Below are 57,671 nucleotides of genomic sequence, written 5' to 3' on the forward strand. Positions count from 1 at the left end.
AAATTGGCTCAGCAATCAATGCCTCACGAGTTGCATCTAAATAAGTAACGAACTCACGTAAACCTCCTTCAGAATAAAACTCCTCCGACTGCGCTATACCATTTTCATCTAAGTCACGTAAATCTGTCAATTCAACACGTATACCAGCATTCAAGAAAGATAATTCTCTCAAACGAGCAGCTACAGTTTCATATTTGTATTCAGTTACCGTAAAAATCGTATCATCTGGCTTAAATAATACCGAAGTACCTGTTCTATCTGTAACACCTACTTCTTTTACTGGGTACTGAGGTACACCAATTTTATATTCTTGTTGGAAAATTTTTCCCTCACGATGAACAGTTACTTTTAAATCTGTTGACAAAGCATTCACACAGGACACACCCACACCATGCAAACCTCCAGAAACCTTATAAGTATCTTTGTCAAATTTACCACCCGCGTGTAAAACAGTCATTACAACCTCCAAAGCAGAACGCTTTTCCTTGGTATGCATACCTGTTGGAATACCTCTACCATTATCTTCAACCAAAATTGAATTATCGGTATTGATGGTAACTTTGATTTTATCACAATGTCCAGCTAATGCCTCATCTATTGAGTTATCAACAACCTCCCAAATCAAATGGTGCAAACCTTTAATTCCCGTATCACCAATATACATGGATGGTCTCTTACGAACCGCTTCTAAACCTTCTAATACCTGAATATTATCCGCACCATAATTGGCTTTGTTTTCTGCGGCCGAATCTTGAATTTCTGACATAAACCCGATTTAACTATTTATTAACAAGGCATAAAACCTTGTCATTTAAGATTTTAAATTATAATTTTAAAAATACATATTTTTCCCCGAAAAATGAAGATTTTTCTCGTGAAAAAACAATTAAATTTTTAGTGTTTAAAATGACGAATTCCAGTCATCACCATGGCAATCCCGTTTTGGTTGCAATAATCAACTGAGTCTTTGTCTTTTATGGATCCACCAGGCTGTGTTACCGCTGTAATTCCTGCTTTTCCTGCAATTTCAACGCAGTCTGGGAAAGGGAAAAATGCATCGGAAGCCATTACAGATCCATTCAAATCAAATCCAAATTCAGCAGCTTTTTCAATAGCTTGCTTTAAAGCATCAACACGAGAAGTTTGACCTACCCCAGATGCTAACAATTGCCCTTCTTTTGCCAACACAATTGTATTGGATTTAGTATGCTTGCATATCTTTAAGGCAAATGCTAAGGCTTTCAATTCTTGCTCAGTTGGCGCTTTTTCTGTTACAGTTTTAAAATCTGCAACCTCTTCCATCACCAAATCCTTATCTTGCTCCAACACACCGTTCAATAAAGTTTTGAACATGTTCTTCGAAAACTCTTGTGGTTTTCTTTGCAACAAAATTCTATTTTTCTTCGATTTCAATATCTCCAAAGCCTCATCTGAGTATGATGGAGCAATTAAAATTTCACAAAACAATGAATTAATTTCTTCTGCGGCCGCCTTATCTACTTCACCATTACATGCCAACACTCCTCCAAAAGCTGAAACTGGGTCACAAGAAAGTGCTTTTTGATAAGCTTCTTTTACTGAACTTCCAGTTGCTACTCCACAAGCATTGGTATGCTTAATAATCACAAAAGCCGTTTCTTTAAACTCATCCAATAAAGCCAAACAAGCATCAACGTCTACTAAATTGTTATACGACAACTCCTTACCGTTTAATTTTGTAAATAAGGCATCGATATCTCCATAAAACGTAGCGGTTTGGTGCGGATTTTCACCGTATCTCAAGGTTTGAGATGGCAAATGATCAAACTTATGCAAATTATTACTTTCTCCTGCAAAATAGGATTGAATAGCTGAATCATATCCCGAGGAAACAGCAAACGCCTTTCCTGCAAAATTTCTTCTCTGCTCTAAATTGGTTGATGCACCTTGTGCTGCGAAAATATCCAAAACTTCTCCATACTGCGAACGCGAAGAAACGATTAAAACATCATTGAAATTCTTGGCAGCCCCACGAATCAAAGAAATACCACCAATGTCAATTTTTTCGATAATATCTTCATCAGATGCACCAGAAGCAACTGTCTCTTCAAACGGATACAAATCTACCATCACTAAATCCAATGCAGGAATTTCAAATTGATTGGCAACCTCCACATCAGATGCTAAATCTCTGCGATACAAAATTCCACCAAAAACCTTTGGATGTAAAGTCTTAACACGTCCTCCAAAAATAGAAGGATAGCCCGTTAAATCTTCTACAGGAATAACAGGAATACCCATTTCTTCGATAAATTGCTGCGTACCACCAGTTGAATAAAGTACAACTCCCTCCTCGTGCAACTTCGAAATAATTGGCGCTAAACCATCTTTATAATAAACAGAAATTAAGGCAGATTGAATTTTTTTGAACGACATTTTGCTTTGATTAAAATGAAACCACAAAGGTACAAATTATTCAAAAAACTGCCCAATTTTTACATGCCCTTCTTACGATATTCTTGATATCTTTTTAATGCCTCCAAATAATAGTAATCCGCATAAATTAATGGAACATCTATTTCTGAATTCAAACTTTTAGCACCCACACAATGCTTGATCAAAAAGTTATTGTTTTCACCTAAAGCAGCGCGATACGCAGGACTTGACAATGACTCCAACATCGTGATTCCATCTTTAATATACTGCTTACCTTTTTCGCCACCCGTTTGTTTACCTAATTCAAATAAAGCAGAACTTACAATAGCACCGGCTGATGCATCTCTTTCCTCATTTGGAATATTCGGCGCATAAAAATCCCAATATGGAATTTTATCTTTTGGTAAATTCGGATGATTCAAATAATAATCGGTAATCTTCTGTGCAAAATCTAAGTATTTTTTATCCTTAGTCTCACGGTACATCATCACATAACCATAAATAGCCCAGGCATGCCCTCGCGACCATTGCGACTCATCCACATAACCTTGGTGCTGTTTCTTGGCTAACACCTCTCCATTAGGTCCATAACAAATCACATGATAACTTGAAAAATCTGGCCTGAAGTGATTTTTAATAGTATTATCAGCATGTTTAATAGCGATATCGTAAAATGATTTATCTCCAGTTTCTCTTGCTGCCCAAAACAATAACTCCAAATTCATCATATTATCGATGATAACCGGATACTTATATCCACCTTTAAAACTGTTCCAAGATTTTATCAAACCAATCTTAGGATCAAAACGTGTTGCCAATGATTTGGCCGATTGAATCAAAACAGCTTTGTATTTAGGATCTTTTGCCAAACGCAAACCGTTACCAAACGAACAATACATCATGAATCCCAAGTCGTGAGTTCCCGTATTGTATTTTTCCTTTTCCACCGCTGCCGACCATAAACGAGCAGCCTTCTCCCATTTCGGATTTTTAGTTTGTTCAAACAAATACCATAATCCACCTGGAAAAAACCCCGAACACCACCAAGATGAAGGCAAATTTCTGTACGTTCCGTCTTGCTTCGCAGAATGAACCGTTGTACTCGTATCCGGATGATCCTTCAACATCTGCTCATATTGCTTTTCTGCCAAAGCATATTGGGCCTTTATATCTATCTTTTGGGCGAAAAGTGAAGTTGAAATTAAAAATGCGAAGAGGAAGGAAATGGGTTTCATGAATGAATTGTTAATTGTTAATTGTTAATTAATCTTTAAAGTTAAAATCTTAAAAAAACTACTAAAAAAATCAAAAAAATTATATTTAATTTTATTTCTAAAATATTCAAATTAACAATTAACAATTAACAATTAACAATTAACAATTAACAATTAACAATTAACTTGGAACCCCAACTCCAACAACCGCCTAATATCAAATTTATTAAAATTCTGCATATCAATCTGTAAAGGCTGAACAGGACGAATAGAACGAATTTTCACCGGATTCACTTTGGTTTCATTCATCATTTTAGCTGCTTGTAAATCGGCATTCAAAATTTCATTCACCGCAATATCCATCACACGATCTACCAAGGCCAACAAATCTCCTGTATCAAAATTACCGCCTTCAATTTGTTCAGGATGACAAGATATTGCCACAATTTCAGTTGCACCATCTTCTATGGCTTTACAAATAGGAGAAACATTTCGCAAACCTCCATCTAAATAATTTTGGTTCATATTATTTCCAATATTAACCACAGGCATCAAAATAGGCACGGCACAGGAAGCCATCAAAAAACTAAAAAATGAATCTACACTTGGGTCCACATATTTAATACCTCCATCTATAATATTTACAGCGCCAACTTTCAAGGCAATTGGACTTGCGTGTAAATTTCGCATTTGCAAGGAGTCCTCTACTAAATTTCGCAAAGGTGAGGTATCCACAAGTCCCTTAAATTTTTTAACAAGTGCAGTATATCCTAATTCAAAAATACTCCAAGGAACAAATAAACTACCCGGATGAGTGATCCGCATTTCCCAAAAATCCCATAAATCTTTACCCGCTTGCGCGTAATCAATAGGACTCTCCTCCACCGCCTGCATCCCAAATTGATTGACCAAGTAAGAGGCATTCAGACTCCCAGCAGAAATCCCATAGATAGCATCTGGCTGAAAACCTGATTCAAACAAAGTCCGAATGACTCCTGCCTGATAGGCTCCTTTTACAGCCCCTCCAGCTAAAACTAAAACCTTACTCATAGCAAATGGTTTATTATTTATTAAAACTAAGTAAATTTATGTAAATTACATCACAAAAATTTTCCAGGCCTAAATGTCAGTTTCCATTCAAAAAATTCAAGCTCCGATTTCAGAACCCATGAAATCTTTTGAAGGGAAATTCAAACAATTTATGAAAACAAAGGTGATGCTTCTCGATAGCATCATGAATTATATTGTTAAAAGAAAAGGTAAACAAATCCGACCGATGTTTGTCTTTCTATCGGCAGGAATGTTTGGTGAAATCAACGAAAAAACGCACCGTGGTGCTGCATTAATAGAATTACTTCATACGGCCACTTTAGTTCATGATGATGTGGTAGATGATGCTAATTACCGTAGAGGATTTTTCTCCATAAATGCCATTTGGAAAAATAAAATAGCCGTTTTGGTGGGGGATTATTTACTTTCAAAAGGACTTCTACTTTCTGTTGAACATAAGGATTTTGAAATGTTAGAATCTGTTTCTATCGCAGTTCGTGAAATCGCAGAAGGAGAATTACTTCAAATTGAAAAAGCTAGAAAGTTAGATATAACAGAAGAAATCTATTTCGAAGTTATTCGAAAAAAAACTGCCACCCTTATTGCAGCCTGTTGTGCTGTAGGTGCGCAATCTTGTCAGGCTGTAGAAGATTTAGTAGAGAAAGCTCGACTTTTCGGTGAAAAGGTTGGCATAGCCTTTCAAATCAAAGATGATTTATTTGACTATGGAGATGCCGAAATTGGTAAACCCCTAGGGATCGACATCAAAGAAAAGAAAATGACTTTGCCATTGATTCATGCCCTACAACAAACCGATAGAAAAACACGTAAGCATATTATTTTGACCATCAAACACGAATCGGAGAATCCAGTAAAGGTTCGTGAAGTAATTGATTTTGTCAAATCTACAGGAGGATTACAATACGCCACCGAAAAAATGCATCAAATTGCAAACGAAGCAAGGGAAATCCTTTCGAACTTCCCTCCTTCTGAATATCGCACTTCACTAAATGATTTGATTACTTATACGATTGAGAGAAACAAATAAATTATGAGTTATGAGTTATGAATTATGGCAAATAAACTCATAATTCATAACTCATAATTCATAACTCATAATTCATAATTCTAACGTGGTCCCCCAAATCCACCACCAAAGCCGCCACCGCCACCGCGATTTCCTCCACCTGGTCCCATCATTTGCATTGGCTGTTGTTGAACAGGTTGAGCATCTCCACCATCTTTGGTATCGTCGTTGCTAACAGATTTCTTTCTCTTCTGTGGACCAAAGCTCATCTTTCCAAAACGGTAGGTGAAGTTTACTCGAATATTTGCATTGCGCATAATATTGGTACTTACCTGAGAGATTGTATTAGATTTCGTTTCATTTCTAATCGTCATTCCATTCGTCAAGAAATTCTCTAAGCCCAAGCCAAAGCTTCCTTTTTTGTTTTTCAAATCTTTACGGAAGCTCATGTTATACATTCCAAATCCTCCTTGAGAACCTTGTAATTGAATTTGATTTGGTCTGTAAAAAGAGAACAACTGCATTCCCCAACCATTTCCAATGGTATAATTTGCAAAAACTCTAAAGTTTGAAGTTATACCTTCATTTTTTGCATTTAAGGCTGGATCAGGATTATTGTTTGACAAATACATATAAGAAATATCTGCTCCACCTCCCAACATGAATTTATTTGACAAGTTGATGTTTGCATTGAAGTTAAATCCATACGCATCCTCACTACCAATATTCACAGATTTCGTTTTCACTGTATCACCCGAAACAGTACGAATTTGATTAATAGCACCCGTTGTACTTCTTACAAATATTGCTGTGGACAAATAGGATTGTTTGATAAATCTACTATAATTAACTTCATAATTGCTGGTATATTCTGGAGCCAAATTTGGATTACCCATTGAAATATTCAATGGATTGGTAGCATTCACGTTTGGATTCAAGTTTTGAATACCTGGTCTTTGGATACGGCGATTGTAACTAAATCTCCAAGTACCTTTTTTCATGCTCTTTGAAAAATTTAAACTTGGAACAAAAACACCATAAGGCGGAATCGTTAAATTTTGACCTTCTTTTTTCAAGAAACTTGCTGTGATATCCGTATGCTCATAACGACCACCAATCTTTATACTCCACTTATTTTTTGTAGAAAGCGTAAAATTAGCGTAAGATCCCCAAATATTTTGCGTATAATCAAAAACGTTAGAAGGCAAGGTTGCTAAATTTACTTGAGCATAACCAGATTCCGAATTTCCACTTGGATTGATAAATGACTTGTAATCCGAGGTCACATTTCTTCCAATAGCCTTTGCACCAAATTCAAGCAACTGCATTTTAGTAATTGGAGTTTGGTAATCCATTTGAAAGGTCATCTCTTCATTATAGGAGGTATTCTGATTTTTAATGGAGTTCATAATTTCACTCATTGATGAGTTTGGATTCAGCACATCGTTATAAAAATCATTGGTACGATTGTTTTTAGAATACATCGACAATACACTAAATTCTTTTTGTGGTTTTTCAAACGTATGTGTGTAATCAAAATTCACATCAATATTATTCGATTGATCCAATGAATTTGTATTTCTTAAACTTGTTGGGACCCCATTTCTAACTTGTTTTAATCCATCTTGCCAGTTATTTCCATTTCTTAAACCCATTCGAATATTGGAGGTAATGGAATTATATTTGTTAATATCCCAATCAAATCCTAATTGGTAGTTTCCAAACATTGCTTGTCTTCTGGAATCGGCAGTTTGCACATTGGTTGTTTGTGTACCATTGGCAGCAGTGGTAATTTGAGTACTTTCAAAACTACCTTTTACATTGTATTCCGAACGACCAAATCCACCTAAGGAAAGTCCCCAAGTTTTGTTTCTAAAATTACCATTCAAGCCTAAATTCGACCCTCTAACACCAACTGATTGGTCGATATTCATCGTCAAACCTTGTAAGGTATTCTTTTTAGTTACGATATTAATGATACCTGCGGAGCCTTCAGCATCATACTTAGCAGATGGAGAAGTAATTACTTCAACCGTTTTAATCATATCTGCTGGGATTTGCTTTAAAGCATCGGTAATAGAAGATGCCATAATCGTTGAAGGTTTGTTATTAATCAAAACCTTCACATTAGATGAACCACGCAAAGATGGATTTCCATCCATATCTACAGAAAGCATCGGTACTTTTTTCAACACATCTGTAGCATCACCACCTTTATTGGTTGCATCACGCTCTGCATTGTAAACGGTACGATCAACTTTTTCTTCAATAAAAGTTTTTTGACCTTCTACCACAACCTCTTGCAACATTTTTTCGGTTGGTTTCATTTTAATTACACCCAACTCTTGGTCATCATTTTTATCCTTGATATCCAAAGCAAAAGTTTTGCTTTCATACCCTAAAAATGAAATGACTAATTTATAGGAACCAGAGGCTACCTTTGGAATTGAAAATTTACCTACAGCATCTGCCATTGTTCCATCCACTGGTTTATTGGTGGACTTACTAATCAAGGCAACCGATGCAAAATCCACTGGCTTGTTGGTTGTTGAATCTAACAAGACACCGGTAATTTTTGCAGAACCTTTAGGAGCTGTTTGTTGTGCTCCAGGTCCCTGTGCATAAGTTATAATTGTACTACTTAGGAGGATGAATAAAAGGGCTAACTTTTTCATTTGTTTTTTGGTAAAATTAAAAGGTATTAAAACCGAATATAAAATTGCATACATTTAAATAAGTATTTGTGTTTTTGCGACCAATCCACCTATTTTGTAGGTAAATTAAATCCTTACTCTTGATTTCTCTTCAAACAGATCGACTCAAACTTATCCCATTAGACCATTCTATGTTAAAGATTTGGTCAAAGGAAGGCAGATCTAGTTTAGAAAAAGCCTTACAACTAAACTCCAATCCATTTGATTTAGAAAAGTTTTATGAGGAAGAAATGCAAGAAGCATTAGTTAATTTTTGGCTTCCACAAACCCACAAATATCCACTTGACTTTTGCTGGTATACAAATTGGGAAATAATTCTCAAAGACAAGTCCTGCTCTATTGGGGGAATTGGATTTTCCGGATTACCCAACAACGATGGTTTTACTGAAATTGGCTATGTAATTGATCAAAAATTCAGAAATCTAGGATATGCCAATGAAGCAATAGAAGCAATTATCGATTGGGCAAATCAGGATGTAGATTTAAAAGGAATTATTGCGGAGACCCCTCAAAACAATTTAGCATCTCAAAAGGTTTTACAAAAAAATGGATTTTTGAAAACAGGTGAGAAAAGTATTTTCATCAAGGAATCCATACCACTTTTTACTTGGCAATTAGACATAAAAAAATAGGCTCCCGAAGGAGCCTATTTCTTAAATCAATTGCTTGGAATTAGTTTTTATCCCAGAACAATTTAGTAGTAACTACGTCACCACCGATAGCCGAAGCTGCAGCTGTGTAGTTAGCACCATTCAAAGTTTGCTCATTTAAAGGATATGAGAAACGAGTTGGGAATCCAGACTTAGCACCAACTGGAGCAGTAATCTTTGGATAATCCAAACGACGTAATTCAGTCCATCCTTCGTATGGACGATTGTATAAAGCGATCCATTTTTGAGTACCGATTTTTTGCTTCCAATCACCAGCAGCAGTTGCATAAGCCACATCAGTTTGAGCTAAATAAGTATCAGCATCTGCAGCAGCACCACCCCAATATGTAATTGAAGATTTAACTGCATTGTTGTAGTGAGTCTCAGCCGAACCAGCAACATTCCAACCTCTTTCTTTTGCTTCAGCACGTAAGAATTCAGTTTCAGTATAATCTGCTAATACGTATGGAGCTTCTGGCAAAATAACTTTAGCACCTGCACGAGAGAAATCAACGAATGTATTAGTTTTTCCTACAATACCACCAGCATAGTTACCAGCGTTATTTTTAGAGAAGAATGCCGAAGTACGTGGGTCATTCCAACCTAATAACTTGTCCATCAAATCTTTTGCTGCGATATAATCCTGACGACCGCCAGTAACGATATCAACATACAATGGATTTTGGTTTGGAGAAGCTGTCAAGTAAGCGAACAATCCGTTATCAGCAGCTGCAGAAATTGCACCTGCATCAGAAGCTTCAACAGCAGCTTTAGCAGTAGAAGCATCTACATCAGCTAAAACCATACCTAACTTCATACGTAAAGTATTTGCAAACTTAATCCATTTAGCAACAGATCCTTTGTAAACTAAATCTTCACCTGAAGCATAACCAGCAGATGCGGTAGATAATTTAGAAATATCTGCATTCAAACGATTTAATAAATCTTTTGAAACAGTAGCAGCATCATCATACTTAGGGAATAAATTCGTAGAATTTAATGCCTCAGAATATGGAACGTTACCAAAAGTGTTAACTAAAACACTGTAAGTATAAACTGCCATAATATCGTTAATAGCTAATTTGTTAGCTTGCTCACCAGCCGACAAAGATTTGTCAGCAGCGATTAAACGAGAAGACTCATTCAAGTCAGCTAAAACGTCACGATACATAGTTGTCCACCAGCCTTGAGGAATAGCACGAGTTGAGAAATCGTATTGTGCCTCATCTTGGTAAACAGCCATTGCCCAATGCGAAACCGTAAAACGGAATACGTTGGTATTAACCGAAGCAGATGCCAATGATCCAGCTAAAGTTTTAACCGCATTGGAAAACAAAGTCGGTGCAGGCACAGCTGCAGGCTTTTTTGTCTCAATATTTAATTGAGAGATATCTTCAGTACAGGATGCGAAAATCAACATCGCTGGTACAATTGCTAATAATATCTTTTTCATTTTTTCTATTGGGTTAAAAATTAGAAAGTTAACTTAACATTAAATCCGATAGATCTTGTAGTTGGGTATGCACCTGATTGGTTACCTTGGATATTACCCGCAGATAAGTTCTCCTCTGGATCAGCATATGGTACATACTTCTTGATGATCCATAAGTTTCTTCCGAATACAGATAAATCAACTCCTTTGATTCCACCTAATTTACTTACAATGTTTCTTGGTAATGTATAGGTTAAATTAGCCTCTCTTAATTTCACAAAACTTGCATCGTATACGAAAGCAGCTGCCGGATTTTGAGCATAACCAAAAGTACCATAGTTGTTCTCTACACGAATTGTATTTTTAGAACCATCAGCTAAAACACCTGGCATGATTACACCACCACCAGCAGAAACTGCATCACGAGAAGGATTTCCTAAATCGTTCAACGCTGCTGACTCTGGGTAAACACCCGTTGCTTGACCGTAGTATTGGTCTAATGAGAATACGTTACCACCTTGTTTCACATCGATCAAAGCAGACAATGACAAGTTTTTATACTTAAATGTATTAGTTAAACCACCAATCCAATTTGGATTCATGTTACCAATTACGTTTGTAGTAGTAGTAGTGATGCTATAACGACCGTTAGATTTAACCAATCTTTCTCCATTAACAGTGTTCCAAGTTTTTCCTTGGATCGTACCGTAAGGTTGTCCAACAGTTGCGTTGAAAGAAACACCACCTTGGAAAGTAGCAATTTGTAAGTTCTGAGAACCATTGTATAAGCTAACAACCAATGAAGTATTCTTAGTCCAGTTTGCATTGATAGACCAAGAGAAGTCACCAACTTTAACTGGAGTAGCGTATAAGCTAACTTCAAAACCTTTGTTTTGGATTTCACCTGCATTCACATAAGAAGAAGAGAAACCAGTTGCTGTAGAAACTGCAGCAGCTAAGATTTGATCTAATGTACGAGAATCGTAGTAAGTGAAGTCAAATCCTAAACGATTTTGCATAAATGCCATTTCTAAACCTACTTCTTTAGACTGAGTTTGCTCAGGCTTCAAAGTTGGATTGTTTTGAGTTGAAGGAACTGAGAACAAGATTGTTGAACCAAACGGAGACGGTTGGTCATAAACGTTCTTAATAGATCCCCAAGGAGCATCGTTACCTACAGTTGCATAGTTTGCACGTAACTTACCAGAAGTTAACCAAGGTAAATCTTGGATATGGTGAGAGAACAACCATGAAGCAGAACCAGAATAATAGTTATATGTATTATTTTCAACTGGTAATGTAGATGACTTATCACGACGGAAAGTTCCATCCAATGTTAAGAATCCTTTGTAAGTTAAAGTAGCACCACCGAATAAACCAAATACTTCACGAGGAGCATAAGCTTCAGATGGAGCAGCTACCGTTCCTTTAGAGTTTGCAACAGAATACAAACCTGGAACAATTAAACCACCGTTTGTTGCAGCAAAGATTGAACGAACATAAGATTTACGTAAGTTCAAACCAGCTAATGCTTTAACATTTAAATCTTCAGTTACATTCTTATCGAAGTTAGCGATTAAATCGTAGTTAGTTTCGTTAAATGCACGATCGTAACGAGAATAACCAGCTACTGCTTGAGAACCATAAGCAGTACGCTCCTCTTGGAACTCATTATAAGTATCTAATGTAATACGACCCAAAACATCTAAATAAGAAGTTGGCTTGTAGGTTAAGAATGCATTTCCGAAAATACGAGAACGAGTATCTGTCTCATAGTTTTGGTAACGAGTCCAATAGTAGTTATCTGTATAGATTGGCTTCAAACCTGCAGCAGATGAAGGATCAGCCCAGTTCCAAGTAATGTTTTGGTTGTTTCTGAAATAAGCATCCTTTTGAGATTGAATATCAACGTTAGTTTGATACCACTGACGGAAGTTTTGGTTTACGTTACCTCCAGAATATCCTGAACCGTAACGACCTTTACCATCAACAATTGAGAAGTTAGCAGTAGCAGAAGCTGTTAACTTTGGAGAAATAGCATAAGTACCGCTCAAATTAACTGTATTTTTAGCAACCTCTGAATTTGGTAAAGTACCTCTTTCAACGTTACGAGTATAACCTAACTTAAACGTTCCTTTGTCATTTGCACCATCTAACATAATATTTGTATTGTTAGAAATTGCAGTCTCATAAAATGTAACTGGAGTATTTTTAGCAGCAGCCCATGGACTAGTTTTTCCATATAATGGACCTGCTGGATCCCATGACTCCCAAGTATAAACTGGACGGTTGTCAAATTTAACACCATAAGAAGCATCTTCAGATGTTGGAACAACGTAATCGTTAGTGCCGTCACCATTTGCATCAAAATACAAGAAACCATCTTTTTGGTATGGATCAGAATAACCCGCACCATATTGGTTTTGGTAAGAAGCAAAAGTTGATTTGTCAATTGTACCTACAGTTAAACCTGCATTAACAGTTAAGCCTAAACCTCTTTTAGCTTTCTTAGTAGTAATCATGATAACACCATTAGATGCACGAGAACCATAAAGAGCTGTTGCAGCAGCACCTTTTAATACAGTCATGTTATCGATATCATCTGGGTTAATATCCGCAGCTGCGTTACCGTAATCGTAACCTCCACGACCAGTTACCTGGTTAGAAGAGTTCTTATTAGAGTTATCAACTGGAACACCATCCACTACGAATAATGCTTGGTTGTTACCTAATAATGATTTGTTACCACGAATCACAACGTTTGTAGAACCACCAATTGCATTACCTTGAGTAATTTGCAAACCTGCAACTTTACCTGATAAAGATTGCATTGCATTACCTGTACGTACGCGATTGATTTCATCACTCTTGATAGACGTCGCCGCATAAGGCAAAGTGTTTTTAGTTCTTGTCAAACCTAATGCAGTAACAACTACCTCATCTAATTCAGATGCTTCAGCTTTCAACACAACATTAATTGTTGATTGACTTCCTACATTAATTGTTTGTGACTTGTATCCAACAAAGCTGAACTGCAAGGCAGCTCCATCAGAAACTTGAATTTTGTAGGATCCATCTGCAGTAGTTGCAACACCGCGAGAGGAACCTTTCACTGTAACAGATACACCTGGAATGGATGAACCATCTTCCGAGGACGTTACTTTTCCAGAAACTTGTCTGGTTTGGGCAATCATTGTTGAAACCGAAACGAACAACAACACCCACATAAGTAAGAGTTTTCTCATGTTATTTAGTTTTTGATTGATAAAAATATTTAAACTGACGTGCAAGTTAATTAATAATTTCTTAACATCGACGATAAATTGAATTAATTTAAGGACAAACAGACAAATCAGGACAACAAAAATCCAATATTTACAACAAAAAAAGGGGCTCACATTCCTGTAAGCCCCTTTTAAGATTTATCAAAAAATTGATATTATTTAGGATTTTTTGTCGCTGCACTTCCTGATTCTGCAGGATTATTAGCCAATTCATTGTCTGGAACATCCCAATAATCTAAATAACCATATTTAATAGTTGACTTTTTAGAAATGTAAGAACCATCCTTTGAAATAACCACTGCATCTGTGCGGCCATTGTCTAAAACACCCCAACGACGAGCATCATAGAACGATAATCCACGGAAGGCTAATGCCACGCGACGTTCTCTACGCAATTGCTCTTTAACTTCAGCAGCATCTGTTGAAGCTAATGGATCTAATCCAGCACCCTGGTAAGCACGAACATTGTTGATACTTGCCACTGCACCAGCTACATCACCTTTCCAAAGCTTAGCTTCAGCTTTCATCAATTCATTTTCCTCATATGAAGAAGCCAAATATAAAATTCCAGCACCAGCAGTTCTATTAGAATAAGCCATAACGCCTGGCAAACCTGCACCTTTATCAATAATAGCCCAACGGGTATTAAATACGTTTCCACGGTCAGCATTACCAATCCAAGTATTGTATTGTTTAAAGTTATTCGCTAAACGCTTATCACCTGGATAAAATTCTTGGATTAAACGCTCAGAAATTTTAAACGTACCTCCTGATGCATTTGAACCCACGGCACGAGCCGCAACATTATAATTGGATGCAGAGAAAATATCACCATTTGCATTAGTAGTACCCGCCATCACTGGGTCACTTTCTTTTACACCATTATTAACTAAAGTCAAAACAGCATCCCATTGAGAAGATGACATTGTCGCCGTAGTGGTATTTACCAAAATATTTCTTGCCTTCATGGTATTGATCAAACGCAACCATTGGTCTTTGGTTGGAGCAGCTCCAAAAGAATTATCTTGAAAGAAATCTGGAATTAAAGCTCCTATTACCTCTCCAAATCCTGAAGTAGCACCTGAAGCAGTAATTGCAGCAGCAGCTTTGTCAAAATTAGAATTAGATTCGGTAATAATTGCATCCTTAGAAACATATTTACCATTGGTAACCGAAGCCTTATCAACAATTAAACCTGCATAATACATAGAACCTATGCGAGCATAGGCAATTCCTTTCCAGAAATAAGCCCAAGCCTTAACTGCATTTTTCTTTGCAGCAGCATCTCCAGAGAATGTTGTTTTATCAACTGCCTCAAGAACTGTATTACAAGCATTATTCAATTGGTAAGCATAAGCCCACTCATGAAATCCTGGGTTACCTCCTTGTTGTGAATTTGTATTAATTGCACGCAACAAAGTTTTTTGTAATGGAGGGTTATTTGGATTTGGCTGAGACGCTCCATTATCTAAAGTAACTACATCTGGACAAGACAAGTTATTGATATATGTGTTAGCAGCTTCTGCACCTACCACATCTCCCATTAATTCATGGAATCCTACAACTCCATTATAATTTGCACCTACCACACCATCGTAATATTTATTACCAGCCGAGGTGAAACCATTTTTATAAATAGAACCCTGTGCCAAAGCAATGATACCCGCCTCCGATGCCGCTGTAGCAGGAGTAGGTTGATTTGGATTTTGGATATCTAATTGATCCTTACAGGACATTACCGATCCGGCTAAAAGCAGAATGGAAAGCGCTGTTATTTTTGTATTTTTCATAATGTCAAAATTTTAAATAATAACTAAATCTATTCTGTTGTATTAAAAACCGATGTTTAATTGTACTTGGTATGTACGTGTATTTGGCATTGTGTTGTGGTCTACACCCCTATCCCAAGCCGAATTGTTTGAACCAGATGAAATTTCTGGATCCATACCTGTATATTTAGTTAAGGTAACCAAGTTTCTACCTGAAGCTACTAATTGTAACTTTCTAAATCCTTTGATTCCAAATGCTTTAACTAAATCAACACCTACTGATAAGTTTCTCAAACGTGCAAAAGAAGCATCTTCATAGAAGTAGTTCTTTGTTCCATTTCTTGAAACCTCAGCATATACACCACGATAGAAAGCAGACCATGCTCCTGTCTCACCATTAATGGTAATTGGTTGTTGATAATCTGAGTGAATACCATCACGATACATCCATTCTTTTGTTTGGTTGTATAAGTGTGAACCTTGAACCCAATCAACTTGTAAATTGAAAGTTAAATATCCTTTGTAAGTCAAATCATTGATAAATGACATATTAAACGCAGGATTTGGATCTCCGAAGCTGTACATTTTAGATGAGAAGTAAGGAGCTTTTGTCGACTTCTTAACTACCCAACCATTAGATGCAACTTCATATAAAGAACGGTTAGCCTCAGGAATTGCCACTGAACCATCAGGTAAAACAGCATCCAACGAGTGGATTCCCATGAAACCATACAACTGTCCAATTTTTTCTCCACCGCGTAATACATAACCAGATGAACCCGCAGAAGATAATACAACCACCTCAGCACCACCACGTACAGAAGTAATTTCTGAAGTTTGCTTACCAAAGTTTGTTGTAAAATTCCACTGCCAATCTGAATCTTTAAACACTTGAGTATTCAAGCTTAACTGAATACCATGTGATGCTAAAGAGAAAGCATTATCCTTCACAGTACCAATACCAGTAGAAGGTGCAGCATCTACGTTGTAGATTGCATTGTCAGTAGAACGCTTCCAATAAGAACCTGAAATGTTCATGTTGTTAAACCATGCAGAATTCTTACCTAAATTTAAACCAATATCAGTACCAATTTCTAATTCTTTAGAAATTTCTACGTTCAAATTAGGATTAGATTGAGATAATGGGAAATAAAATGCATTTCCACCTCCAATTACACCTGTATTTAAGGTAATGTAACGGTCAAATGGTTTTGGCTGAATACCCGCCTCACCATAAGCTGCTCTCAATTTGAAATCTTCAACTGTCTTACCTAAATTAGAATTTTTGAAGAAATCTAATTCCGATAAACGTAAATAAGCATCTCCACGAGGGAAAGACTGTGGAGTAGATGCCGCACCGAAAGCAGAAGAGTAGTCTGTACGTAAACCTCCAGAAATACCACCAATGTTACCATAATCAAAACGATGATTCACTAAATAACCATAAGTAATAAATGGCTCTCTGTAATCACGTGCAACTTTTGTTTCAGCAGCCTGAGAAGTATTAAATGGAGAATAATTAGGTAAACCAATACCATAAGAAACATAAGAAGTAATTTCTCTGTTACGGTAATCAACTGCAACTTGAGTTGTAGTCTTTAATGGAATATTTAAACCGAAATCTTCTTTGAAGTCAGTTTTGATGAAAGCAGACCCTAACATGTTTTGCAAAGTACTTGTGTACTCATAGCGGTTCAATTCACCTGTTGCATCATTTCCATTGAAATTTGAATACCAGTATTGTTGATCCATGATATTCTTGTTACCTGTCTGGTTCAAATACGTATAGATAGTATTGTCAGTTTGGTGATTGATACCATATTTTGCATCAAAACTTAAGAATTTGTTAACTTCCCAGTTTAAGTTTAAACTTTGCATGATGTCGATACGCTTTGTATCTGTCTTAGTATAATAGTTAACCGCATTTGGGTTGTAACCATTCACACCTACAGCATCTCCAAAATAACCAGGATAGTTTCCATCAGTATCTTTGAACTCATAGTCAGCAAATGGACGAGAGTTAAATACTGAATAGATAATTGAACGACCTGTATTGTCATTGATATCGCTCTTTGTGTAAACCAATTGAGTTACAGAACGTAATTTCAAACCTTTGGCTAATTCAAAACCTAAGTTAGCAGTCATATTTGTTCTATTCTGCGCACCCACATTTTTGAATGGACCTGGGTTGTGTGCATTTGATAAAGAGAATGAATAATCTGATTTATCCGCACCACCAGAAATGTTTAAAGAGTTTAAAACGTTTGTTACAGGAACAAAAAACATATTAAAGTGATCAAAATATTTCAAATTTTGGTTGTAAGGCTTATTAATTTGAACAGTAGGATCTGTACTGTTGAAAATCACGTTTTCAGCATACGAACCATACTCTGGATCTAATGTCAAAGGCTTTCCAGAACCACCAATTACCTCATTATTTGAATTTGTAGCGAAACCGTGCATATTAGCTTTCTTCAATCCACCAATGTTCAATGGAGTGGAATTACTCACTGAAGAAGAAAAATCAACATTTACTTTTCCAGCTTTTCCTTTTTTAGAGAATAATTGAATAACACCGTTTGCACCTTGTGCACCATAAATAGTTGCCGCAGCAGCACCTTGCACGACCTCAACTCTTTCAACTGAGTTCAAATCCAATGCTCCGATATCCGTAGCTCCAATTTCAACTCCGTCTAATAAAATCATAGGCTTCGTATCACGGTTAATCGTATTGATACCACGTAAAACAATGTTTACAGGTTGGCCTGGCATACCATTTGCTGATGTAATTTGCGCACCTGCAATTTTACCCACCAAAGCCTGATCAATTGATGCAGTTGGCACAGAAGGTAAATTTTTAGCAGTAATGGCCTGTACATCAATAGCAGTCTGGCGCTTATCGATCGCGGCACCTGTACCAGTTACCACAACTTCTGCTAATTGACGCGTGTCAGTTGTTAAAGAAACATTAATTACAGATTGACTTCCAACATTAACAGATTTTGAATCCATTCCGATAAAGGTAAAAGTCAAAGTCTCTGAACCAGTTAAATTCAACGAATAATTTCCGTTAACATCTGTTTGGGTTCCTCGAGAAGTACCTTTAATAGCAACAGTTACTCCTGGCAGACCTGAGCCATCCTCGGCAGAGGTCACTTTTCCCGTAACCTTTTTAATCTGAACTTGTGCATATGCACTTGTAATAGACATAAAAAGTAACAAGAAAAAAATGGGTAAAGATTTTTTCATGTAAACTAATTGGGTTTAAAATTGATTAAAATAATTTGTTGATACTGAATCAATGCACAATTATAAAAAATATAAATTTATTTATAAAATAAAATTTTAAGATTTTTTAACATTTTGCCTATTGACATTGTAAAATACAAAAAAAAGCCAATAAAATTTGGCTTTTTCTAAGATTTTCAAAATAATAATAACTGATTATTGTACTATTACAAGTATTAAAATAACATTTTCTCTAAAACCAATACTCCAATCAATCCTACTACAGAAACAATACTCTCCATAGTGGACCAGGTTTTAATAGTTTCACCAACTGTCAAGTTAAAATATTCTTTAAATAGCCAGAATCCGGAATCATTAATATGCGAAAACATTAAACTACCTGCACCTATACTTAATACCATTAAATTTGGATCAATATTGGCAGTTTCAATTATTGGATAAATCATACCCGCTGCCGTTAATCCTGCAATTGTTGCAGACCCAACACTTACTCGAATAATGGCTGCCATCAACCATCCTAATACTAATGGAGGAAATGGGAGAGTTTGTAATTTCATGGCAATCTCTTTACTCACCCCAGAAACCAATAATATTTCCTTCAAGGCGCCTGCTCCTGCAATAATTAATAAGATCATACCTACTTCTTTAACAGAATCGGTATAAATATTCATTACTTTTTCCATATTGCGCGTTTTAGAAATCCCAATGGCGAAGGTCGCTATAATGATAGCAAACAACATAACAATCGAAGGATCCGCAACAAACTTTATGATTGGAAATAAGGGATCTTCCTTTCCAATTTGAAATTCAAAAATGGTTGTAATAATTAATAAAACTACTGGAGATAATGCTGCCACAAAACTTGCAGCTACTGAAGGCAATTTACTTTCATCCATTTTCTCTAATTTGAACATGTCTGAATCTTTCACCAAAAAGTTTTTGAAACGTGTCGCAAAAACTGGACCAGCCAATATAATAGCTGGAATTGCAATAATGGTACCATATAATAAGGTAGTACCCATGTTTGCATTAAATTGTCCCACCAAGGCGGCTGGACTCGGATGCGGAGGTAAAAACCCATGTGCCACCGACATAGAAGCCATCATGGGAATCCCCGTAAAAATTGGATTAATCTTGTATTGATTTGCGATTGTGAAAATTAGTGGAACCATCAACACAAATCCCACATTATAAAACAAGGGAATGCCTATGACAAAACCTGTCACCATCAATCCCCATGCCAAATTCTTTTGTCCAAATAATTTGATTAAAAAACTTGATATCTGTTGAGCTGCCCCAGTTTGAGCCACCAACTTTCCTAACATGGCCCCCAGAATAATCACAGCGACTAAAGACCCTAAGGTATCCCCCATCCCCTTCTGAACCGCTTTTGCTAAATCAATGATGGGAATATTTAATAAATACCCCGCCAATAAACTAACTAATAAAAAGGCTATAAATGGATTAATCTTTACATAAGTCACCAAAACGACTAATAAAAGAATACAGGCAATAACGATTAGGATGGACATTATTTAATTATGAATTATGAATTGTAAATTATTTATGAAATTTATGAATTTTTATATAATTTCAAAACTCAATCTATCCTTTTAATTCATAACTCATAATTCACAATTCATAATTCACAATTAATCAAAACTCCCCATAGGTATCTTCCAAATACTTTTGCATCACCAAAATATCTTCTTTGGAAGTCAAATCAGGTACGTTTTCTGCCATTGGAATTGTATAAAAACCTCTTCCCTCGCCTTCCCCGTATAAGAACACAGCTGTAGGAAGTTCTTTTTCATTACGAACAGGGTGGAATGGAGTTTTCGCTAAGTATGGTAAAAATACAGAGGCCTCAAATACAAAAATGTTCATACTTACGCCTAAAGTACCTTGGATGGCTTGCAATTCGGCTGCCTGTTCGGCAGTTGGTTTTTCAATAATATCTAATAAATAGCCGTTTTTATCGGTTTTGATCAGAGCAAAGGCAGAAATACGTTCTGCTGGATACAATAAACTATCACGATTATATGCAATCAAAGCTTCTGATTCTGGAGAGTTCCATAAAGCATTTAACGCCTTCACAGAATATAAATTATCAGAATTACAAACGATTAATCGACCTGTTTGCCAAGATTTTTGTTGACTTAGTGCCTGAAAAACAGCGTCAGCAGTTCCTGCAGGTTTTTCTCGATCGGCAGGGATGTGCTGACGAGAAAAAAAGATTTTTAATCCCCAACATTTATCACCTTTCATCAATTCTTCACAATATTCTTGAGTAACTGAATCCGTTGGATGTAAAAGCAACAAAACCTCTTCAATACCTGCCAAATGCGCATTGTATAATTGGTAGTCGATCAAGGTTTTTCCATTTTTACCTACCTGAATCATTCCTTTGGTAACAGAATTTGCTTGTGCCAATAATTTGGGATCTAAATCTGATCCTTCGGCTAATGCTTTTTTCATTCTACTTGCCATTCCTCCGGCAAGAATTAATAATCGTTTTGTCATATCTTAATAAAATAAACTTTCTTTTTCTACTTTTGTTCCTTCATCAACCCGGATGATATAGGCTTTTCCTCCTTCATTTTCAATTGCCGCAACAACTGCCTCTGGATTTTGCGGGGCATACGCAAACATACAACCTCCTCCACCGGAGCCATTAATTTTTGCACCCAATGCACCTGCCTCAAGAGATGCTGCAATCATCCGATCTATTTTTGCTGTAGATATTTGTTTGTGTTCGCGTAGATTTTTTTGATGATCGTTTAATAATCTCCCTAAATGGTCATCAGACCATTCTGTTTTACCTTCAAACATTTCTTTTGCTTCTAATAAAATATCTCTATCTGAAATATTAGCTTCAATTAATTCTAATTCATCTGCTGTCAAAACATCTTTAAATGGTTCCAAATCATTAATCGCGCAAGTTTCTAAATCAAAAAACTGATTTTTTAGCCTAATTTTCTCTAAACCTTTCAAGGTTCCAAATTTTACCCTTGCCAATATTCCCAATGTATCTTTAGCTTGCTGGGAATCCCCAAGGACAAATGTCCCTAAGGGTACTTGATAGGTTTGAATTTGAATTTCAGGTTTACTAGCTAAATAAATCACATTTCCCACTGCCGTAGAATATTGATCCATCATTCCGCCGGGCTCTGTAAATTCTAAAACTTCTGCCTCGTAACTCAATTCTCCAATTTCCTTTTGCGAGTAATTTAGGTCAAACATTTCGCAAAGAAATTTCAACCAAGAAACATTTAAAGCAGAAGAACTTGATGTCCCCGAATTAATTGGAATATTTCCACGAACCTCCAATTCTAAACCTCGATTAATTGAATGACCACGTCTATTCAACACATTCAAAACACTTTTGAAATAATCCCTTTCCTTTTCATAAACTAAAGGGAATTCCAATTCAAATTCAATAGTTAAAGAAATATCTGGTAAAGAAATCACTACCTTTTTATCAGGCCTGAAATCACCCTTAATTTGAACTCTTTTGGAAATCGCGGCTGCAATCACTGGTAGCCCCAAATAATCTTGATGCTCTCCAAACAAACAAATTCGGCCGGGGGTGGAAACGATCATTTGAATTATGAATTATGAATTATGAATTATGAATTTTAAAATAACTTTAATAAAAATCTAAATTTATAATTCATAATTCATAATTCATAACTTTCGTAGGTATTCCAACTTATAACTCCACGTACTTGCAATATTAAAAGCTTTAGACTTTGCTTCTTCTGCTTTAGGGCCTTCAAATAAGGAATCGATTGTTTCTTTAAACATTTCAAGCCATCTGTCGAAATGCGCTGGAGTTAAGGGTGTTTTTTCATTGACACGAAAATGCGGTTGCATCGGAGCTCCGCGATAATTCGAACCATCCAACAACAACATTTCCCAAAAATCATACATTTTGGGTAAATGTTTGGCAAAATCTACTTGTTCAACTTCTAAGAAAATATGCCCTACCAAGTCATCTGGCTTCATATTACCATAAAAGGCATTTACAAATTCAATGATATCCTCGCGGGTTTCTATGTCGTGTTTCATTTTTAAAATCCCGGAGCTTTCGCACCGGGTTATACAAGTAAAGTCCTTCAGACTTTGTTTCCTTTTTCACTTTTCACCTTTCACTTTTCACTTTTACCTTTTACCTTTTCACTTTTTGGTTTTCAATTTTTCCACTGTCAATAATCCAATTTTTGCACCTTGTTTGGCACCATTATCTAATGCTGGCCAAAAGTGAATTCCTCCATATAATCGAGAGATTGATGCTTCATCGGATGCTTGAATAAAGGATGTGAATTTTCTTGGAGGTAAACCATACGGAATTTCAGTTGAATCTGAAAATGCTACTTTATCTCCATACAATTTTGTTAACACCTCTGCAGCTGCCCGTGAGATAGTACTATGACCTGATGAATACTCAGGAAATGGTGGAGTTTGCAATACAGGTAACCATGCCTTATCAATACTTGCATTTATAACTGTTTCCGGACGAATAGTCACATACTTGTATTTCTCATTCCAACAAGCAATAAATCCATCAAATATTGCTATCGAAGATAAAGCTAAAGCCTCTGCAACCTGAATATGAGTTTTTTTTAATTGTCGGGCCACTTGAGCTGTGATTCCCAACCAATGTCCTCCGGGCGACATCTTTTTCGTTGCAAACATTGCATGTCCTGTAATATTCATCTTAAACGGATTACAATCCCAAAAATTGGCAATATTTCTTTGTTCTTCAGTTAAATTTTTCACCGTTTCATAGGTACGCATTAATTCTTTGTGGTATGCCGAACCAGCTTTCAAATCAAATGCTGGTGGAGCAGGCATTGGAAATTGGGAAACTGTATCCATCACAATTGGGCGAATGGTGTTCCAATAGGGCTCAACAGCATCTAAATATGCTGGTGGAGTTGGTGCCCATTTTCCTGTTTCGTTCGTTACCGTATAACGCAATCCACGAGTTTGCTTGTAGTGATCCTTTCCTGCAAATTTCAGAACGGATGCTGCAACAGAATCGCCAAATGCTATTGAACGTTCATAGACATCATCTGGTATTCCTGTTTTCTTGTAATCCTCTTCTAATTTTTTTTCAAATTCATCATATAATTCTTGAGCAAAAGTCAGTTTTTTACCTACCGACAAAAAGGCCCTAGTAGATGCCAAAGGAAAACAATATTCCTGCCCTTTTTCTGGTTGTGCCACATTTGAGAAGCCTTTGATTTGTCCTGTCAAGGAACGATAGGTAGAATCTCCATGCACCGCTGCCTCATAAGCAGCTAAACTGGCATACATATAAATACGCGAAGAAACAGGAGGAGCGAAAATATCGTGGATGATACTTTCGGTAAGCATTACTTCTGAACGAATTAAAAATTCAGGATTGGCAGCTGCCATTTGATAATCTTTATTCCCCTTTGAACAGGAAAACAAAATGCTTGATGCTATAAATGCAATAACTATATTTTTCATTGATAAAATATTATATAATTTACAAATTTACATAATAAAGCTCAAGTAAAAAATGACTTGCATCAAGAGTAGAATCCATAAAAAATTTTAAAATTTTCATTCTTTTTTTGTTATTATTGCAAGAATTATCAGTTTCAATGAACTTAAACATCCAAAAACAAGGAGCCTACCGATTTATTGACGAAGGAGAAGGAGAGACTTTAATGATGCTCCATGGCCTTTTTGGCGCCTTAAGTAACTGGGAAGGGGTCATTGAAAATTTCAAATCCAACTACCGAGTTCTTATTCCTTTAATGCCCATTCATGATATGCCAATCAAAGAGGCAGGTTGTGAGGGCCTAACGGTTTTCATAGAAGGGTTTGTCAAAGAATTACAATTAAAAGAATTGACTTTAGTGGGCAATTCTTTAGGTGGACACGTCGCACTAATCTACACGCTTAAGCACCCAGATCTTGTAAAACGACTTGTTTTAACAGGTTCTTCCGGACTTTTTGAAGATTCCATGGGAGGTTCTTATCCGAAAAGAGGAAATTACGAATTTATTAAGGAGCGTGTTGAATATACCTTTTACGACCCCAAAACTGCTTCAAAAGAATTAGTGGATGAGGTTTTCGAAATAACAAATAGTATTCCTAAGGTATTACGAATTATTGCTATCGCAAAATCTGCCCAAAGGAACAATATGGCAAAAGATATTGTTAACATTACTACCCCAACTTTATTAATCTGGGGATTAAATGATACAATAACTCCTCCGCATGTTGGACATGAGTTCAATAAATTAATTCCTAATTCAGAATTACATTTTATTGATAAATGTTGCCATGCACCCATGATGGAAAGACCTAAAGAATTCAATAAAATTCTTTCTACTTGGCTGGGAAAAACAAAAATTTAATGATTTTAAACCAAATAAATACAGAGCTCCCTACCCTAAAACCTTCCGATTCTTTAGGAAAGGCTCATAAATTATTTGAAAATTCTTCCATTCAACTATTAGCTATTGTTGAAAAAGGTAAATTTTTAGGAAACATTCTTCCCGAAAATTTACATAAAACTTATCCAGAACAAAAAGTTTCTGATTTATTTGATATTACGTCTAAAGAGGCTTTGGAAGAATCTCAAGACATTCGTGCTACCTTGCCATTATTTCAAAAATTAAATACAAGAAATTTAGCAGTCATTGATGCAGAAAAGAGATTTTTGGGTTATTTAGAATGGAATGAATTAGCTGATGAAATGCTAAAATCTGATTTCAATTTAGAAAACTCTGGAATTATAAGTTTAGGTTTCCATCAGCAGCGAGATTCATTAGCAAATATCATTCGAATTTTGGAAGAAAACAGGGCTTTGGTGATAAAAACCTATCTTAAGGAACGTGAAAACCAATTGCCAGAATTAAACCTCCAAGTCAAAACTGAACAATTAAATTTCCTAGTTCAGCAATTAGAACGCCACGGATTTTTGGTTGAAAAAGCCTTTCATTTGATGGGTGATGAAGCAGAAAATCACTCAAATTATGATTTATTAATGAAATACCTTGAAATGTAGGATGGGAAAAAGAATCGCAATTCATGGCAAGACATTTCAAGCTGAAAATCAAGCTACAGTTGAAAACATTTTCAATTTGTTGAAAGAAAAGCAATGCCAAATTGCAGTTTCATCTGATTTTGCAGAAATATTAAAATCACAAAATTGTTTTTCTGATTCTTTTGAAATCTATTCCACTGAAAAAGGGCCTTCAAACCCTGATTTTGTATGGAGTATTGGTGGAGATGGCACTTTATTGGAAACTTTAACTCATGTTAAAGAGCATGAATTTCCAATATTAGGTATTAACACTGGCCGATTAGGTTTCTTAGCAACCGTTTCTCCAAATCAGGTAAACATAGCTTTAGATCATTTATTAAATGGAGATTTTACCATTGAAAATAGAACTTTAGTAAAGGTTAGTTCTCCCAACAATTTATTCTCAAATGTTCAAGTAGCCTTAAATGAAGTAGGTATCATGAAAACGGATAGCTCTTCCATGATTGTGATCAAGGCATTTTTGAACGGAGAATACTTGAATACCTATTGGGCAGATGGATTAATCGTTTCAACCGCAACTGGATCCACAGGCTATTCTTTATCGGTAGGAGGCCCCTTGGTGATGCCAACATCAGAGAATTTCATTATTGCGCCCATGAGTCCACATAACCTAAACGTGCGACCATTGGTCATCCCAAGCAATTCTAAATTACGATTTGAAATCAGTTCAAGAAGTCAAAATTTCTTGGTTTCCTTAGACTCTCGCTCAAAAACAGTAGATGGAAATGTTGCCATTGAAGTAGAAAGTGCTCCTTATTTTGCAAAATTAATTAAAATTCCAGGGGATGATTTCCTACAAACTTTGAGAAGTAAATTAAATTGGGGTTTAGACGTTAGAAATTAATTTCCTAATAACCTTTTCAATTCATTCAATTTCAAAAGAGCCTCTATAGGTGTTAAAGAATTTACTTCTAATTTTTCCAAAACTTGCTGTACATCCAATAAACCTGCAGGCACTTCAGGTCCAAATAAATTCAATTGAAAATTGTTTTTAGGCATTTCTTTCAATTTTGCCACATTATCTTCTCGTGAATGATCTTTTTCTAAGTTTTGTAAAATTTCATGCGCACGCAAAACCAAAGCAGTTGGCATACCCGCCAATTGAGCCACATGAATACCGAAGCTATGCGCAGAACCTCCAGGCACTAATTTTCGCATAAAAATGATTTTATTTCCAAGTTCCTTTACTGAAACATGAAAATTCTTAATGCGCGGAAAATCTTCTGTCAATTCATTTAATTCATGGTAATGGGTTGCAAAGAGTGTCTTCGCCTTAAATTTCGGATGATTGTGTAAATGTTCGGCTATGGCCCAGGCCATTGAAACTCCATCATACGTAGAGGTACCTCTACCAATTTCATCCAAAAGCACCAAAGATCGATTCGACAAATTATTCAAAATCGCTGCCGTTTCTGTCATTTCAACCATAAAAGTTGATTCTCCTTTAGAAAGATTATCTGAAGCACCTACTCGGGTGAACACCTTGTCAATTAATCCAATTTCTGCAGAATCTGCAGGCACAAAAGAACCCATTTGAGCCATCAAAACAATAAGGGCCGTTTGTCGCAATAAAGCCGATTTACCTGCCATATTGGGACCCGTAATCATCATGATTTGCTGCATTTCATTATCTAAATACACATCATTAGGTACATATTCCTCCCCTACTGGCAATTGGGTTTCAATAACCGGATGCCGGCCTGCCAAAATATGAATCTTATCAGATTCATCTAATTTGGGTTCAGCATACTTATTTCGAATGGCGACTTTTGCAAAACTGGAAAGTACATCCAAGGTAGCCACTCCAAGGGCATTCCGCTGAATGGAATCTAAATATTGCATGGCTTCTTGAACTAAATTTTGGAAAATTTTAAATTCTATTGCATGGATTTTTTCTTCTGCATTTAGAATTTTTTCTTCATAAATTTTAAGTTCTTCGGTAATATATCTTTCGGCATTTACCAGGGTTTGCTTTCGAATCCATTCCTCAGGAACACGATCCTTATGCGCATTGGTTACTTCCAAATAATAACCAAAAACTTTATTGTATGCCACTTTTAGGGAAGAAATTCCCGTTCTTTCTATTTCCCTTTTTTGTAATTGAGCCAAATAATCTTTTCCATTGGCAGACAATTGATGTAATTCATCCAATTCGGCTAAAAAGCCAGTTTTCACCATCCCTCCCTGATTAGAAAGCATGGGTGCATCCTCCCGAAGAGCTAATTCAATTTTTTCAACTAATTCTCCACAATCCTTTAATTTTTGGGACCACAATTTCAATATCTCTGATCCATTTGCATCCAAAGCCTCTTTAATCTTGGGAATTTGAATGAGGGCACGTTTTAATTGTAAAAGTTCTCGAGGATTAATTCGTGCGGCTGCTACCTTGGAAATCAGGCGCTCCAAATCGCCAATAGGCTGCAATATTTGAACAAAAGTTTCAAGTGCCTCTCGATTTTTCACCCAGGAAGAAACAGCATCTAATCTATCTTGGATCATCTTCAATTCCTTCAAAGGCAAAACCATCCATTTTCTCAATAAACGCGCACCCATTGGGGTCACGGTTTGGTCGAGTAATTGAATCAAAGGTACTCCACCATCTTGAGAGGAATGAAATAATTCAAGATTTCGGATAGTAAATCTGTCGAGCCAAACATATTTATCTTCCTCCAATCGCTGAATGGCAGTTATATGACCAATTTGTTTGTGTTCCGTTTCTGCTAAATAATGTAGAATCACTCCCGCAGCAATGATTCCTTCCCGATTATTTTCAATACCAAAACCTTTCAGCGATTGCGTCTTAAAATGCTGCGTTAATAAGGGATAAGTAAAATCGTATGCAAAAATCCAATCTTCTAAGGGGAAAGAATGAAATGCTTCACCCCAATGTTCTTGGTATAAGTTTCTATATTTTTTAGAATAAATTATTTCAGAAGGCAAAAAGCTTTGAATCAACTTATGAATGTAGTTCAATGGTCCTTGTGTACATAGAAATTCTCCAGTTGAAATATCTAATAAGGCTAAACCAAATTCTACTTCTTTTCCTTCTTTAAAACTAATGGCTGCTAGGTAATTATTCTTTTTTATATCTAAAACCTGATCATTATAAGACACACCAGGAGTTACCAATTCAGTCACTCCCCTTTTCACAATCCCTTTAACTGTAGCAGGATCTTCCAATTGGTCACAAATTGCAACTCGCTCACCTGCACGAACTAATTTTGGTAAATAAACATCAAGCGAATGGTGTGGAAAACCAGCTAAATGATCATCAGCATTTCCATTATTTCTACGAGTTAAAACGATGCCTAAAATCTTAGAAGCTTTTACAGCATCCTCTCCAAAAGTTTCATAAAAATCTCCTACACGAAACAATAAAATTGCCCCAGGATACTTCGCCTTGATTTGATTAAATTGTTTTGCCAAGGGAGTTTCCCCCTTAACTTTTGGTTCTTTTCCCTCTGCTGCTTGTCGTGCCAATTTCTAAATTTTAATGAAAGTTAAAAATACAATATTTTAATAAGAATTAAAGATTAAAGAGGATTAAACTTTGAATTATTTTGTTTATTATTGACAAAATATTTACGAATAACTATGATTAATGATTCAATTAATATCAAAGCACAAACAGAAGTCTTTGATGTAGTAATTGTGGGTTCTGGAGCAGGTGGAGGTATGGCAGCATACACTTTATCAAGAGCAGGTGTAAAAGTTTGCGTTTTAGAAGCTGGACAAAACTTTGACCCAGCAGACCCCAAAAATATTACTCAATTAAAATGGCCGTATGAATCACCAAGAAGAGGGGCAAGTACCACTCGTCCATTTGGCGATTTTGACGCTGCTTATGGTGGCTGGGACATTGATGGACAACCTTACACTCGCAAAAGTGGCACCACATTCGATTGGTTTAGATCACAAATGGTAGGTGGTCGTACCAACCACTGGGGAAGAATTTCCTTGCGCTTTGGTCCTGATGACTTTAAAAGAGCAAGTATAGACGGATTGGGAGATGATTGGCCAATTGGTTATGATGACATGAAACCTTATTACGATCGTGTTGAAAAACTAATAGGCGTATTCGGCACCAATGAAGGTTTAAGAAATGACCCAGATGGTCAATTTTTACCACCTCCAAAACCTCGTTTACATGAATTAATGATCATGAAAGCCAATAAAAAAATTGGCATTCCAACCTATCCATCTCGTATGGCCATGTTGACACAAAAGATCAACGATGAACGTGGAAAATGTTTCTATTGTGGTCAATGCGGTAGAGCTTGTATGGCATATGCCGATTTTTCTTCTTCTTCAGTTTTAATCAAACCAGCATTAGCAACAGGTAATACGACTTTGATTACCCATGCAATGGCTCGTGAAGTAGTCACAGATCCAACAACTGGCTTAGCAACTGGAGTTTCGTATGTAAATACACTGAACCTTCAAGAATACACGGTTAAAGGTAAGGTAGTGGTTTTAGCAGCTAGTGCGGGTGAAACAGCTCGTTTGTTGTTAAATTCTAAAAGTTCAAGGTTTTCACATGGATTAGCAAACTCTTCTGGAGTAGTTGGAAAATATTTAAATGATTCTACGGGTGCTTCCCGATCTGGAATTATTCCTGCCCTATTCGATAGAAAACGCTATAATGAAGACGGTGTGGGTGGAATGCACATTTATACTCCATGGTGGTTAGATAACAAGAAATTAGATTTCCCAAGAGGTTACCACATTGAATATGGTGGAGGAATGGGCATGCCTGGCTACGGATTTGGATGGGGAATTGAAGGAATGAATGGCAAGGCTGAATTTTCAAAAAATGGCAAAGCCAAAGCAGCGGGTGGATATGGCTCTAGCTTGAAAGAAGATTATGCAAGATATTATGGAGCCTCGATTGGTATGTCGGGAAGAGGTGAACCTGTAGTTCGCGAAGACAACTATTGTGAAATTGACCCGAATACTGTTGATAAATATGGTATTCCAGTTTTGCGTTTCCATTACAAATGGTCAGATTATGAAATAAAGCAAGCCAAGCACATGCAAGATACATTTGAGGAAATTATTCATGCGATGGGAGGTATACCAAATGGTAAAAAACCAGGCCCAGAAACCAATTATGGATTAGCAGAGCCAGGTAAGATCATCCACGAAGTGGGTACAGCACGTATGGGTAATGATCCGAAAACATCTGTATTGAATTCAAATTGTCAGGCACATGATGTGAAAAACTTATTTGTAGCTGATGCGGCTCCATTTGTTTCTCAAGGTGACAAAAATGCAACTTTAACAATTTTAGCATTATCCTTAAGAACATCCGAATACATTTTAGATCAACGTAAAAAAGGCAATATCTAATGAAAAGAAGAGATTATTTAAAAAACTTAGGTTTAAGTTCATTAGGACTTGCGGTGTTGAGTCCAGATGTACAAGCAGCAGATGCTTTGGATTTCCATTCGCCACCCAAAACGGCAAGTGGTGAATTGAAAATTCCAGGTGGACGTACCAAAGACGAAGCTGAACGTGATGCTCGCTTACGAGCAGAAGTTTTTTTGAATGCACATGAATTAAAGACCATCACTATTTTAAGTGATATTATCTTCCCTGCAGATGCAACGTCTGGAAGTGCTTCTCAGGCAGGTACAACTGAATTCATTGAATTTATTGTAAAGGATAAACCTGAATTAAAGACACCTGTTAGAGGAGGCTTGGGTTGGTTAGATGCGGAATCTAAAAAACGATTTGGAAAGGTATTCACGGATATCACTGCCAAGCAACGCATTGAAATTGTGGATGACATCGCTTACCCAGAAAAAGCAAAACCAGAATTATCCCAAGGGGTTTCTTTTTTCAATTTAATGAGAAATTTAACTGCAACCGGATTCTTTACCTCTAAAATCGGAATTGAATATCTTGGTTACCAAGGAAACAAACCCAATGAATGGGAAGGTGTTCCGGCAGATGTTTTAAAACAATACGGATTATCTTATGATGCATAAAACCCATCAAAGGTTTATTGTACCAAAGATATTTCAAGATTTACCCAATTTGGTGGCGGGTGTTTCCACCCGCCATGGAGGGGTAAGCCAAGGAGCTTACAACAGCCTTAATCTAGGCAAACATACCACTGATTACACTGATCACATTGAACAAAATTTATTCCTATTGTGTCAAGACTTGGGCATTCAAACCAGTCAATTGGCTAGAGCCTACCAATGTCATGGGGCAGAAATTTGGCATACTGAAATTGGTGGGTATCAAGAAAACTTTGATGCCATCATTGCCACTCAGCCTGGTATTATTGCAGGAGTAGGTATTGCAGATTGTTGTCCGATACTAATAGTAGATCCTAATCAAAAAGTTACTGCTGCTATCCATGCGGGTTGGAAAGGAACTGTTGCACAAATTGTCAAAAAAACAGCTACTGAATTGGTTGAAAAATACGAAAGTAAAGCCAAAGATTTACTAGCCTATATTGGTCCATGTATTAGTCAAACTCATTTTGAAGTGGGCGATGAAGTGGCAGCCCATTTTTCCGATTCCGAAAAAACTAAATTAGGACCTAAATTTCATGTAGATTTAAAAAAGGCAAATTTGCACCAATTACAAGAAGCTGGAATTGATCAAATAGAAATCTCCGAATACTGCACCATTGAGCACAATGAACATTTTTTTTCGCACCGTAAGGAAAACGGAATCACAGGAAGAATGATGGCATTTGCAGGGTTTAAATGGTAAAATGAAGAGAAAGTAAATACATAGAACCCAATAAGCGTGTTGAGCTGACTGATTGGGCGTAATCTGAAATGGATTTTTGAACAAAATAATTTACATTTCCCACATTTTGTGCTTTAAAAATCAATTCCGTTTTATTCTTTTCAGATATTTGGTATTTAATTTCTGCGTTAAAAATTTCAAGTGAATTTTTTTCTATAGCGTTGGGCTTGATAAAAATGTAGTCCCCTGAAATTGTTAAAATATTTTTTACTATGCCATAAAGTCGAAACTTATTTTCATAAGAATTGATCGAACTCATTTGATCGCCATTAATAAAATAATTTGAAGCATTCCAATTTAATTTATTTTCAAATCCAAAAGGCAACAAAAATCCAGATTTTACCATCAAATTATAATTATCTAGAAAGGAAAGGACATTTCGCTGATTTCCTTCGTTCAAAAAATTAATTGATTCAGACCTTATCCGTGAAGCATCTCCAAAGAAATTACATTGAAAATAGGGAATTTGAAAATTCAAACTCATCGTTACAATCGAACTTTTTAGTTGTTGCGGAGTTCTAAAAAGGTAGGTATGAATAAAATTATCACTTCCAATTAATTTGGATTGAAATGTATTTTCCTTCAGACTCTGACTAAATCCAAGGGTTCCAGTAATAAATTGAATGGGGGCCTTATAATCGTATGAAATATTCCAATTAGTTGATTTCTCAGGGTCTAGATTCTTTTCATAATTTAAAGCTGAACGAACTGACATAAAAATTGGCGAATTAATCATCTCATTTATACTGAAAAACTTCAATTGATTGTTTGCACCCATCGATATAGTGTGCTCATCGTTTGGTCGAATTGTTGAATTTATAATATACAAAAAAGCAGGATTTATTGCTTTTGAGAGATCTTGAGTACTAATTTTACCTTGTAATATTTCAATGGTACCATCGGTTTCAAGCCATCTATTTTTAAAATCAATTTTAGTTTTTACTCCAGAAAATTGCTGTAAATTATCGGTTGAATTTGTTGTCAATTTATCCTTTAATTGGACTTGAGTTTCCAACCTTCGATTTAGGACTTGCTGGTAGACAGAAGTCTCCCATTTAATTTGCCAAATTTTACCTAAAATGGTCAGACCATTATAATTAATCTTTTGGGTCCCAATTAAATTTTGGCTTAAGATGTTTTTAGAGGAATCCAAGTAATTCCAATTTTTATCAAAATGAATGGTTGAAAAATCGGTTTTCCATTTCAACGCAAGTTTTTTTGAGAGTTCCATAGAATAATCTAAACTCGCAAGTTGATTGTTCTCCTGCCTTAAACTATTTTGAGTTAAATATTGAAAATTATTTAATACCTGTGTACCATCGTAACGATCTTTTGAAATAATTAAAGACCCTTTCACTTTCAAAAAACCCCAATTTCCAAAAGTAATCAAATTAGAATTCGTTACTTCATAAGCTTTTTCGAATAGATTTCTTTTGCTTGTATCGAAATAATTTATCCCCATAATATCACTTTTTTGAGCATTATTTTCTTCCGCAAAAACATCTTCATCCAAATATCCCAAACTAAATTTTGAAGACCATTTTTTTAAGGGTCTGAACATCAAAAAATAATTCAAATTACCTGTTTTGTTTATCTTCATGGAAGGCATGTTGAAGCCGAGTGTCGATTGCCCTTCTTGAAAAAAATTACCTTTCGTATCAAATTCTTCATAGTCTTCCGCATTATAATTAACATTACTTCCATCAGATGAATTATTAAAGCCAAAATTACCGTAGGCTTTAAATCCTTTTTTGATGCTCATCAAATTGGCCTCCTCTTTGTAAAAAAGTTTCTCACCAGTACCCAGTCCTACTGTTGCATCCAAATTATGTTTCATTTTTGATTTTTTCAAAACCAAATTCAAACCAATTGCTTTAGAATTTTGAAACCTACTTAAAATTGGATTTGAATTGAAGTTCTGAATAATTTGAACTTTATCAATTAAACTCACATCCATTGTATGGGTTGCAACTCTATAATTATTTTCAAACAAATCATCTCCATCCAATTGCATCACCTGAACATTCTTATTCATGTATTTCATGGTTCCATCCGCTGCCACCTGCAAGCCAGGAATTTTCTCAAGTAATTCATACAATTTCCGTTCCGTTCCGTTGAGCATCCCTGCTGCATTGTATTGTATCGTATCACTCTTTACCTTCACCTTTTGGATAGTTTGAACCACCACTTCTTGTAATTCAAAATCTTTGGGAGACAGCTTGATTTGGAAGGAATAAATTTCCCCTATTTTAGGTTTTGGAATACTAACAACAAATTTTTGAAAATTTTGTGGGTTGATACTCAAAATTATTTTTTGGTACTTTTCTGTAACTTTAAATTGAAAACCACCATCATCTTCAGGATAAAACACTTCAGAAATTGGAGCATTTTCGCTCGAATCTCTAACCATAATTGGCAATACCAAAGGGTTTCCTTTTTCATCTTTCAAAGAGCCTTTGATTGTCTGAGAAAAAATTGGGAACACAAAAAGTAAGTTACCAATAAGTAAGTAGAATTTTATGAATTTCATTAGTGGTTATTACAGACTTTATTTAATAAGCTTTAGCTTTTCTTTCAAACCATTCGGTAAATCAATTAGATGACAATAAAAAATAACATCCATATCACCAGATATTTCTATGTTCACATTATTTTTTTTCATATATGCTGCCAATTTTGCCATCTTTCTCTTTTTCCTTTCTATTATTTCTTTTCTAGCTAAATCTTCATAAGAAGAAACTGAAAGTACTTTTTTAGATAAAATGAATTTTTGATATTTGTCAAATTCTGCCTTTTCTAAATCTCTTGATATAGATTTTAATGAAAATTTTAAAGGATAATCATCTAATCCATTTACTTCAACTACAAGTCCAGGCAATCCATATAAACCCCATGGTGCATCATTAATTACATTGTTGGGGTCAAACCATACCTCATATTTCACTCCTCCTTTTGTGATCAATGCTTTTTGGCAAACAAATTTTCCAATTGTTTTACTTTCCTTGAAATACTTTATACTAATGGGATAATTATTATAAATTAATTCTTTATCATGAATTGGTATTCGAATAATTTGTGACTTATTTTTCTTATAAAAAATTCTAGACCAAGAATCATTTTCAATACCATATGAGTCGCCATTTGGCAAATCAATTATTCCAGATTTTCTATTGTCTAAGGTTACAAAAATTGATTCTTCTTTTTGTATCATAATTTTTGCGGTCATTGAATGATTATTTATGTCTGTATAATTATATACAATTGTTTGACTAATTAAATCCGTGGTTATAAAAAGTAGAAATAATAATTTTATTTTTTTCATTTGAATTTTAATATAATTAATATCCGGCCATATATTTATTTTAATGAGGCCAGATAAATAAACTTACTTTAATTCCCTTAATGCGGCAGCTGCCATTCTGCAGAGGGTAGATTCAGGTACACTATCTGAACACATTCTAACTGCCCAATTTGCATTTGCTCTTGTACAACAAGCTGCCTTTGAACTGAAAGAACCTAACATTAAAAAAATTGATAAGACAGAAAAAATTTTCATTGACTTTTTCATAATTTAATTTTTGGGTTAGTTTTAGCATTTTATTAATGGTTAAATGCAATCACCAATGTTTTGCAAAATCATGTTTCGAAAAACAAACAATAATTTAACAAATCAAAAAATAAATAAAAAAAATATTAGTTTAGTTTAAATAAGTTGCAAAATCACAACTTTTCAGGACATGAAAATATTTTTTTCTTTGTAATTTCAGCTTGTAAAATTTACTAGCTTTATGAAAAAATACATCCTACCCTCTCTAGCAATTTTCGGAATTTCTTTGGGAACTATGTCTTTAACATCCATTGAAAAAGAAATTCAAATAGATGAAAAACAAGCCCTTAAAAACTACTCCCAATACTGTGCCTCTTGTCATGGAGAAAAGGTGGAAGCTTTTGTGGATCGAAATTGGAAACATGGTAAAACGAAGTCCGACTTTGTAAATTCTATCACCAAAGGATATCCTGATTTAGGAATGCCGACTTGGGGAGAGATTTTGAGTAAAGAGGAAATCAATGATTTAGCAGAATTAATCAATAAGAATTTAGCAACAGTAGATCAATACAAATTTGCTAACAAACCTAGTTCCAATATTTTCAAATCTGAAGACATTACCGTTCAATTGGACACGATCGCTACTGGATTTGAAAGTCCTTGGGGTTTTGTTCAACTGCCTGATTTAAGCTATTTAATAACCGATAGAAAAGGCGTTTTGTATCATGTAGATCAACATAAAAATAAGACAGAAATCAAGGGAATTCCCGCTGTGATGGCTAAAGGACAAGGGGGATTATTGGACATTGAACTACACCCTCAATTTGAGAAAAACGGCTGGATTTATTTATCTTATTCTAAATTCAAAGAAGAAAATGGTACCACTGTGACCGCTACAGCTATTGTTCGTGGGAAAATTAAAAACAATCAATGGGTAGAGCAAGAAGAACTTTTTGTTTCGCAACCTTTTACCAAAACCTTCCATCATTTTGGTTCAAGAATCACCTTTGACAAAAAGGGATTACTGTATTTTTCTGTTGGAGAACGTGGAATGGAAAAAGATTTTCCACAATTTACCAATAACGACAATGGAAAAATCCACCGTTTAAACGATGATGGAAGCATTCCGAAAGACAATCCATTTGTAGGAAAAGATCCAAAGGAGTTTCATCACAGTATTTATTCGTATGGACAAAGAAATCCACAGGGATTGACAACCAATCCTTGGACAGGAGATATTTGGGAAACAGAACATGGACCAAGAGGTGGAGATGAAATCAATATCATCAAAGCTGGTAAAAATTATGGCTGGCCAACCATCACTTATGGTATTAATTATGATGGAAAACCGATTTCGAATATTTCGAAAAAAGAAGGAATGGAACAACCCATCACCTATTATCTACCATCCATTGCTCCATCTGGATTAACTTTCGTAACTGGAGATAAATACCCAGCTTGGAAAGGTAATTTATTAATCGGTTCCCTTCGATTCAATTATTTACAACGTGTAGAAATCAAAGATAACAAAGTTGTAAATCAAGAAAAGGTTCTACTCAACATTGGCCGTATGCGAAATGTTGAAATGGGTAGAGATGGGTATATTTATGTGGGAGTTGAGAATCCGGGAATGGTATTTAAACTAGTTATCAAGTAGGCAGAGTGAGCAAAGTGAGCAGAGACTGGCTCACTTTGCTCACTGGCTCACTCTGCTCACTAGAACATCCGTTCTCTCCCCCACCCCATTCTCATTAAAAGCCTCAATCTGGAAATAGTAGGTTTTATCCTTGTCCATTGATTTGAAATAATAATCTTTGTTACCATAAACCATCACCGAGGTATATAATTTATCAGGAGCAATTCCGGAATAAATCACATAACCGGTTGCGTTGGAATCTTGTCTCCATTTGAGCCAAGCGCTTCGGGTGTCATGTTCTCCACGAAGTACAACAAAATCCTTTATTTGATTCGGTTTGGCACCATGTCCATTTCCAAAAACGCGTAATCCGCTAATGGCAAATTTACCGGCCGCCATGTGGATGTTCACTAATTTAACAAATCGAGCTTCGATTGGTTTAGACAATTCAACATAATCATGCGGCACATCTGTTTTGTTGGTCGATTTATCCACAATAACCTCCCATTTCTTTCCATCTTTTGAGGCCAAAATCTGATATTGGTGGTAAATACCATTTATTTTTCCCAAAAAGCTAGTATCCACATCTTGGTCCGCATAATTAATTTGAATCGCTCGAATTGTTGAAATTTCTCCTAAATCTGATTGAATAAATTCACCTTTTTTATTACTTTTTGCCGACCAATACGTTCTCATTTGCTCATCCACTGCATAATTTGGAGAATAATTTCCTAGACTTGAAGAAACTTGAACCGGTTTATTGTAATTTAAAATCATCCAACCAGTATATAAATCACTAGGTTTATTAAATGTTGAGGTAGGAGTTTTCATCGGAAAATCACTGTAGGCTGTTTCTGTGTATAAAATTCCGTCCTTATCGAATTGCGTTGGCCATAGACCTAATCGACGTTCAAAACTATTCTTGGAAGCAATCGTAATAGTTGACACATGCCACCAATTTCCAAATTGTCCTTCAAAAGTTGCCCCATGACCCGCCCCGCGAGTAAATCCACCAGGTTTGTAGGCAAATGGATTATGCGATTGATAGGTAAAGGGTCCTAATGGCTTATCAGAGGTATAAACTCCATCTCCATAATGGGAGAATTCCGTACCAGGGGCCCCATATTGCAAATAATATTTACCCTTGTATTTATTCATCCAAGCTCCCTCCATAAAAGGCTTTAAAAAGGTATTGTCTTGAAACTCGCCAAATCGCTCCCAACCATGAATGTCGTCATGCAATTGAATTAATTCTTTACGCTCTCCAATGGGCTGAAGAGTCTTTCGGTCTATTTCTATACCATACATAGGGTATAAATTACTTGAACCATGGTATAAATAAATTCGCTTGTCATCATCTTCAAAAAAAGCAGGGTCCCAGGCACCAGCAGTAAAGGAATGTACAGCTTCTTTCCAAGTATCGGATGTGGGGTTTTGACTATACCAAAGGGTGAAATTTTTTTCGTAGGTAGAACCAATAACTAATAAACTGTCACCTAAGGTTAATGTGGCAGGTGCACATAATTCATCGTAAACTTTATGGTAAGGCTGTAAAAATTTACGGGATATAAAATCCCATTTAACCAAATCATTACTCCACCAATATCCCCATTGGTTGGTTGAAAACAAATAATATTTTCCTTTAAAATAAGAAATAACGGGATCAGCAGTTGCCCGGTGTCGCCCTTGTTCAGAAAAATTGGGAATGGGCGTAAATCCATAATCCAAATTCATTGGGTTGCAAAAGGTATTTTGCGAATATAATGTATTCGAAAAACTTAAAATACTGAGTCCGAAAATGACAAAAAGTAATCGTAATTTCATAGTTTTGAAAAATATTTCTTGAAGTTAAATTCATTTCAACAAGTAAACAAATGCAAAAATCAGAATATCAATTTACTGGCATTGGAATTGCTTTTACAATTCTAATTTGTTGGTTTTTGCACTTATATTTCTTACTACATCAAAACCTCACTTTCAATAATTTTTATCTATTTGTTGGCATTTTGATACAAACACATTTATATACAGGCTTGTTTATTACGAGTCACGACTCCATCCATGGAGTGGTTTCACCGAAATATCCTCGCATCAATCGACTTCTTGGACAAACTGCTACTCTATTATTTGCCTTTAATCGATACAGTATATTGGAGAAAAAACATCACCTGCACCACCAATTTGTCAATACAGAAAAAGATCCTGACGTGCATCAAGGTAACTTTTTTATTTGGTGGTTTAAGTTTATGAAACAATATATTTCGTGGCAACAAATTATTGCTATGGCGATTGCCTATAATGTGTTAAAAATTTGGTTTCCGATGTGGAATTTAATTCTTTTTTGGGAACTACCCGCCATTCTTAGCACCTTACAATTGTTTTATTTTGGCACCTATTTGCCGCACATGGGAATTCACAACAACGAGCATCATTCAGGAACTCAAAGTAAAAACCACTTATGGGCATTTATTTCCTGTTATTTTTTTGGATATCATTACGAACATCATGCTTATCCATATCTTCCTTGGTGGCAATTGCCAAAGGCTAAAAATTGATGGATTGAGGTGCTCGAAAACCCGAAAATTTTCCTAAATTTGCAAGGCAAATTACCTTTATCCAAACGTCCTTATGGGAGAATTAAAATACAAACGAATTTTATTAAAACTTTCTGGCGAAGCACTTTCCACTACCGAAGAAGTGATTGAACCAAGTATTTTAGCACAATATGCTGCTGAAATCAAAGAAGTGCATGATTTAGGTGTAGAAGTAGCCATTGTTATCGGAGGAGGAAATATTTTCAGAGGAGCTGCGGCTGCAAAAGCAGGGATTGATCGAGTACAAGGCGATTACATGGGCATGTTGGCTACGGTAATCAATGGAATGGCAGTGCAAGCATCTTTAGAAAAACAAGGTTTGTACACACGTATGATGACCGCCATCAAAATAGAGGCCGTTTGCGAGCCATTTATTCGAAGAAGAGCCATTCGTCATTTAGAAAAAGGAAGAGTGGTTATTTTCGGAGCAGGAACAGGAAATCCGTATTTCACGACCGATTCAACTGCCTCTTTACGTGCAATTGAAATGGAAGCAGATGTTGTCTTAAAAGGTACTCGTGTGGATGGAGTTTATACGGCTGATCCAGAAAAAGACCCAAATGCGACAAGATTTACGCAACTAAGTTTTCAAGATGCAATTAACAAAAACTTGAAAATTATGGATACAACCGCCTTTACACTTTGTCAGGAAAACAAGGTACCAATTATTGTTTTTGATATGAACAAAAAAGGAAACTTGGCTCAATTGGTTAAAGGGGAAGAAGTAGGAACGCTTATTAGTTAATTGAACACATGGAAGAAATAGAATTTTACATTGATGCTGCCAAAGAAACAATGGATGGCGCAATCAAACACTTAAACATCGAATTGTCTAAAATCAGAGCTGGTAAAGCTTCTGTTAATATGCTAGATGGCCTAATGGTAGACTATTATGGCATGAATACTCCTATCAATGGTGCTGCGTCTATCACTACTCCTGATGCTCGTACAATTGCTATCAAGCCCTTTGAAAAAGGACTTTTTGGAGAAATTGAAAAAGCCATTCGTAATTCTAATTTAGGTTTAAATCCTGTAAATGATGGAGAAACCATTCGTTTGAACATTCCACCATTAACTGAGGACCGCAGAAAGGATTTAGTAAAACGTGTAAAAGCGGAAATTGAAACTGCTAAAGTGAATATCCGTAATGCTCGTCAGGACGCCAACAACAGTATCAAAAAGCTAAAAGCAGATGGGGTTTCTGAAGATGCGATCAAAGACGGAGAGGACAAAGTACAAAAACAAACGGATTCCTTCATTGCAAAAATCGATGTGATTTTTGGCGAGAAGGAAAAGGATATAATGTCGGTGTAACCGAAGCAAGAATTAAAAAAGCCCCATTTGAGGGCTTTTTTATTACACATTCATCAAAAACTCTGAAAGTCCTTGTTCAGTAGGTAGTGCTAATTTTTTACGCAAACGATACCGTTTTAATTCTACGGATCTAGGTGTAATATTTAATATTTGGGAAATTTCTTTTGAAGATAAATTCATTTTCAAATAAGCGGCTAAACCTAAATCACCATGAGATAAATCAGGGAATTGACTCAACAATTTCTTGAAAAACAATTCGTGTACTTCATTGAAATTTTCCTCAAAGATTTTCCATTCTTTTTTTGAATTAAAATTATCTTCAATTTGATGAACAATTGAGTTAAAAATATAATTCTTTTGATCTTCCTTAGGTTTAATTCGATCCAAATCTAGTTTAATTTTTTGCAAAGATTCGTTACGCTTTATTATAGAGAAAGTTAAATTAGACAATTCTTCATTTTTTGTATGTAAATCAATTTCCAGCTTTTCATTTTTCAAGCGAATTATTTCTTGTTTATTTCTCTCTTCGTTAATTTGAATTTGATAGGCCATTTCCTTACTTATCTCTTCTTGCTTCAATTTCAATCGGTACAAATGGATTTTATAGGCTAACCAAATTGCTGCTAAAAAAATCATTAAATAAATAGATTTACTAAACCAACTCCAATACCATGGGTCTTTGATTGAAAAAGAATAATAATTCAATTGTGCATTCTTGTTCGATTTAATAAATAATTTATAATCACCTGGAGGCAATTTATTCAAAACAACACCTCCCTTATAATCAGTAAACTCATTCCAATAATTTTGAATGGGCCAAAGTTTGTAGTACAATTTTGATTGATGGGAAGGATGAAGTAGGCCTATTTTAAATTTTAATTGATTTTCATTGTATGCCAATTTCTCCTGTAAAGCATTAGTTTGAAGACTTGGATAAATAAAATAATTAGAATCATTTGTAAAAACTTGTATTGAATATACAAAAGGTTTATCCCATATTTTACCTGTTTTTTTTCTTGTATCTATAATTTCAAAACCTTCATTTCCAGCCACTAGGTAAGTATTTGTATTCAATTTCAAAATATTCAATTCTTCTTTTTCAGGTAAATCTAATCTATTATATAGTTGTGAATCATTACCTGAAAAAACATAACCTTGTCCCAATTGATTAAAAACAATCACCTCGTCTGCATTTGTTTGAATAATTTTTGAAGGAATTATTTGTGGAAAAGGATTATTTGCTCGAACAATTTTATGGGTAGGACTTTGATCCGTATAGAAATTTGAACCTGTAAAAATGTAATTAATATCATTTAAGGAAAATAAAGAATTTGCAGGGGACTGATGAAATAATTTCTTTCTAGTTTGAATTTTCATCAAATCTTTATCTATTAACAATTTACTTATTCCCCATGTGGCAGACTTTGCAAGTATTTGATTTTTATCAAGGCAAATAAAATCAGAAACTGGGTCGGAGAAACCTTCTAAAGACCTTATAAATGTTAACTTCTTATTTATAAATTGATAGATACATAATCTAGTATAGGTACCTTGTATATACAAGTCAGATGCTTTATCTAATAATTTAATTTTACCTCCACCAGTAATTTTTGAAATTAATTTTGCTTTATCATTTTGAATCCAATAGGTTCCATTACTATGACCGCAATACAATTGACCATTTACTATTGTAAAATTTAAAGAATGACCTTGTGTATTACCTATTAAATTAAAATGTTTATTTTTTAATAAGTAGATTCCATGATTGGTTGCAATATAAAATCTATTCTGATACTGAATTGCATCAAATACTGTACCAACATCCCCGTTGGGGTCCAAATAATGAGTATTTTCCAGATTGTGAATTAAATCAATACCTGAATTTAGTCCAACCCAAAGTTGACGATCGGAGGCCTCAAACAAGGACAAAACCGTATTGTTTTGCAAACCATTCAATTGGTTATAATGGTTCAATATATTACCATAACCATCAGTCAAATAGATTCCGTTCAACAAGGTCCCAAATACATAATTACCATTCGATAAACGAATGGCCTTATTAATTTTTGCTTTTCGAATTTCCAGGTTAAAACCTTTATTAAAAGTCACCAAACGTTTATTTTGAAAAGCAAAGACATTACTAGAGCCTACAATAATTATTTCTCCAGGAGTTCTACCATTTAAAATAGCACATATAGACTCTTGCCCTAACATTTGGGTGTTGGGAACCATTTCTAAAGCACTACCTTTAAGTTCATACAGGCCTAAACCAATTACTTCAGCATAAACAGAACCCTCCGCTTCAAAACAAAATAGTATGGGTCCTGGCAATTTAATTTTAGAAACTTTATTTTGTTTATAGGAATACATAAATCCAAAAGACTGAAATAAAATCTGGTCTTTTAGCACCAAAATTTTCCAAATTTCTTCATGTGGAAATTCCTTGTCTTTAATTTGATCTTTTAAAGAAAAATAATTTAATAATCCATTTACATCTCTTTTCCAAAATCCAAATTCACCTAATCCACCTGTATAGATATTCCCTTCGGCCCCCACAGCAACAGAACGAACAATTTTTTGCCCAGGCAATGAAAATATTTTCCAGTCAATCCCATTAAATTCCATTAGGCCCTTCGAATTGGCTACGTATACAAATTGGTTATTTCCTTGACAAATATCCCAGTTTTGGGTATGCCCCCCATATTCCTGTGCACTAAAATGATTCACATTACTTTGTAAAACTACCTTCCAAGGTTCTTTTTGACCAAAGACAGAATAAAAGCAAAAAATAAATAAGACATATAGGTGTTTCATGTGGCTAAAATGATAAATGATGTGTAAATATCCTTTATTTTTTACAAAAAAGCGACATTTGATGTGGTATTGATGTAGTGAAAAAATTTATTCTTCGATTTACCCTTTCTACTTTTGTCTTGTAATAAAACAAAAAAAATTAAGAAATGTACCAAAACATTCCATTTAAGAAAATCCTGATTTTGTTACTTATAACCGTAGGACAACTATTTGCCCAGCAGGTTATTAAGGGAAGAATTATAGACTTTGAGGATAAATCTGGTATACCAGGCACTTCTATTTATAATGAAACTAGTAAAAAAGGAATAGTAAGTGACCAAAATGGACAATTTCAAGTAACATTTAAATCGGGAGACCGTTTAAAGATCAGCTCAGTAGGATATGAAAGCCAAGAAAAGTTGATGAATTCAAACGAAAAAGAGGTTCTTTCCATTATAAGTTTAAAAAAATCATCAAAAGAATTAGAGCAAGTAATAGTTGTAGGGTATGGATCGATGAAGAAAAGTGAAGTAACAGGTTCCAACTTTTCCATTAAGGGTGAGGAATTAGTAAAAATACCTGTTATGACTCCGACCCAAGCGATCCAAGGTAAAATTCCAGGTGTTCAAATTATCTCTAACGGTAAACCTGGAAGCTCCCCTACAGTAAGAATTCGTGGAATTGGTTCTGCATTAGCGGGAGTAGCAACGCTTTTTGTAGTAGATGGAATTTTAACAGATGATATTTCAAATATTAATACGAATGACATCACCTCTTTAAATGTATTGAAAGATGCATCAGCAACAGCTATCTATGGAGCACGTGGGGCAAACGGTGTTATCATCATCACAACTAAAAAAGGTAAAAAAGGTTTTGAGGTAACATACAATGGAAATGCAGGAGTCCGCCAAGCGGCAAATCTCGTACAAATGGCAAATGCAAAAGAATACCTTAATTACATAGCGGCTATTGGAGTAGATGCCCCTGCAACATCGCAAGTAAACACGAGTTGGTATGACCAAATATTACGAACTGCAATAAGTCAAAATCATTCGCTAAGTATTTCAACAGGTAGTGAAAAAAGTTCAACATTATTTAGTGCCGGATATTTAAAAGAAGAAGGAATTGTGATAAACAATCATTTTGAACGATTCAATTTTAGATTAAACCAGGAGTTCATGATACACCCAAAATTCAATGCAAGTATCACGTCTTCCTATTCTAGAAGTAATGATAAAAATGTGAATTTGGGTACTGCTTACAACAACGCATATCGTGCCGCCCCAATTATTCAAGGTAAAGAAAATGGTTTGTATGGCAATACATCGCTATATCAAAACGTTGGTAATCCTATTTTAGATCTATCCAATAACAATGATTTAAGTAATTTAAATCGGCTACAGGCTGCAATTATATTAAACTATGAGCCTGTAAAAAATCTGCACTTAAGAACAAATTTCGGAAACGATTTCAATTTTGACAAAGGAAGAAATTACACCTATAAATTCACCAATGGTCCTGATTTTTTCATCAATCCGGGTGGAAACCAAAGAAATCCCAATAGCAATTTAAGTGTATTTGAATCCGATGCAAACCGATGGGTTTGGGATAACACCATTGATTACGAGCGCAATTTTGGTGCACATAAGGTGAAGTTATTGGTTGGAACAACAGCAGAAGAATATTATATGTCGATGTTTGGCGCCTTCCGAAAAGACGTTCCAGAATCGGACAACCTTTGGTATTTAGACAATGGAAATGCCAATACTTCCACCAATTATGGAACTGGAGACAAGTGGAGAAGAAATTCTTATTTAAGTAGATTAAATTATGCTTTTCAAGACAAATACATTGTAACGGCTACCTATCGTATGGACGGCAGCTCCAAATTTTCTCAAAAAAATCGATGGGGATATTTTCCATCGGTTGGTTTGGGGTGGATTGTCTCAGAAGAGCCATTTATGAAAGAATTAACCTTTATCAATGATTTAAAAATCAAAACTAGTTGGGGAATTGTTGGGAATGATCGCATTCCAAGCGATTCCTATCAGGTAACGGTAGAATCAAATTTGGCCTATCCATTTGGGGGTGGTGTGGCTGTTGGAGGTTCTGCCATTACCCAAATTAAAGACCCAAATTTGAAATGGGAATCAACCGAAGAGTTTGACTTTGGCACTGAATTCGGCTTGTTAAATGGTAAATTACAAGGAGAGTTTGGCTATTATTACAAGACATCTAAAGACCTACTAATCAATGTAAAGGTTCCTTCTGTGGTTGGTGATAAAGACGGAATGGTGCTTACAAATGCTGCATCCATTCAAAACAAAGGAATTGAAGCAGCTTTAACCTACCAAAATAAATTTGCCACAAACTGGAATATCAAAGTAGGAGGAAACATTACATTGAATCAAAACCAAGTTGTTGGTTTGAACGGCGGCCAACCTATCTTAGACGGAGGTATTGGTGCTGGACAATTTTATACAACAAAGACTGATAATGGCCAACCTGTTGGAAGTTTTTATCTATTAAAGGTATTAGGTGTATTTCAAGATGACAATGAAATTAATAGTTACAAAAACTCTGCTGGAACAACTATTCAGCCGAATGCAACTCCAGGCTCATTCAAATACCAAGACACAAATGATGATGGCAAAATTGATGATTTAGATCGCGTATTTTCAGGATCTTATCAACCTAAAGCCTACTTTGGGATGAATTTCAATATTGGCTTTAAAAATTTGGACCTAAGTTTTGATGTCATTGGCAATGTTGGCAATTTCATTTACAACGGAAAAAAAGCATTCAGACAAGGGGCATTAGACAATGTTGAAAAATCGATGGCTTATGGAAGATGGACAAGAGGTAGCGGCATTCAATCTGAACCAGCAGCAAATGCTGGATATTTACCTGCCTCCACTTATTTTTTAGAAAAAGGCGATTTTGTTCGACTCAACAACGTGACCTTAAATTATAAGTTGCAAAATTCTATTGCCGAAAAATTAGGCTTTAAACAAGCAAGAGTCTATTTGACAGGCCAAAACTTACTCACATTAAAAGAATTCACAGGTTTTAGTCCGGAATTATCTAGCAATTCTCCAACAAATGCTGGTATTGAATTAAATGCATACCCTATCAACAAATCTTTAGTACTTGGATTATCCTTTGGCTTTTAACATTTGACCTATGAATATTCGTCACAAATATTTTATTCTGTTTTTCCTAAGCATCGGTTTACTAAATATAGCATGTAAGGAAAGCTTTTTAGACCTTCCGATAGAATCTAAACCTACCTCCGATTCAGATGCAAATTTTGCTGAAAATTTGGTTGTTGGAGTTTATAATAGCCTTCTATTGGGTGAGGCATTTGGTGCAGAAGGAGATGCACATGGATTGGGATTTGTTTCTGCAACCAATATTATTTCGGATGATGCAGACAAGGGAAGTACAGCCAGCGATCAAGCGGCTACTGTAGGTCAATTGGATCAATTTACGGTAACCTCTTCAAATGTTTTTGTCCAATCCTTATGGTCGGGACACTACAATGGCATTGCGAAGGCAAATCAAGCTTTACAAGCATTAGAGAAATCCAAATTAGTTGATGCTCAAAAAAATAAATTAATGGGAGAAGTTCGATTCATTCGAGCCTATTATTATTTCAATTTAGTTCGTTTTTTTGGTGCAGTACCTAAAATCACAAGTGTACCAGCAGATGCCAATGAAGCAAATACAAATCCTGTGTATCAAACGAGAGCTAGTATTGAAGATATTTATGGTATCATCATTGAAGATTTAACTTTTGCGAGTAACAGCCTTCCTTTACGTTTATTAACACAAACTGGCAGAATATCGAAAGGGACAGCCCAGGCCTTATTAGCAAAAGTTTATTTGTATCAAAAAAATTATTTAAAATCAGCAGATTTATGCAAGGCGGTAATTGAGTCGGGACAATATGCGCTAATCAATGATTATTCACAAATCTGGAGAGAAAAGGGAAATAATAGCAGCGAATCAATTTTTGAAATTCAAACCGGTATATTTAATAATACGGATTATGGGGTAAACTCTTATTCCATGTTTCAAGGCCCACGTGTAGGTGGAAAAGGAGGCTGGACTGATTTAGGATGGGGATTTTGTAATCCTTCTGAATCTTTGGTTAATGCATATGAACCGAATGATCTAAGAAAAGAGGCCACAATAATATTTATAGATAATTCTGGCAAACACAAAGGGACAATTCTATTTGATGGTTTCAGGGTACCCTCTGCAGATTCCGTTGAAAATTTGCGGTATAATTATAAGGCCTATCATAGTGAAAATTCACAAATGGAAAGTTGGTTAGGCAATAGAGATCGAAAACAAAAAAACATCCATATTCTTCGTCTGGCAGATGTATATCTAATATATGCTGAATCCCTAAACGAAAATGGTAACACCTCACTTGCTTTGACCTATTTAAATAAAATCAGAAAAAGGGCTGGTTTGAATGAAAAACCAGAGCTCTCAAAGGAATTATTGAGAGAAGCTATCTGGAATGAAAGACGCATAGAGCTTGCAATGGAACACGATAGATTTTTTGATTTGGTCAGAACAGGAAGAGCGGCCAAAGCCATGCAAAAAGCAGGTAAAAAATTCATAGAAGGTACACATGAATTATTGCCAATTCCTCAATTACAAATTGCACTTAGTGGGGGAAAATTAACCCAGAACAAAGGATATTAAACCAAATTTTTTTATAACAATTAACTTTCAAATTATGCAAAAGACAAAATTAACCGCAAAATTCTTTGCAAGCCTTTTAGTAGGCACAATGCTTTTCACATCATGTAAAAAATCTGAAGACACACTCCCTACAATTGATGGATATAACAATTCAGATGAAGTAGCTGCTTCCAATCTAATGGCTCATTGGGGCTTTGAAGACTCTGGCAAAGAAACAAAATCTGGGGCGACTCCAACAGAAACTAAAAATGCAAGTTACGCAACAGGTGTTAAAGGGAAAGCCTTAAGTTTGGCTTCAGGATTTCTGGCCTATAATGCTATTGCTAATTTAAATAGCCTTGCATCTGCTACCATTTCGGGTTGGGTGAACATTTCGAACAATGGAAATACGCCCTCATGCTTTCTTACGTTGACTCGCCCTAACGAATGGGCAGGAAACTTAAATTTAATGGCTGAAACGGGTTGGAAAAAATCAACCAATGATACATTAGTCGTTAAAGGATTATTAGTCACTAAAAAAACTGCTGGTGATTCTTGGCAAGATACAAGAAATGAACCTTCAAAGGGAGGAGTTCAAGCAAATAAAGTAGCAGGAAAAGGATTTTTTCATTTAGTTATGACCTATGATGCAGCAACTGCCAATTTCAAAATGTATGTAAATGGAGTGAAAGTTTCTAATCCAGAATGGGAATTAAGAGATGGCGGAAACTTAGGAGCTTTAGCCTTTGCTACACCTACCAAACCAGTTATTGGCGCTTGGGGATCAAACGTATCTGGACAAACATCAGAAACGTGGCAAGCACCTATGACTGGTTTAATTGACGAATTACGAGTTTATAACAAAGCTTTAACAGAAGGAGAAATCCTATCTTTGTTTAAACTTGAAACAGCTGGTCGTTAATTATTATTCAATTCAAAGGGCTGTAATTACAGCCCTTTATATCCCATTCCTTCGAATGAAAAACACGTTAATTTTCCTCTCCTTAATCACTCTTTTTGCCTGCAAAAAACAACAGGTGATCCCTCAATCAGACAATTTTACCATCATGTCTACTCGAGTTGGAAATGCTGTTGATCTGAACCAATTCGTTGGGGTAAATAGAATTGCCGATTTACAAATTGGGTTTTCAAGCAAAATTGATAAATCCAAAGCTCAGGAAAATGTTTCTCTTCAACAATTGAATAACCAAAAAAATATCCCATTTGAACTTTTGTATAAAAATGGAGATTGCACATTAATCATTAAACCCAAAGAAAGTTTTCTTTTTGGAACAAAATACCAAGCCCGCATTTTTAAAAACTTCAGTAATTTAAACGGAACAACACTTGAGACCGAACAGTCATTTTACCTAACCACAGAAATAGACACTAGTAAAAAATTTACTACCCTTTCAACTGATGACCTATTAACAAAAATTCAACAACAAACTTTTAAATATTTTTGGGATTTTGGCCATCCTGAATCTGGGCTTTCCCGAGAAAGAAATTCTTCTGGAGATATTGTTACATCAGGAGGTTCTGGATTTGGAATAATGGCAATTGTAGTAGCTGCTGAAAGAAATTTTGTAACTCGACAAGAATCTGTAGATCGATTAAATAAAATAACAGATTTCTTACTTCAAAAATCTGAGCGTTTCCACGGGGCATTTCCTCATTGGCTCAATGGCAAAACTGGAAAAGCAATAGCCTTTAGTCCAAAAGATAATGGAGCCGATTTAGTTGAAACTTCCTATTTAATGCAAGGACTATTAACCGCAAGGGAATATTATAGCCAAAATACCGCTAGTGAAAGCAAACTAAGAAAAAACATCACCCAACTTTGGAACGAAGTGGAATGGTCTTGGTTTACAAAAAATGGAGAAAAGAAACTCTATTGGCATTGGTCGCCCACTTATGGTTGGGATATGAATATGCCCATTAAAGGATGGAATGAATGTCTGATTACCTATATCTTAGCAGCCTCCTCTCCCACTTTTCCAATCGATAAAGAAACCTATACCAAAGGATGGACAGAGAATGCTACTTTTCTCAATGGCAAGTCTTATTTTGGTATCAAATTACCTTTAGGTCCTGCTTATGGTGGACCTTTATTTTTCAGCCATTATTCATTCTTGGGTTTAAATCCCAAGGGCTTAAAAGATGAGTTTGCAAACTATTGGGACCAAAATGTTGCGCATAGCCAAATTAATTATGCTTACTGTGTCAATAATCCTAAGAAATTCTATGGTTATAGCTCAAATTGTTGGGGCCTAACCGCATCTGATATTCAAAATGGATATACCGCAAATGATCCGACAAATGATAATGGAACCATTACACCTACTGCGGCCATCTCATCCTTACCCTATACTCCTGTAGAATCAATGAAAGCAATTCAATATTTCTATTATGTATTAGGCGATAAAACATGGAAAGAATACGGCTTTGTAGATGCATTTAATTTGTCAAATACATGGTATGCTGATTCCTTTTTAGCCATTGACCAAGGTCCTATCATCATTATGATTGAAAATTACAGAACGCAATTACTTTGGAACCAATTTGGCAAATCACAAGAGGTAAAAAATGGTCTTAAAAAATTAGGCTTCACCTATTAACTCCATTACCTAATCTCTTATTCCTTACACCTTATACCTTATACCTTATACCTTATACCTTTTACCTCCCCATCCATCCTCCATCTACAGTCAGGATGGTACCATGAACGTAATTAGAAGCCTCAGAGGCTAAAAATACTACTGGCCCTTTGAAATCATCTGGTTCACCCCAGCGACCCGCTGGAATTCGACCTAAAATAGAATTGGAACGATCCGGATCATTACGAAGGGCTTCAGTATTATCGGTAGAAATATATCCAGGAGCAATGGCATTAACATTTATTCCTTTTCCAGCCCATTCATTCGCCAAAGCCATGGTTAAACGGGCAATTCCACCCTTACTGGCCGCATAACCCGGAACATTGATTCCACCTTGGAAGCTCAACAAAGAAGCAGTGAAAATGATTTTTCCTGAACCCTGCTCAATCATTCCCTTACCAATTTCTCTACTCAAAATAAACTGTGAATTTAAATTTACCTCCAACACCTCATCCCAGTATTCGTCTGAGTGTTCTGAAGCTGGATTACGTAAGATAGTACCTGCATTATTTACTAAAATATCAATTTGTGGATATTCTTTTTTTACTTGTTCAATGAAAGCATATAAGGATGTTCGATCGCCAAAATTGGCCTGGAATGCTTTGAAATTCCTTCCCAAAGCTTTTACCTCTTTTTCAACTTCAGAACCTGCTAATTCCAGATTTGCGGATACCCCTATAATATCAGCACCCGCTTCTGCTAATCCCAGTGCCATTGCCTTTCCAATGCCTCTTTTGCAACCTGTAACTAAGGCTACCTTTCCTGTTAAATCAAACATAAGTTTACTTTTTTATGTAAAGAATTAAAATCCTTTCAATTACTCAATTAAAACAAATAATTTACTTGAACATTTAAACGAGGTTGTGCCTCTAATTCACCAAGTACTAAATTTTGATTAGTTGGCAACTGGCACATAACTTGTACTCCGTATCTACTTTTGGTAATTTCCGTTCCAAAACCAATCCATTGAATTTGTCCACCAGATTCATTATTGACAATTCCATTTTCAGCATCTTTTTCCCAATTTTCAATCGTATAATTAAGCATTGGAAAAATTTGCATCCCATTGTTCAAATAAACTTGATAAAATAAATTACTTGAAATTTGGCTTCGATTTCCAAATTGGTATTGATTTGAATTTATTCCATTTTGTCGGAATTGAATATCAGTTGACCAACCCAAACGTTTATATTTTAAGGAATAAGAAGTTGAAATAAAATAATCCCAAGTACCTGTTCCTAATTGGAAATTGGGAATATTTATTTCATCTGAATTCTGTTGATTTAATTCATATTTACCTAAAGGAAATTTCAAGCCTAAACCTATTGATAAAACATGATTAATCAACCTATTTTTCTCTCCTACCAAAGTATTTAAGATATTATAATTACCCAAAAGACTGGGATCTGAAAGACCACTTAAGGTAAAATTTTTATCAAATGTCGATTTCTGATGAAAGGAATATGGAATATTTCCAACCAATTGAAATTTAGCAAAGGGAAATATTCGAAACTGAAACTCGGTTTGCTGAAATGTTTCTTGAGATTTTAAATAGACTGAATTCGGATGGGAGTTGAAAGAAAAATATTTATATCTCAAACCAACAAATGAACGATTCGACTGCGGCATGATGCCCATAAACGAAAAACCATTGGCACATCCACATATATCACAGGAATAGAGTTTTGAAGTAAAAATTAGACAAAATAGCACACTTATAAATAATCTCATTAATTTGAAAATTTAGTGTTTCGAATGAATTCCTTATCGGTCAAAGTCTTCAAAAACAAAATGATTTTTCGTTTTTCTTCCTCACTTAATGAAATACCCTTTGAAAGGATTGGATCCAAGGTTTCACTTTGAACAACACCCCTTGAATAATGATTCAACACATCATCTAATGTAAAAAAACGACCATCGTGCATATAGGGTGCCGTAAGTTCTACATTTCGTAAACTTGGAACCTTGAACTTGTATAAATCCGTTGAGTTTTCTGTAATCCTAAAACGACCCTTATCATTCAATTGCTCGTTTATTGGCAAACCATTATTTCGATAGCTTTGATCTGTAAATAATGCTCCTTGGTGACAACTTGCACATTTGGCATTAAATAAATCATAACCAGCTTTTTCATCAAGTGTGAAAACCTCTCCTTGATGTCTCATCACTTTATCATACTTAGAATTATCAGAAATCAGAGAATTCATAAATTGTGATAAGGCTTTTAAAAATCGTTGGGTGTTGATTTCATCGGTGCCAAATGCACTTTTAAACAAATTGGGGTATCGAGAGGTCTTTTTCAACTTTTCCAATACATTTCCCAATTTCTCATCCATCTCGACAGGATTTTCAATGGGCGCAATAGGAAATAAATCTAAATCACCAACTCCACCATCCCAAAAGAATTCCTTTTGCCAAGCTGTATTTTGAATAGGTGGTGCATTTCTTAGTCCCACTTTTCCTTCAATTCCATGACTTAACGGATGTCCATGGTGTGTAAATGCATACGACTGATTGTGACATTCTGAACAAGCGATGGTGTTATCTCGGGACAACAAAGGGTCATTGAAAAGCGCCTTTCCTAACTCAAATCCTTCTTTAGTCACTGGGTTTTTTGAAAAGTCATAAACAGGATCCAAGAAATTTAATGGTTTATAAAAATAAACTGATGCATTAGAATTCGAGTCATCACTCGAATTCAATGCATCAGTTTTCTCGCAACTTTGAAGTATTAAAGAGCCTAAAAATAGAAGTAACGGGTATTTCAAAATACTATTCATGAATATGATCTACAGAAAACATATTTGCATAATTTGAAGATATAGGCAATGCCAATGCTGGACTCATAATAACAGCGGAATTGGCCAATTTTACAGGATTTGTGCCAGAAAATACTTTTGAAATATCTGCTATTAAATGAACTGAGGGAGAAATACTTTTACGCACATGAATAATTTGAGGTAAAGCTAAGGTTATTCTCCGCAGGTTATTGGCCGTAGCTGAAGTTCTTCCGCCAAATCCTCCCACATGGTATTGAAATTTATTGGGTGTTGCAACATTTATTGCTGATGGCGAAGTACCTTCCAATTTAAAGAAAATATAACCAGAATTCCATGACCAATACATATTATCATCTCCATAGGAAGCAGGATCCAGCACTCCGGTTCGTTGTTCTACTGGCGAAACACTTTTTACACTATCCACTCCAATTGTAAAACTTATCTCTGTATAATCTCCAGAAGGAACATCTTTTAGGATTGGCAATAATGAATTTGCATCATTTTGCTTAACTAAAAAATATTGATCTGAAAGATTCACCGTTGTACCAGCAATGTTTTTAAAACTCACATTCGAAATAAAATAATTTAATTTGGATACAGAGAAACTTTCTGCAGATGAATTCTGATAAGTAGAATTATCCAAAATTAAACTTTGAGTTCCAACCATATTGGAAAACTCAAGTGTTACATTGTTTTTAATTGAAGGGTCTATAGGCTCAATGCTTTCATTTTTACAAGCACCCAAAAGGAAAGTAATGGATATAAAAATCCATAAAATATTTTTCATGATTTAATTCGTTAAAGTTTAATAAAAGGACTGAATTAAACAGAAAAATTGGGTGGTTTCGCTAGGCCTGAGGTGATTTGAAAATTGTAAAAATTAGAATAATAAAAATTATTTTCTGACTTTATGGGATCAAAATGTAAAATTTCAATTACTTGATTTTTTTGAACAAACAATACCAATTCTGGCATTTTCTCTAATTTTTCTGAATTAGATTTTGTTTCTTTTTCCTCAGCTGCTTTTAATTGTTTCGCCAAATAACAATGACCATTACAATTCATCTTAGGCTTATCCTTGTTCACACAAAGATTTTTTGCAATAAAATCTCTATTCACCTGGTAATAGGCAACAGCTCCCCATTGATTGAACAAAGGAACTTGAAGAATTAACAACAAAAAAAGTGCCGTGAGTTTTTTCACGGCACAAAGTTAAAAGAGAATTTCAAATTATAATTGACTAATCTCACTTTTCCTTCAAATGTATTGCTGAATCATTTATCGCAAATGGATGTTTTTCAACTAATTCCATGATGGCAGCAGATGCCAATAAAACTGGCCCATACCCATGTGCCGCAAATGGAGAAACTGGTCGATGGTAATAAAATGCTGGATCCCACGCTAAACCTGTTCCAACACAAGTACCTTCCACATGTCCATTCTCTGAGATACGTGTTTGCACTGCTTGATATGCCAGTAGAGCAGATGGCGCATAAATTCGAACATCTAACCAACCTTTATTGATTCCTTTTGCCATTACATAACTATAAATAGCAGTGGCAGATGTTTCCAAATATGAGTCCGATTTATCTAATAATTGATGCCAAAATCCTGTTCCATCTTGCAAAGCCATCAATCCACTCAAATGTCTTTTAAATTGTAGGAGCAATTCGGGTCTCTTCGGATGATTAGCTGGCAAATATTCTAACATTTCACACAAAGTTAGAATGGCCCATCCATTGGCTCTTCCCCAATGAAATTCAGGATGTGTATCTGCACCTTCCAAATATCCATGCATAAAGATATTCAAGTTCGGATTGAACATTCTTTTTTTATACGATTCATATTGAAAAATTGCCTCCTCGTAATATTTTGTATTACCTGTCTTATTACCCATTTGCATCAAAGCAGGAATGGCCATGTACAAATCATCTAACCACATGGTATGTTGAAGGGGACGAATGCGCACCAAGGTATGATCTGGCAAACGATGTTCTTCTTTTAATATAAAATCTTCGGCACGCTGAACAACGTATGATAAATCACCAGTAAACCCTGCTTTTTGTGCCTTTAAAACGCCCATCGACATCGCGCCAATATCATCCAAAGCTTTGGGATAAACTAAGCCTCTGAGGGCATGTTGTTTATCTGGATGCTGCAGGCTAAATTCTTTGGCGGCTGGCAAGGCCTTTTCGATAAAACTTAAACGATCAAACACATATTTCTTAAATCGCTCTTGTCCCGTGATTTGATTCAATGCCAACATTCCCGAATAGGTCACCCCCCATTCATAAGAAATAGGTCGAAAATCACCTTTTGAAAATTTAATTTGATCCGAATAAGGCTGTCCTGGCTCCCATTTTTGTCCACTCGTGGCATCAATCATGTGCGTGGGTGTAGCTTGTTCCAAATATGTAAAAATCTTATCTACATTAGCTAAAATAGTTTCCTTTGTAGCAACTTTGTACGGAGTAGGATAATCGGGCTGAAGCGCATGCAAGGGAGCATTGTTATCATTTGCATTGGTGATGTTTTTTTGAGCATTTGATTCAAAAATAACAAATCCAATAAGTAAAAGGGCTATTTTCTTCATATAAAATCAATTTGTTATAAAAGGCAAAAAGTTTACATTTTTACTTTAAATGCAAAAAGGCGAGAATTTCTTCTCGCCTTTTTAGATAGATTCTAATTAATCTAATTATTTAGCCTCAATACTAGATATCTGAACTACAATTTGTTGCTCACCAGCGTTTGGATTTACCGCTACAAAATATAAATCATGCATTCCGGAAGTAGCCTGAATTGCTACATTTTGTGCACTTGGTCCAAATCTTCTTGGAGGACCCGCTTGTGCTGGGGCTGCTGGTGCACCTTGTGCCGGAGCTGCTGGCGCAGCATTAGCAACACCTGTTCCTAATGGTGCTCCTTTTTGATTTGGATTCGCCACTGGTGCTGGTCCAAATCCTCCTGCATTGGATACTTCTATCATT

43 protein-coding genes (2 of these 43 only partly in view) are annotated in these 57,671 nt (G+C 35.5%); 16 read left to right on the forward strand and 27 right to left on the reverse strand.

Annotation, left to right across the window (positions count from 1 at the left end; all coding sequences use genetic code 11):
* From gyrB to EOJ36_RS06940, 4 genes are all read right to left on the reverse strand, one after another.
* Positions 1-766: the start of a DNA topoisomerase (ATP-hydrolyzing) subunit B gene (gyrB, locus tag EOJ36_RS06925; protein ID WP_238944430.1), read on the reverse strand. Its footprint begins 1,202 nt before the window's first position; 766 of the gene's 1,968 nt are visible here — the first part of the coding sequence; the start codon lies at positions 764-766; the stop codon falls past the left edge of the window.
* A 128-nt stretch (positions 767-894) separates the two neighbouring features.
* Positions 895-2,415: a bifunctional phosphoribosylaminoimidazolecarboxamide formyltransferase/IMP cyclohydrolase gene (gene purH / locus EOJ36_RS06930; RefSeq protein WP_127803737.1), complete on the reverse strand. Its 1,521-nt coding sequence runs from the start codon at positions 2,413-2,415 to the stop codon at positions 895-897.
* 59 nt (positions 2,416-2,474) lie between these two features.
* Entirely contained in the window at positions 2,475-3,650 is a 1,176-nt protein-coding gene (locus EOJ36_RS06935; protein ID WP_127803739.1) for a glycoside hydrolase family 88 protein, read from the reverse strand.
* Between the two features lie 153 nt (positions 3,651-3,803).
* The gene (locus tag EOJ36_RS06940) at positions 3,804-4,679 is read right to left on the reverse strand and encodes a patatin-like phospholipase family protein (RefSeq protein ID WP_127803741.1); all 876 of its coding nucleotides are present in this window, start codon (positions 4,677-4,679) and stop codon (positions 3,804-3,806) included.
* Positions 4,680-4,752: 73 nt separating this feature from the next.
* Here EOJ36_RS06940 and EOJ36_RS06945 point away from each other — a divergent pair, with 73 nt between their 5' ends.
* Entirely contained in the window at positions 4,753-5,727 is a 975-nt protein-coding gene (locus EOJ36_RS06945; RefSeq protein ID WP_127803743.1) for a polyprenyl synthetase family protein, read from the forward strand.
* 80 nt (positions 5,728-5,807) lie between these two features.
* Here the strand turns inward: EOJ36_RS06945 and EOJ36_RS06950 are convergent, their stop codons facing one another.
* Complete coding sequence (locus EOJ36_RS06950; protein WP_127803745.1) at positions 5,808-8,381, reverse strand: TonB-dependent receptor domain-containing protein; 2,574 nt, start codon at positions 8,379-8,381, stop codon at positions 5,808-5,810.
* Between the two features lie 119 nt (positions 8,382-8,500).
* Between EOJ36_RS06950 and EOJ36_RS06955 the strand changes: the two genes are divergently transcribed.
* Entirely contained in the window at positions 8,501-9,052 is a 552-nt protein-coding gene (locus EOJ36_RS06955; RefSeq protein WP_127803746.1) for a GNAT family N-acetyltransferase, read from the forward strand.
* A 40-nt stretch (positions 9,053-9,092) separates the two neighbouring features.
* Here EOJ36_RS06955 and EOJ36_RS06960 read toward each other — a convergent pair whose 3' ends face one another.
* From EOJ36_RS06960 to EOJ36_RS07000, 9 genes are all read right to left on the reverse strand, one after another.
* On the reverse strand, positions 9,093-10,523 hold the full coding sequence (locus tag EOJ36_RS06960; protein WP_127803748.1) for a SusD/RagB family nutrient-binding outer membrane lipoprotein: 1,431 nt from the start codon (positions 10,521-10,523) through the stop codon (positions 9,093-9,095).
* Positions 10,524-10,543: 20 nt separating this feature from the next.
* Positions 10,544-13,747, reverse strand: a complete 3,204-nt coding sequence (locus EOJ36_RS06965) for a SusC/RagA family TonB-linked outer membrane protein (protein WP_127803750.1) — start codon at positions 13,745-13,747, stop codon at positions 10,544-10,546.
* Positions 13,748-13,941: 194 nt separating this feature from the next.
* Positions 13,942-15,576 (reverse strand): RagB/SusD family nutrient uptake outer membrane protein, encoded by a 1,635-nt coding sequence (locus tag EOJ36_RS06970; RefSeq protein ID WP_127803752.1) that lies wholly within the window; start codon positions 15,574-15,576, stop codon positions 13,942-13,944.
* 42 nt (positions 15,577-15,618) lie between these two features.
* The gene (locus tag EOJ36_RS06975) at positions 15,619-18,804 is read right to left on the reverse strand and encodes a SusC/RagA family TonB-linked outer membrane protein (RefSeq protein ID WP_127803754.1); all 3,186 of its coding nucleotides are present in this window, start codon (positions 18,802-18,804) and stop codon (positions 15,619-15,621) included.
* 215 nt (positions 18,805-19,019) lie between these two features.
* A complete protein-coding gene (locus EOJ36_RS06980; RefSeq protein ID WP_127803756.1) occupies positions 19,020-20,336 on the reverse strand; it encodes a gluconate:H+ symporter in 1,317 nt (438 codons plus the stop codon).
* Between the two features lie 124 nt (positions 20,337-20,460).
* Positions 20,461-21,327, reverse strand: a complete 867-nt coding sequence (locus tag EOJ36_RS06985; RefSeq protein WP_127803757.1) for a sugar phosphate nucleotidyltransferase — start codon at positions 21,325-21,327, stop codon at positions 20,461-20,463.
* 3 nt (positions 21,328-21,330) lie between these two features.
* A complete protein-coding gene (locus tag EOJ36_RS06990; protein ID WP_127803759.1) occupies positions 21,331-22,407 on the reverse strand; it encodes a mevalonate kinase family protein in 1,077 nt (358 codons plus the stop codon).
* Positions 22,408-22,491: 84 nt separating this feature from the next.
* On the reverse strand, positions 22,492-22,875 hold the full coding sequence (locus tag EOJ36_RS06995; protein ID WP_127803761.1) for a group III truncated hemoglobin: 384 nt from the start codon (positions 22,873-22,875) through the stop codon (positions 22,492-22,494).
* Between the two features lie 108 nt (positions 22,876-22,983).
* Positions 22,984-24,303 (reverse strand): vanadium-dependent haloperoxidase, encoded by a 1,320-nt coding sequence (locus EOJ36_RS07000; protein WP_127803763.1) that lies wholly within the window; start codon positions 24,301-24,303, stop codon positions 22,984-22,986.
* A 137-nt stretch (positions 24,304-24,440) separates the two neighbouring features.
* Here EOJ36_RS07000 and EOJ36_RS07005 point away from each other — a divergent pair, with 137 nt between their 5' ends.
* From EOJ36_RS07005 to EOJ36_RS07015, 3 genes are read left to right on the forward strand one after another with little or no spacing between them, the layout of a single operon-like run.
* Positions 24,441-25,202 (forward strand): alpha/beta fold hydrolase, encoded by a 762-nt coding sequence (locus EOJ36_RS07005; RefSeq protein WP_127803764.1) that lies wholly within the window; start codon positions 24,441-24,443, stop codon positions 25,200-25,202.
* Positions 25,202-25,855 carry a CBS domain-containing protein gene (locus tag EOJ36_RS07010; RefSeq protein ID WP_127803766.1) on the forward strand — a complete coding sequence of 218 codons (654 nt, stop codon included), beginning with the start codon at positions 25,202-25,204 and terminating at the stop codon, positions 25,853-25,855. The genes EOJ36_RS07005 and EOJ36_RS07010 overlap by 1 nt, the downstream gene beginning before the upstream one ends.
* A 1-nt stretch (position 25,856) precedes the next feature.
* A complete protein-coding gene (locus EOJ36_RS07015) occupies positions 25,857-26,738 on the forward strand; it encodes an NAD kinase (protein WP_127803768.1) in 882 nt (293 codons plus the stop codon).
* On the opposite strand, the gene mutS is transcribed toward EOJ36_RS07015, so the two are convergent.
* Positions 26,735-29,374 carry a DNA mismatch repair protein MutS gene (gene mutS / locus EOJ36_RS07020; protein WP_127803770.1) on the reverse strand — a complete coding sequence of 880 codons (2,640 nt, stop codon included), beginning with the start codon at positions 29,372-29,374 and terminating at the stop codon, positions 26,735-26,737. The two genes, EOJ36_RS07015 and mutS, sit on opposite strands and share 4 nt — an antisense overlap.
* Before the next feature lie 114 nt (positions 29,375-29,488).
* On the opposite strand from mutS, the gene EOJ36_RS07025 reads away from it, so the two are divergent.
* Genes EOJ36_RS07025 through pgeF form a run of 3 tightly spaced genes read left to right on the forward strand, consistent with a single transcriptional unit; the run spans position 29,489 to position 32,623 of the window.
* Positions 29,489-31,243, forward strand: coding sequence for a GMC oxidoreductase (locus tag EOJ36_RS07025; RefSeq protein WP_127803772.1), 1,755 nt, complete (start codon positions 29,489-29,491; stop codon positions 31,241-31,243).
* The gene (locus tag EOJ36_RS07030) at positions 31,243-31,884 is read left to right on the forward strand and encodes a gluconate 2-dehydrogenase subunit 3 family protein (protein ID WP_127803774.1); all 642 of its coding nucleotides are present in this window, start codon (positions 31,243-31,245) and stop codon (positions 31,882-31,884) included. Before EOJ36_RS07025 ends, EOJ36_RS07030 begins: the two co-directional genes overlap by 1 nt.
* Complete coding sequence (gene pgeF / locus EOJ36_RS07035) at positions 31,874-32,623, forward strand: peptidoglycan editing factor PgeF (RefSeq protein WP_127803776.1); 750 nt, start codon at positions 31,874-31,876, stop codon at positions 32,621-32,623. The genes EOJ36_RS07030 and pgeF overlap by 11 nt, the downstream gene beginning before the upstream one ends.
* On the opposite strand, the gene EOJ36_RS07040 is transcribed toward pgeF, so the two are convergent.
* The 3 genes from EOJ36_RS07040 to EOJ36_RS07050 form a co-directional block, all read right to left on the reverse strand.
* A complete protein-coding gene (locus EOJ36_RS07040; protein WP_127803778.1) occupies positions 32,613-35,192 on the reverse strand; it encodes a TonB-dependent receptor in 2,580 nt (859 codons plus the stop codon). The two genes, pgeF and EOJ36_RS07040, sit on opposite strands and share 11 nt — an antisense overlap.
* 18 nt (positions 35,193-35,210) lie before the next feature.
* Complete coding sequence (locus EOJ36_RS07045) at positions 35,211-35,984, reverse strand: GLPGLI family protein (protein WP_127803780.1); 774 nt, start codon at positions 35,982-35,984, stop codon at positions 35,211-35,213.
* Between the two features lie 63 nt (positions 35,985-36,047).
* Complete coding sequence (locus EOJ36_RS07050) at positions 36,048-36,230, reverse strand: hypothetical protein (RefSeq protein ID WP_127803782.1); 183 nt, start codon at positions 36,228-36,230, stop codon at positions 36,048-36,050.
* Positions 36,231-36,450: 220 nt separating this feature from the next.
* On the opposite strand from EOJ36_RS07050, the gene EOJ36_RS07055 reads away from it, so the two are divergent.
* A complete protein-coding gene (locus EOJ36_RS07055) occupies positions 36,451-37,866 on the forward strand; it encodes a PQQ-dependent sugar dehydrogenase (protein ID WP_127803784.1) in 1,416 nt (471 codons plus the stop codon).
* Positions 37,867-37,905: 39 nt separating this feature from the next.
* Here the strand turns inward: EOJ36_RS07055 and EOJ36_RS07060 are convergent, their stop codons facing one another.
* Complete coding sequence (locus tag EOJ36_RS07060) at positions 37,906-39,669, reverse strand: family 43 glycosylhydrolase (RefSeq protein WP_127803786.1); 1,764 nt, start codon at positions 39,667-39,669, stop codon at positions 37,906-37,908.
* Between the two features lie 50 nt (positions 39,670-39,719).
* On the opposite strand from EOJ36_RS07060, the gene EOJ36_RS07065 reads away from it, so the two are divergent.
* From EOJ36_RS07065 to frr, 3 genes are all read left to right on the forward strand, one after another.
* On the forward strand, positions 39,720-40,400 hold the full coding sequence (locus tag EOJ36_RS07065; protein WP_127803788.1) for a fatty acid desaturase: 681 nt from the start codon (positions 39,720-39,722) through the stop codon (positions 40,398-40,400).
* 73 nt (positions 40,401-40,473) lie between these two features.
* Positions 40,474-41,184 carry a UMP kinase gene (pyrH, locus tag EOJ36_RS07070; protein WP_127803790.1) on the forward strand — a complete coding sequence of 237 codons (711 nt, stop codon included), beginning with the start codon at positions 40,474-40,476 and terminating at the stop codon, positions 41,182-41,184.
* A gap of 8 nt (positions 41,185-41,192) precedes the next feature.
* Positions 41,193-41,753 (forward strand): ribosome recycling factor, encoded by a 561-nt coding sequence (frr, locus tag EOJ36_RS07075; RefSeq protein WP_127803792.1) that lies wholly within the window; start codon positions 41,193-41,195, stop codon positions 41,751-41,753.
* 42 nt (positions 41,754-41,795) lie between these two features.
* Here the strand turns inward: frr and EOJ36_RS07080 are convergent, their stop codons facing one another.
* Positions 41,796-44,567: a ligand-binding sensor domain-containing protein gene (locus EOJ36_RS07080; protein ID WP_127803794.1), complete on the reverse strand. Its 2,772-nt coding sequence runs from the start codon at positions 44,565-44,567 to the stop codon at positions 41,796-41,798.
* A gap of 146 nt (positions 44,568-44,713) precedes the next feature.
* On the opposite strand from EOJ36_RS07080, the gene EOJ36_RS07085 reads away from it, so the two are divergent.
* The 4 genes from EOJ36_RS07085 (at position 44,714) to EOJ36_RS07100 (ending at position 51,862) form a co-directional block, all read left to right on the forward strand.
* Positions 44,714-47,719, forward strand: coding sequence for a SusC/RagA family TonB-linked outer membrane protein (locus tag EOJ36_RS07085; protein ID WP_127803796.1), 3,006 nt, complete (start codon positions 44,714-44,716; stop codon positions 47,717-47,719).
* A gap of 10 nt (positions 47,720-47,729) precedes the next feature.
* Positions 47,730-49,265, forward strand: a complete 1,536-nt coding sequence (locus tag EOJ36_RS07090; RefSeq protein WP_127803798.1) for a RagB/SusD family nutrient uptake outer membrane protein — start codon at positions 47,730-47,732, stop codon at positions 49,263-49,265.
* A gap of 34 nt (positions 49,266-49,299) precedes the next feature.
* The gene (locus tag EOJ36_RS07095; protein ID WP_127803800.1) at positions 49,300-50,166 is read left to right on the forward strand and encodes a LamG-like jellyroll fold domain-containing protein; all 867 of its coding nucleotides are present in this window, start codon (positions 49,300-49,302) and stop codon (positions 50,164-50,166) included.
* Positions 50,167-50,311: 145 nt separating this feature from the next.
* Entirely contained in the window at positions 50,312-51,862 is a 1,551-nt protein-coding gene (locus tag EOJ36_RS07100; protein WP_238944431.1) for a glucoamylase family protein, read from the forward strand.
* 61 nt (positions 51,863-51,923) lie between these two features.
* Here the strand turns inward: EOJ36_RS07100 and kduD are convergent, their stop codons facing one another.
* The 7 genes from kduD to EOJ36_RS07135 form a co-directional block, all read right to left on the reverse strand.
* Positions 51,924-52,679 carry a 2-dehydro-3-deoxy-D-gluconate 5-dehydrogenase KduD gene (kduD, locus tag EOJ36_RS07105; protein WP_127803804.1) on the reverse strand — a complete coding sequence of 252 codons (756 nt, stop codon included), beginning with the start codon at positions 52,677-52,679 and terminating at the stop codon, positions 51,924-51,926.
* 47 nt (positions 52,680-52,726) lie between these two features.
* Positions 52,727-53,632 (reverse strand): hypothetical protein, encoded by a 906-nt coding sequence (locus tag EOJ36_RS07110; RefSeq protein WP_127803806.1) that lies wholly within the window; start codon positions 53,630-53,632, stop codon positions 52,727-52,729.
* Entirely contained in the window at positions 53,632-54,603 is a 972-nt protein-coding gene (locus tag EOJ36_RS07115) for a cytochrome-c peroxidase (RefSeq protein WP_238944432.1), read from the reverse strand. The genes EOJ36_RS07110 and EOJ36_RS07115 overlap by 1 nt, the downstream gene beginning before the upstream one ends.
* Positions 54,604-54,673: 70 nt before the next feature.
* The gene (locus EOJ36_RS07120; protein ID WP_127803811.1) at positions 54,674-55,468 is read right to left on the reverse strand and encodes an MbnP family protein; all 795 of its coding nucleotides are present in this window, start codon (positions 55,466-55,468) and stop codon (positions 54,674-54,676) included.
* 35 nt (positions 55,469-55,503) lie between these two features.
* The gene (locus EOJ36_RS07125; RefSeq protein WP_127803813.1) at positions 55,504-55,884 is read right to left on the reverse strand and encodes a hypothetical protein; all 381 of its coding nucleotides are present in this window, start codon (positions 55,882-55,884) and stop codon (positions 55,504-55,506) included.
* Between the two features lie 43 nt (positions 55,885-55,927).
* Positions 55,928-57,274 carry a glycoside hydrolase family 88/105 protein gene (locus EOJ36_RS07130; protein WP_127803815.1) on the reverse strand — a complete coding sequence of 449 codons (1,347 nt, stop codon included), beginning with the start codon at positions 57,272-57,274 and terminating at the stop codon, positions 55,928-55,930.
* Between the two features lie 105 nt (positions 57,275-57,379).
* Positions 57,380-57,671: the 3' end of a PQQ-dependent sugar dehydrogenase gene (locus EOJ36_RS07135; RefSeq protein WP_127803817.1), read on the reverse strand. The gene runs 2,546 nt beyond the window's last position; 292 of the gene's 2,838 nt are visible here — the last part of the coding sequence; its start codon lies beyond the right edge, outside the window — the gene reads right to left on this strand; the stop codon is at positions 57,380-57,382.

The sequence above is a fragment of the Sandaracinomonas limnophila genome (genome assembly GCF_004005965.1).
Classification (GTDB): Bacteria; Bacteroidota; Bacteroidia; order Cytophagales; family Spirosomataceae; genus Sandaracinomonas; species Sandaracinomonas limnophila.

Bases quoted from the DNA above. Each gene is read 5' to 3' on its own strand.
- purH (WP_127803737.1), bottom strand. From the start codon at position 2,415: ATGTCGTTCAAAAAAATTCAATCTGCCTTAATTTCTGTTTATTATAAA.
- EOJ36_RS06935 (WP_127803739.1), bottom strand. From the start codon at position 3,650: ATGAAACCCATTTCCTTCCTCTTCGCATTTTTAATTTCAACTTCACTT.
- EOJ36_RS06940 (WP_127803741.1), bottom strand. From the start codon at position 4,679: ATGAGTAAGGTTTTAGTTTTAGCTGGAGGGGCTGTAAAAGGAGCCTAT.
- EOJ36_RS06945 (WP_127803743.1), top strand. From the start codon at position 4,753: ATGTCAGTTTCCATTCAAAAAATTCAAGCTCCGATTTCAGAACCCATG.
- EOJ36_RS06950 (WP_127803745.1), bottom strand. From the start codon at position 8,381: ATGAAAAAGTTAGCCCTTTTATTCATCCTCCTAAGTAGTACAATTATA.
- EOJ36_RS06960 (WP_127803748.1), bottom strand. From the start codon at position 10,523: ATGAAAAAGATATTATTAGCAATTGTACCAGCGATGTTGATTTTCGCA.
- EOJ36_RS06965 (WP_127803750.1), bottom strand. From the start codon at position 13,747: ATGAGAAAACTCTTACTTATGTGGGTGTTGTTGTTCGTTTCGGTTTCA.
- EOJ36_RS06970 (WP_127803752.1), bottom strand. From the start codon at position 15,576: ATGAAAAATACAAAAATAACAGCGCTTTCCATTCTGCTTTTAGCCGGA.
- EOJ36_RS06975 (WP_127803754.1), bottom strand. From the start codon at position 18,804: ATGAAAAAATCTTTACCCATTTTTTTCTTGTTACTTTTTATGTCTATT.
- EOJ36_RS06980 (WP_127803756.1), bottom strand. From the start codon at position 20,336: ATGTCCATCCTAATCGTTATTGCCTGTATTCTTTTATTAGTCGTTTTG.
- EOJ36_RS06985 (WP_127803757.1), bottom strand. From the start codon at position 21,327: ATGACAAAACGATTATTAATTCTTGCCGGAGGAATGGCAAGTAGAATG.
- EOJ36_RS06990 (WP_127803759.1), bottom strand. From the start codon at position 22,407: ATGATCGTTTCCACCCCCGGCCGAATTTGTTTGTTTGGAGAGCATCAA.
- EOJ36_RS06995 (WP_127803761.1), bottom strand. From the start codon at position 22,875: ATGAAACACGACATAGAAACCCGCGAGGATATCATTGAATTTGTAAAT.
- EOJ36_RS07000 (WP_127803763.1), bottom strand. From the start codon at position 24,303: ATGAAAAATATAGTTATTGCATTTATAGCATCAAGCATTTTGTTTTCC.
- EOJ36_RS07005 (WP_127803764.1), top strand. From the start codon at position 24,441: ATGAACTTAAACATCCAAAAACAAGGAGCCTACCGATTTATTGACGAA.
- EOJ36_RS07010 (WP_127803766.1), top strand. From the start codon at position 25,202: ATGATTTTAAACCAAATAAATACAGAGCTCCCTACCCTAAAACCTTCC.
- EOJ36_RS07015 (WP_127803768.1), top strand. From the start codon at position 25,857: ATGGGAAAAAGAATCGCAATTCATGGCAAGACATTTCAAGCTGAAAAT.
- EOJ36_RS07025 (WP_127803772.1), top strand. From the start codon at position 29,489: ATGATTAATGATTCAATTAATATCAAAGCACAAACAGAAGTCTTTGAT.
- EOJ36_RS07030 (WP_127803774.1), top strand. From the start codon at position 31,243: ATGAAAAGAAGAGATTATTTAAAAAACTTAGGTTTAAGTTCATTAGGA.
- pgeF (WP_127803776.1), top strand. From the start codon at position 31,874: ATGATGCATAAAACCCATCAAAGGTTTATTGTACCAAAGATATTTCAA.
- EOJ36_RS07040 (WP_127803778.1), bottom strand. From the start codon at position 35,192: ATGAAATTCATAAAATTCTACTTACTTATTGGTAACTTACTTTTTGTG.
- EOJ36_RS07045 (WP_127803780.1), bottom strand. From the start codon at position 35,984: ATGAAAAAAATAAAATTATTATTTCTACTTTTTATAACCACGGATTTA.
- EOJ36_RS07050 (WP_127803782.1), bottom strand. From the start codon at position 36,230: ATGAAAAAGTCAATGAAAATTTTTTCTGTCTTATCAATTTTTTTAATG.
- EOJ36_RS07055 (WP_127803784.1), top strand. From the start codon at position 36,451: ATGAAAAAATACATCCTACCCTCTCTAGCAATTTTCGGAATTTCTTTG.
- EOJ36_RS07060 (WP_127803786.1), bottom strand. From the start codon at position 39,669: ATGAAATTACGATTACTTTTTGTCATTTTCGGACTCAGTATTTTAAGT.
- EOJ36_RS07065 (WP_127803788.1), top strand. From the start codon at position 39,720: ATGCAAAAATCAGAATATCAATTTACTGGCATTGGAATTGCTTTTACA.
- pyrH (WP_127803790.1), top strand. From the start codon at position 40,474: ATGGGAGAATTAAAATACAAACGAATTTTATTAAAACTTTCTGGCGAA.
- frr (WP_127803792.1), top strand. From the start codon at position 41,193: ATGGAAGAAATAGAATTTTACATTGATGCTGCCAAAGAAACAATGGAT.
- EOJ36_RS07080 (WP_127803794.1), bottom strand. From the start codon at position 44,567: ATGAAACACCTATATGTCTTATTTATTTTTTGCTTTTATTCTGTCTTT.
- EOJ36_RS07085 (WP_127803796.1), top strand. From the start codon at position 44,714: ATGTACCAAAACATTCCATTTAAGAAAATCCTGATTTTGTTACTTATA.
- EOJ36_RS07090 (WP_127803798.1), top strand. From the start codon at position 47,730: ATGAATATTCGTCACAAATATTTTATTCTGTTTTTCCTAAGCATCGGT.
- EOJ36_RS07095 (WP_127803800.1), top strand. From the start codon at position 49,300: ATGCAAAAGACAAAATTAACCGCAAAATTCTTTGCAAGCCTTTTAGTA.
- EOJ36_RS07100 (WP_238944431.1), top strand. From the start codon at position 50,312: ATGTCTACTCGAGTTGGAAATGCTGTTGATCTGAACCAATTCGTTGGG.
- kduD (WP_127803804.1), bottom strand. From the start codon at position 52,679: ATGTTTGATTTAACAGGAAAGGTAGCCTTAGTTACAGGTTGCAAAAGA.
- EOJ36_RS07110 (WP_127803806.1), bottom strand. From the start codon at position 53,632: ATGAGATTATTTATAAGTGTGCTATTTTGTCTAATTTTTACTTCAAAA.
- EOJ36_RS07120 (WP_127803811.1), bottom strand. From the start codon at position 55,468: ATGAAAAATATTTTATGGATTTTTATATCCATTACTTTCCTTTTGGGT.
- EOJ36_RS07130 (WP_127803815.1), bottom strand. From the start codon at position 57,274: ATGAAGAAAATAGCCCTTTTACTTATTGGATTTGTTATTTTTGAATCA.